We start from the raw sequence: 56,265 nt of genomic DNA, 5'->3' as shown, positions 1-56,265 counted from the left end.
CCCTCCTGGTCACCGGCGGCACGGGAACCCTCGGCGGCCATGTGGTCCCGCTGCTGCGGACGGCCGGCCGGGACCTACGCGTCCTCACCCGCAGCCCCCGCCCCGACGCGGACGGCGTCACGTACGTCACCGGTGACCTGCGCACCGGCGAGGGCGTCGAGGCCGCCGTCGACGGCGTGCACACCGTGCTGCACCTGGCGGGCGGCCCCAAGGGCGACGACGAGGCGACCCGCACCCTGGTACGCGCCGCCGGCCGCGCGGACGTGCGGCACCTCGCGTACATCTCGGTCGTCGGCGCCGACCGGGTCCCGCTGGCCTGGCTGCGCACCAAGCTGGAGTCGGAGCGGGCGATCGCCGACTCGGGCCTCGGCTGGACGGTGCTGCGGGCGGCCCAGTTCCACGAGCTGACCCTCACGATGATCGAGAAGATGACCCGGCTGCCGGTCCTCCCGGCCCCGGGCGGGCTGCGCCTGCAACCGGTCGCCGCCCGCGAGGTCGCCGCGCGCCTGGCCGAGCTGACCCTGGCCGAGCCGGCCGGCCGGGTCCCCGACATGACCGGCCCCGAGGTCCACGACCTGGCCGCGCTGGCCCGCTCCTACCTCGACGTGCGCGGTGGACGCCGGCGCCCGAAGCTGCCGGTGCGCATCCCCGGGAAGGCGGGACGCGCGTACCGTTCTGGCGCGAACCTCACCCTGGACGGCGCGCTGGTCGGCAAGCTGACGTGGGCCGAATTCCTGGCGGAGCGGACGGCCGGGTGACTTCTCCCGGCGTTCCTGGCCGGACTCAGCGGGCCGCCGGGTGGCGCCGGCGGCGCAGCGCCGGGTCGAGCAGCGCGGGCGTGGTGTCGAACTTCTCGTGCGCGGCCAGATCCGTGCCCGGCGGGACGATCGCGTCGATCGCGTCGAGGACGTCGTCGGAGAGCACGGTGTCGGCGGCGGCGAGCTGGGAGCGCAGGTGGTCCACGGTGCGCGGCCCGACGAGCGCGGCGGTGACGGCCGGATGCGCGGTGGCGAATCCGAGCGCGAGCTGGATCAGGGTGAGCCCGGCCCCGTCGGCGACCGCGGCCAGCTTCTCCACGGCGTCGAGCCGGGCGCGGTTGGCGGGCAGTGCGGTGTCGAAGCGCTCGGGAAGGATCACGGACCGGTGCGTGTCGACCTCCCGACCCGCGCGCACCGCCCCCGACAGCCATCCCGAGGCCAGCGGGCTCCACACCAGCACGCCGAGCCCGTACTGCTCGGTCACCGGCAGCACATGGCTTTCGATCCCGCGCTGGAGCATGGAATAGCTGGGCTGCTCGGTGACGTAGCGGCCCAGCCGGTGCTCGCGGGCGGCCCACTGGGCCTCGACGATCCGATACGCGGGGAAGGTGGAGGACCCGAAGTACCGGATCTTCCCGGCGCGCTGGAGATCGGTGAGCGCGGACAGGGTCTCCTCGTCGCTCGTGTTCGGGTCCCACCGGTGGATCTGGTAGAGATCCACGTGGTCGACGCCGAGCCGGCGCAGGCTGTTGTCCAGCTCGGTGACCAGCCAGCGGCGCGAGGCGCCCTGGTGGTTGGGCTCGTCGCTCATCGGCATGTACGCCTTCGTGGCCAGCACGATGTCGTCGCGGCGCCCGGCGATCGCCTTGCCGACCATTTCCTCCGACTCGCCGCGGCCGTACATGTCGGCGGTGTCGATGAGGTTGATCCCGCCCTCCAGGGCGGCGTCGACGATGGCGGTGGCCTCGTCCTGGGTGGTGCGTCCGATACTGCCGAAGTTCATGGCGCCGAGCGCGAGCGAGCTGACCTGCACACCGGTGCGGCCCAAGGTGCGGTACTGCATGACGGTTCCTCCACGGGGGTGGCTTGCGTACGGGGGTGGCCCCCGTACGGGGTGGCTTGTGTACGGGGTGGCCCCCGTACGGGGTGGCTTGCGTAGGGGTCGGGGCACGACTTGGTGGCGGGCTCGACGCTCTGGCATCATGGAGAAACCAAGCGGAACACCGTCCCGTTTACTCGGCCAACGATACGGAACGCTGTCCCGTTTATCAACCGGCGAAGGGAACGGCACGGTGAAGGACGGCGAAGCGGCCACGGGGCAGGCAGCCTCCCGCCCCAAGCGCGCGGACGCCCGGCGCAACGAGAAGACCCTGCTCGACGCGGCCGCCGCGGTGTTCGTCAGGTCGGGCGTGGAGGCCCCCGTACGCGACGTCGCGGCCGAGGCCGGCGTCGGCACGGCCACGATCTACCGCCACTTCCCGACCCGGGCGGACCTCATCATCGGCGTCTACCGGCACCAGGTGGAGGCCTGCGCCGAGGCCGGCCCCGCGCTACTGGCGAGCAGCCCCACCCCGTACGCCGCGCTCGCGAGCTGGATCGACCTGTTCGTCGACTTCCTGGTCACCAAGCACGGCCTCGCCGCGGTCCTCCAGTCCGACAACGCGGGCTTCGAGGCCCTCCACGCCTACTTCCTCGACCGCCTCGTCCCCGTGTGCACCGACCTCCTCGCCGCCGCGACCGCCTCCGGCGAGATCCACACCGACGTACCGGCCCTCGCCCTCATGCGCGGCGTCGGCAACCTCTGCATCGGCGCGGAGACCCCCGACCCGCGCTACGACGCCCGGCAACTGGTGGGGGTGCTGGTGGCGGGGCTGCGCGAGGGGACCTGATCTCTGGCGAGAGGAGCACGCGGTCGTTGGGCCATGGCGGTGTGACGGCCTCGAGGGTCCAGCCGTCGCCGGTCATGGTCTGCACACCCCCGCCGAAAGGGCCCGGCGATGTCTGCGCGGCTGTCGGCGCCGCGAGCGGCGGGCCCAGCGCCGCGCGCCGATACGGCGGGAGCCCGGGCGCGGGCTCCGGCGGCTCGGTGGGAGCCGGCTTCTCGGCCCGGGAGATCGTGACTCCCTCACAGTCCGGAAGGCGTGCTGGACAGCCAGTCCACGTGACGGCCGCGCAGCCGGTCGCGCTCGCCGGGCGTGGCCAGAACGACGTCCGCCCCGCCGTCGTAAGGGGCGTGGATGCGGCGGAGCTCCGTGTCCGTGACGAACACCTCGACGAGCGCCTCGTCGGCCACCGCGCGCAGCAGGGCGTCGACGCAGCCGTTTCGCCAGGGCCGCCGGTCCGCGTAGAAGCGCGTGTGGGTGTGAAAGGCCGGGTCGGGGTCGTCCTCGTCCGACTCGGTCCACCAGTGGACGCCGTCGGGGTGGAGCTCCCGCCGTGGCGTCGGGAAGGCGGCCGGTCCGTCGGGCGTACAGGACCAGTCCGAGGTCACGACGTACACCTCGCCGTGCGCGAACAACTCGTCGAGCACGGTGTTGTACCGGTGCAGCACGACCGCGTACTCGCCCTCGGACTCCGGATACCGCTTCGAGCCGGGGAGGCTGTGGAAACGGACCCAACGGTCGGCATACGTGCTGCGGAACGTGTGGGTGACGGGCGGTCCCGACGGGCGCCGGGCCCGCCACAGGTCGGCGAGTGCGCGGGGGGAGTGGTCCGTCACGGTCGCAGGCTCCTCAGTAGTCCTTCCGCGGCGGGATACGGCTCCTCCCGTGGCAGCAGGCCCCGCGCCGAGTCGAGGTCGTCGTCGCGTACGAGGGCGTGGATCTCGTGGACGAGAGGGGTCACATCGCGGATGGCGACCGTCCACTCGTCGGCGTAGCGGCGTGCGGCCTCGCCGGAGAGGCCGAGTTGCAGGGAGCGGTAGGGCAGGGGCCGCAGGTGCAGGTCCCGTTCGGGGTCCCACTGGACGCGGGTGGGCGAGCCCTTCAACTCGCGCTGCCAGGCGGCTCGGTCGGGGTGCACGCCGGGCTTGTAGCTCGACAGGCACGCGTTGCGCAGGGCCCACTCGAAGCCCTCTCGGCTGATCTCGACGGCCAGGACGGTCTCCTGGCCCTCCTTGGTGGCCCATCCGCAGCGGTACATCATCCACAGGAACGACGGCTTGATCCATGTCATCCTGTCCCGCTTCCAGGTGGCGGGAAAACGTCCCGTGCGGGCGGCGGGGCCGCCTATCTGCGGGCGGTAGGCCTGGTAGACGGTGACGGTGGACTCCGTGCGGGACGCTCTGATCTCGTGCTGGGGCTGCTGCATGGCGTCCAGCGTGGGCCGGGGGCTTCGACCAGGGCCACCGGTTTTCGGCCTGGCTACAGCGCGTCGAACGGTGGGATGATGCGGACGACGATGATCAAGGGTTCGCGCGGAGCGACCAGGAAGTAGAACCATCCGCCGGCTGCATCCATCCGTCGCAGGCCGCCCGGGCGTGGCCCGTTGCCGAGGTCGCTGATGTCGACGCCGGTACTGGCCAGGTCGACGAGTTGTCCCGTCAGGCGTTCCACTTCCGCCACGACATGGGCCGGGACACCGCCGGCCACGTGGTCGTGGTCGGGGTCGTACTCCCACCGCCATTCCCTGGTCACCGGGAGTGAAGCCCGACGGCAGCGTGCGCCTGGTCGAGGATGCGTCCGATCTCGGCTGCTGCCTGTCGCGCCTGGGCAGCGTCACCCGACGCGGCGCGCTCCTCCCAGCTGCGCAGGTCTGCCGACAGGCCCGGTTGGCGCTGGATGTAGACATAAGCGGCCCACTGGGCGATGAACCGTTGCAGGGGAGCCAGATCTGAGCCCTGCCGGGACTGGTCCGCCGCCTGATCGAGCTCGCGTGTGAACGCGGGCAACGCCGCCGGCGTGATCTGCCTGACGGCTTGACGCAGCGCTGCCACCGTTGCGGGAGGCTGCGGGATGAGTGGTTGCCCGGCGGCGGAGGTGGTCATTGCTACTCCCATGGGCGCGATTCTGGTCCCGCACATCAGGCTATCCGGCGGGAGAGCCGTCCCACCGCTCGAACGGGTGAGGCAGAACCGATCCGCCCGTCTGGTGACGTGGAATCCTTGTGGACCCCCGCGTGTTGCACACAGCGTGGGCATGGAGGCCGGTGACGTGCGGGCCGAGGGGCCCTGACGACCGAGCCGAGAGATTTTGGAGGGCCGCGATGGCTGCGCAGACACAGAGGGCCGTGCTGGCGGGCGGGTGCTTCTGGGGGATGGAGGAGCTGATCCGTCGGCTTCCGGGCGTGACCGCGACCCGGGTCGGCTACACCGGGGGTGACGTGCCGAACGCGACGTACCGCAACCACGGCACGCACGCGGAGGCCATCGAGATCCTCTACGACCCCGAGGCGACCGACTACCGCGCGCTGCTGGAGTTCTTCTTCCAGATCCACGACCCGAGCACCAAGAACCGCCAGGGCAACGACATCGGTCTCAGCTACCGCTCGGCGATCTACTACGTGGACGACGAGCAGAAGCGGATCGCCGAGGACACGATCGCCGACGTGGACGCCTCCGGACTGTGGCCCGGCAAGGTCGTCACCGAGGTGGAGCCGGTCGGACCCTTCTGGGAGGCCGAGCCGGAGCACCAGGATTACTTGCAGCGCTACCCGGACGGGTACACCTGCCACTTCCCGCGTCCGGGATGGCGGCTGCCCGCCCGCAGCGAGGGCTAGCGAGGGCCGAGAGGCTCACCTGTGAAACGGTCCGGCCGGTTGCGGCCGGACCGTTCGTCGTGCGGCGGCCGCTCAGTGCGGCAGCGTCGCCGGGCTGCCGCCGTTCGCCTCGTACCCCGCCACCGCCAGCGCGCGGTAGACCGCGAACTCCGCCGCCGGGTCGCTCGACAGCGTCCAGGGCAGGGCGCCGACGTGGCCGTCTATGACCATCAGCTGGTTCATCGCCTCGGCCCAGCGCTCGCCGCGGACCAGGAAGAAGACCAGAAGGTGGCGGACGTGCGCCTGCATCGGGTCGTCCCGGCCGGCCGAGTGGACCGCGTGCAGCGCGCCGTGGACGGCCTTGGTGACGACCTCGCTCTGGTAGAAACCGCTGACCAGGTTGACCTCGGGCAGGTGCTCGAAGACCGCGAACAGCGGCATCGCCGCCAGCAGGGAGCCCCGGGGGGCACGGGCGGCCGCCGCCTCCGCGAAGGAGTAGGCCAGCTCGCGCGAGCCGTGCCACTTCTCGCACCAGTACTGGAGGGCGGCCAGGTGCGCGCCCATGTGGTTCGGAGCGCGGTCAAGGATCTTCAGCCAGAGCTGCTCGAACTCCTCGCGCGAGTACCCGAGGCCGCGGGCCACCGACAGCTCGACGATGTACGGGACCGGGTCCCCGGGTGCGAGCAGGGCCGCCTCGCCGCAGGCCGCCTTCGCCTCCTCCATGATGATCCGGAAGTCGTCCGAGCCCGGCGTGGCCGTGCGCCACGCCTGCTGCACCAGGAACTCGGCGTGCACCGCCGCGCCCCCCGCGTCCTTGGGCGCCTCCGCCCGCCACACCCGCAGCCACTGCCCGCCCGGCGTCTCCCCGACCCCGCCGGGCCGCTGCCGCAGCTCCAGCGACGCGGCGCCCGCGAAGGCCTGCACGCGCTGCCAGCGCCGCTCGCCCTTCGCCTCCGTACCGGCGAGGAGCTGCTGCGCCCCCCGGTAGTCCTGGGTGCGCTGCACCAGGTCCAGGACGTCCAGCAGGTCCTGGTCCGGACCCGGCATGCGGATGTCCAGCTCCTCCTCACGGGCGAAGCCGTAGTTCGCGGGGTCGGCGGCGTCCGGGTGGCCGGGCTCGACCAGGCCGACCGCGCCGCGCCGGCGCCGCGAGATTTGGAGCAGCACGAAGCCGAGCATGACCAGTGCCATCAGGACCCAGAGAATCTCCATGTCTCAAGCGAACCAGACGCCGCCGACAATTGGCCAACCCGTCCCCCGCCCTGTGGAAAACCCGCGAGGCGTTCCGCACGGCTACCCTCGGTGCCCATGAGCGACAGGCACATCAGTCAGCACTTCGAGACGCTCGCGATCCACGCGGGCAACACCGCCGATCCCCTGACGGGCGCGGTCGTCCCGCCGATCTATCAGGTGTCGACCTACAAGCAGGACGGCGTCGGCGGGCTGCGCGGCGGCTACGAGTACAGCCGCAGCGCCAACCCGACCCGTACGGCCCTGGAGGAGAACCTCGCCGCCCTGGAGGGCGGCAGGCGAGGCCTCGCGTTCGCGTCCGGACTGGCGGCCGAGGACTGCCTGTTGCGTACGCTGCTGCGCCCGGGCGACCACGTGGTGATCCCGAACGACGCGTACGGCGGCACCTTCCGGCTCTTCGCCAAGGTCGCCACCCGGTGGGGCGTGGAGTGGTCCGTGGCCGACACGGGCGACGCCGCCGCCGTGCGGGCCGCCCTCACCCCGAAGACCAAGGCGGTGTGGGTGGAGACGCCCTCCAACCCGCTGCTCGGCATCACCGACATCGCGCAGATCGCGCAGGTCGCCCGGGACGCCGGGGCCCGGCTCGTGGTCGACAACACCTTCGCCACCCCGTACCTCCAGCAGCCGCTGGCTCTGGGCGCCGACGTCGTCGTGCACTCGCTGACCAAGTACATGGGCGGCCACTCGGACGTGGTCGGCGGCGCGCTGATCGTGGGCGACCAGGAACTGGGCGAGGAGCTGGCCTTCCACCAGAACGCGATGGGCGCGGTCGCCGGGCCCTTCGACTCCTGGCTGGTGCTGCGCGGCACCAAGACCCTCGCGGTGCGCATGGACCGGCACAGCGAGAACGCGACCAAGGTCGCCGAGATGCTCTCCCGGCACGCGCGCGTGACGAGCGTGCTGTACCCGGGCCTGCCCGAGCACCCGGGGCACGAGGTCGCCGCCAAGCAGATGAAGGCGTTCGGCGGCATGGTGTCCTTCCGCGTCGAGGGCGGCGAGCAGGCGGCGGTCGAGGTCTGCAACCGGGCGAAGGTCTTCACGCTCGGCGAGTCCCTGGGCGGCGTCGAGTCGCTGATCGAGCACCCGGGCCGGATGACGCACGCCTCGGCGGCGGGCTCCGCCCTCGAGGTGCCCGCCGACCTGGTGCGGCTGTCGGTCGGCATCGAGAACGCCGACGACCTGCTGGCCGACCTCCAGCAGGCGCTCGGTTAGAAAGCGGGGCTCACCAGCCCTCCCAGCCGGTCACGGGCGGGGTCGTCTCCGAGGGCGGCTCCACCCACGGCTGCGCGGTCAGCGCCCACACGGTGAACACCACCGCCGCGGCGCCCAGCAGCAGCCACATCAGGCGGCGGGCGGCGGTCCTGCGGCGCAGCATGCGGCCGCCTCGGCGGACGGCCTCCGCACAGAGGTCGGGCGGTACCCGCGGCGGCGACTGCTCCATGATCTGCCGCGCGGCGGCCTCGCGCCCGGGGCGGTTCACCGGCACCACCCGGACCGCCGCCACCCGCGCGTGCCGGTCACCGCGGCGGTCGTGTCGCCGGTCGCCGTGCCGGTCGTGCCGCCGGGCGCCGTGGCGTTCGTGCTGCCGTTCGCCGCGCCGGTCGCCGTGCCGGGCGCCGCGGCGGTCGTCCTGCCAGTAGCCGTGCCGTTCGCCGCGGCGGTGGTCCTGCCGTCAGCCGCGCGGTTCGGCGGGACGGTCGGCGCGCACGTCGTCGTACGGCTGATCCGGCCGCTCGCCGGGCCGGTCACGGGGTCGCCGCCTTCGCTTCCGCCGCGACCGGCGGGGCCGGCGCCGGCCGCGGGTGCAGCAGGGTGGCGGTCGCGCGGTCGCAGATCGTCCGTACCCGTTCCACCGGCAGCCCCAGCAGCGCGGCCGTCTGCTCCTCGGCGACGCCTTCGTACAGCCTGAGCACCAGGATCAGGCGTTCCTGCGGGGAGAGCCCGCCCAAGGTGCCCGCGGGCCGCCGGCGGGCCGCGCCGAGGACGCCGTACCGGTGCCAGGCCTCGCGGGCGAAACGCGTGGCCAGGTGCTGGCGGGCGCGGTCGTACGGGTCCTCCCCGTGCAGCCGGTCCCAGGACGCGTACGTGTGGGCCAGAGCGACGGCCAGCAGGCGCCGCGCGCGCGGGTTGGCGTCCGGGGCCTCCGCGGTGAGCAGGGTGGCGGCATGCAGTAGCCGCCCTGCCGCACCCGCGACGAACGCCTCGAACTCGCGGGCCCGGCGGGCATCCCGGGACGCATGCCGTTCTCGCACCGCGCCTCCCGCCCAGACGGCGACGACCCCTGAGGTCTCATATCAGGCCAGGGGCGGGCCGCCGGTCAAGGGTTCGGTGCGAACCCCCTCCGGAATGCCCGGAAAGCGGGGGAGGGATCGTTCAGGAGCCCGCCGGCGCATCGCTGGAGGTCGCGCCGGACGGGGCCATACGGGCGGACAGGGCGCCGTTGAAGCGCGCGAGGAGCGCGCAGAACGTCTCGCGCTCCTGCGGCGCCCAGTCGTGGGTCAGTTCGGCCATGAGCTGACGCCGGGAGGAACGGACCTCCTCCAGCCGCGCCACGCCGCGCGGTGACAGCTGGAGCACCACCGCGCGTCCGTCCTCGGGGTGGGAGGTCCGCTTGACCAGTCCGGTGTCGACGAGCGGGGCCACCTGCCGGGTGACCGTCGAGGAGTCGATCCCCATGCTCGCGGCGAGCGCCTTCACGCCCATCGGACCCTCTTTGTCGAGGCGGTTGAGCAGCAGGTAGGCGGCGCGGTCCATGGAGTTGCGCACCTGCCCGACCCCGCCGAGCCGGGTCTGTTCGGCGCGTCGGGCGAAGAGCGCGACCTCGTGCTGGAGCGTCTCGAGAAGACCGGTGTCACCGGCGGTCGTCATGTCCATCGACATTTCAGGTGTTGTGGGCATGGCCGGGGGCTCACTTCGTGGAGGGCTGCTAATTGGGGGACAGGGTACGCGGCCGGGCGGCAAGGCGTACCGGCGCTGGGCAAAGCGGGTCTCGGAGGTTGGTCACAACGGTGCGGGACGTCCGGGAACTGCGATGCTGGAGGGTATGAGCTACAGCACAACGCGCCTGGTCGCTCCCGTCACCCTCGACGACGTGCGCGGAGCCCAGAAGATGCTCTCGGGCGTGGCGCGGGTGACGGCGATGGAGGGCAGCAGACACCTGTCCCAGCTGGTCGGCTCCCCGGTGCACTTCAAGTGCGAGAACCTCCAGCGGACGGGCTCGTTCAAGCTGCGCGGCGCCTACGTGCGGATCTCCGGGCTGCTGCCCGAGCAGCGGGCCGCGGGCGTGGTCGCGGCGAGCGCGGGCAATCACGCGCAGGGCGTCGCGCTGGCGTCGTCGCTGCTCGGTGTGCGCTCGACCGTGTTCATGCCGCAGGGCGCGCCGCTGCCGAAGATCAGCGCGACCCGGGACTACGGCGCCGAGGTGCGGCTGCACGGGCAGGTGGTGGACGAGACGCTGGCCGCCGCGCAGGAGTACGCGGAGCGGACCGGCGCGGTCTTCATCCACCCCTTCGACCATCCCGACGTCATCGCGGGCCAGGGCACGGTCGGGCTGGAGATCCTGGAGCAGTGCCCCGAGGTGCGCACCATCGTCGTCGGTATCGGCGGGGGCGGGCTGGCGGCCGGGATCGCGGTCGCGGTGAAGGCGCTGCGGCCGGACGTGCGGATCGTCGGCGTGCAGGCGCGGGGCGCGGCCGCCTACCCGCCCTCGCTGGCCGCGGGGCGTCCGGTCGCCGTCGAGAACCCGGCGACGATGGCCGACGGGATCAAGGTGGGGCGGCCGGGCGACGTGCCGTTCGGGATCGTCGGCGAGCTGGTGGACGAGGTCCGCACGGTCTCCGAGGACGAGCTGTCGACCGCGCTGCTGCTGTGCCTGGAGCGGGCCAAGCTGGTGGTGGAGCCGGCCGGGGCGAGCCCGGTGGCGGCGCTGCTGAGCGCGCCGGACGCCTTCGAGGGACCGGTCGTCGCGGTCCTGTCCGGCGGCAACGTGGACCCGGTGCTGATGCAGGGCGTGCTGCGGCACGGCATGTCCGCGCAGGGCCGCTACCTGGCGGTCCGGCTGCGGCTGACGGACCGGCCCGGCGCCCTGGCCACGCTGCTCGGGGTGTTGTCGGTGGTCGACGCCAACGTCCTCGACGTGAGCCACGTCCGCACCCATCCGCGGCTCGGGCTCACGGAGGCCGAGGTCGAGCTGCACCTGGAGACGAAGGGCCCGGAGCACTGCGCCGAGGTCGGCCGGGCGCTGCGGGAAGCGGGATACACCGTCATCGCCTGAGCGCCCTGAGCGCCCTGAGCGCCCTGAGCGCCCTGAGCGCCCCGAGGGCCCCGGGGTCCTGGGCCCTCAGGGCCCGGTGCGGGGCTCGGCGGCCGCTTCGCCGGCATCCGGAGCAGGGCCTCGTCGGCCGCCCGGCCGCTCCTCCTGGCAGACGACGCGAGGAGCCCCCGGCGTCACGGGGACACCGGGGGCTCGTCGAAGGGGCGGCGGGTCAGCCGTTGTACGGCTCGGCCTTGAGGATCTTCACCGAGGCCGGCTTGCCGTTGGGCAGCTCGTACTGGGCGTCCTCGCCGACCTTGTGGCCGAGGACTCCCGAGCCCAGCGGGGACTGCGGGGAGTAGGTCTCGATGTCCGAGCTCGCGTACTCGCGCGAGGCGAGCAGGAAGGTCAGCGTGTCGTCCTCGTCACCGTCGAAGGCGATCGTGACGACCATGCCGGGCGCCACCGCACCGTTGGCGGCCGGGGCCTCACCCACCTTGGCGCTCTCGAGCAGCTGGGTCAGCTGGCGCACGCGGAGCTCCTGCTTGCCCTGCTCCTCCTTCGCCGCGTGGTACCCGCCGTTCTCACGCAGGTCCCCCTCCTCACGAGCCGCGGCGATCTTGGCAGAGATCTCGGTGCGCGCAGGACCAGTAAGGTATTCAAGCTCCTCCTTGAGCTTGTTGTACGCCTCCTGGGTCAGCCAGGTGACGTTCTCGCTGGTCTGGGTCACGGGTGCTCCTCGTTGGTACTGGGAATACAAATCAACGCCCTACCCAGAAGGATGTTCCTTCACGGAAGGGCGAAACCACGAGCCTAACAATTCAGTGGCCAAAGGGGGAGGACATAAGCCACCAGATTCCTGTCACCGCAGGTCAGGCGGCAGGTTTTGGCGGCAGTGGGCCTCGCCGCATCACTCCGGATGGCAGCCGAGCAGCTCGGCCGTCGTCCCGGCGGCCTTGGTCCGCAGCGTGACGACCTTGTCGATGCGGGTGTCGTCCCCGTCGAAGCGGAAATCGGCCCGGCCGACCTCGTCGCCGTCCTCCGCCTGGGAGCGCACCGTGCAGTAGCCGGTGACGCCGGCGTCCTTGCGGACCTCCAGGTGCACCTGCACCGAGTCCTCGGCGAGCTCGAAGCCGATCAGCTCGCCGCTGATCTTGTTCTGGCCGACGTAGTGATAGCCGAACCAGCCGATCAGGGCGAGCAGGAGGGCGCCGAGCATGGCGCCGACGATCTTGAGCGTGCGGTCGGCCTGCTCGTCCGAGGAGCGGCCGTAGCGGCCCTGGGGCGTCCGCGTGCTCGCCGTACTCATGATCGTCCTCTCCGCGGGAGCGGGTCCGGTTGCCGGGCCCCGGAATTATTCCGCCCCCGATTCGGTCACTATAGAAGCCGCCCGCCCGCCACCCGACCGCCGCCCCTCAACGACGCCCCTACGGGGCGGCACCTTCAAACTGCGCCGCTGCACACGGGCGCCGACTGACCGAGGAATTGAGTCTTGACTGACCAGCTGCGACTGATGGCCGTTCACGCCCACCCCGACGACGAGTCGAGCAAGGGCGCGGCCACCATGGCGAAGTACGTGTCCGAGGGGGTGGACGTGCTGGTGGTGACCTGCACGGGCGGGGAACGCGGCTCCATCCTCAACCCGAAGCTCCAGGGTGACGCGTACATCGAGGAGAACATCCACGAGGTGCGCAAGAAGGAGATGGACGAGGCCCGGGAGATTCTCGGGGTGAAGCAGGAGTGGCTCGGCTTCGTCGACTCCGGGCTGCCCGAGGGCGACCCGCTGCCGCCGCTGCCGGAGGGCTGTTTCGCCCTGGAGGACGTCGACAAGGCGGCCGGTGAGCTGGTGCGGAAGATCCGCGCCTTCCGCCCCCAGGTGATCACCACCTACGACGAGAACGGCGGCTACCCGCACCCCGACCACATCATGACCCACAAGATCACGATGGTGGCCTTCGAGGGCGCGGCCGACACCGAGAAGTACCCGGAGGGCGAGTACGGACCGGCGTACCAGCCGCTGAAGGTGTACTACAACCAGGGCTTCAACCGGCCCCGCACCGAGGCGCTGCACAACGCGCTGCTGGACCGCGGCCTGGAGTCGCCGTACCACGACTGGCTCAAGCGCTGGTCGGAGTTCGAGCGCAAGGAGCGCACCCTCACCACGCACGTGCCCTGCGCGGACTTCTTCGAGACCCGCGACAAGGCGCTGATCGCGCACGCGACGCAGATCGACCCCGACGGGGGCTGGTTCCGGGTGCCGATGGAGATCCAGAAGGAGGTCTGGCCCACCGAGGAGTACGAGCTGGCCAAGTCCCTCGTGGAAACCTCCCTCCCCGAGGACGACCTCTTCGCGGGCATCCGGGACAATGCCTGACATGAGTGCAAGCGCAAGCCTGGCAATGACGCACCTCGTCACTCTCGCCGAGCTGGACGAGGACAAGGTCACCCCCGGTGTCCTCGGGTTCATCGTGTTCGCGGTGATGGCTCTGGCGGTGTGGGGTCTGATGAAGTCCATGAACCGGCACATGGGCAAGGTGGACTTCAAGGAGGCGGCGGAGCAGGACGCCTCCGGCGGCCCGGAGGCGAAGCCCCAGCGGGGCTGACCCCGGACGGCCGCCCAGAGGGCGGGCGGCCCCGGCCTCAGGCCGTGACCGCCACGCCCATCACCTCCCTCGCCTGGCGGCCCGGGACCATGCCCAGGCGCCACGCCTGCCAGCCCGCCTCCAGCTGTACGCCCCGTTCCAGGAGGAGCTGGTAGGCGTCCACGTAGTCGTCCAGCTTGGTGTCACGGGCGGGATGGCGGGCGCGGGACAACTGGGTCAGCTCCTCCTGGGCGACCGCCGTGCCGATCTCCACCCCGCCGGGGGCGGCGTACGGCAGCAGCGTGCAGCGCAGGAAGCGGGCCCAGTCCTCGCCCCGCCGGTCGCCGTACCCGGCGAAGAGGGCGGCGGCCTCGTCGCACAGGGCCAGCGCCTGCGGGGTGCGCGCGTTGCCCGCGTCCACCACCGCCAGCTCCAGGCACGTCCAGGCCTCGCCGTGCCCGACGCCGATGCGCTGGAAGTCGGCGCGCGCGTCGACCAGGAGCTGCCGGGCGAAGCCCGAGTTGCGCAGGGAACCGGTCTGGGCGGCGCGCTGGTCCCGGGTGACCCGCGCCGAGTGGTGCCGGGCGCAGGCCAGGCCGTACACGTCCCGCATCCGGGAGAACATCGTGCGGGAGCGTTCCAGCGCGCGCACCGACTGGTCCAGGGCGCCCGTCTCCTCCAGTGCCTGGCCCAGGTAGTAGATGCTCCACGCCTTGCCGCGCGCGTCCGCGTTCTCCCGGTGCCGGGTCTCCGCCCGTCGCAGCCCCTCCACCGCCGCGGGCACGTCCCCGTCCACCAGCCGGGCCCGCGCCAACTGGGTCAGCGCCCAGGCCTCGCCGCGGGCGTCCTGGGTGCGGCCGTACAGGTCCAGGGCGACCCGCAGATCCGACTCCGCGCCCGGCACGTCGCCCATCCGCAGGTGCAGCTGGCCGAGCTGGAAGTGGGCCCACGCCTGGCCGTGCACCGACTCGCCCGCGCGGTGCAGCACCAGCGACTCGGTGAGCAGCTCCAGGGCCTCGGCCAGCCGGGCCCGGTCCCGCTGCACCGCCGCCAGCGCGTGCAGCGTCCAGGCCCGGTCCGTGGCCAGCTCCGGCACGGCCTGGAGGTCCAGCGCCTCCTGGAGCTTGGCCGCCGCGTCGGTCAGGTTCCCCTGGTGGTGCAGCGTGATCCCCAGCGAACACAGGGCCCGCGCGGCACCGGCGTCGTGGTGGGCGTCCCGGTACAGGTCGACCACGGAGGCCAGCGTCGTACGCGCCTTGTCCAGGTCGCCCAGCTGCCGGGCCGCGATGCCGGTGCGCCACTGCACCGAGCGCACCAGCAGTCCCTGGTCCACGGACTGCGCCAGCTCGCTGATCTCACCCAGCCGGTACAGGTCGCCCCGCAGCAGGCAGTAGTCGCACAGCGCGCCGAGCAGGTTCAGCACCGCGCCCTGGTCGACGCCCTCCGCGTGCCTGAGCGCCGCCGTGATGAAGCTCGACTCGTCGTCCAGCCAGCGCAGCGCCTCGTCCACGGATGTGAAGCCGTACTGCCCGAACTGGTTGGAGCGGGTCGACATGTTCCCGTCGACCAGGCGCAGCACGGAGTCGGCCAGCTCGGCGTAGTTGGCGATGAGCCGTTCCTGCGCGGCCGTCCGGTCGGCGGGCTCCTCCTCGTCGGCGAGCCGGGCGCGGGCGAAGGCGCGCACCACGTCGTGCAGGCGGTAGCGGCTGCCCCGGACATGGTCGATCAGCCCCGCCCGCGACAGCGCCGTCAGCTGCCGGGTCGCCTCCGCCTCGTCCGTGGCCAGCAGCGCGGCGGCGGCCGCGGCGCCCAGCGAGGTGCGCCCCGCCAGTGCCAGCCGGCGCAGCAGCCGCCGGGCCGGCTCCGGCTGGTCGGTGTAGCGCAGCCACAGCGCCCGCTCGATCGGCTCCACCGGCCCGTAGGCGCCCAGGTCGGTCGCCAGCGCGCGCGGTGAGCGCGGGCCCAGCGACGACCCGGCGACCCGCAGCGCCAGCGGCAGCCCGCCGCACAGCTGCCGGATCAGCTCGCTCGACTCGGCGTCGTAGGGCCCCGAGTCGGCCTCGGCCGCGGCGCCCAGCAGCTCCTCCGCGCCCGCCGCGTCCAGCGCCTCCACGGGCAGGTCGTACACCCGCGCGGGCAGGTCGGGCGGGAGTCGCAGTGGCTCCCGCGCGGTGACCAGCACCAGGCTGTCCGAGCGCTCCGGCACCAGCGAGCACACCTGCTCGGGGTCCGAGGCGTCGTCCAGGACGACGGTGACCGGGACGCCCGTCAGATGCTGGTGGTACAGCTCGCTGAGCCGCTTGACCTGGTGGTCCGCGGAGGAGCGCTCCCGGAACAGCAGCTGCTCGCGCGGCGCCCCGAGCCGGTTCAGCAGGTGCAGCAGGGCGTCCCGGGTGCTCAGCGGCGACTCCCCGCCCTCCGCCGAGGCGCCCGACGCCGAGGCGCCTGACGCGGAGCCGCCCGCCCCGGTGGCGCCTGGCCCGGTGGCGCCCGTCCCGGTGGCGCCGGCCCTGGAGCCGCTTGTCCCCGAGGCGACCGTCCCGGACCCGGCGCCGCGCAGATCGACCAGGCAGGCCCCGCGGAAGTAGTCCCGCAGCTCATGGACGGCCCGGACCGCCAGCGTCGTACGGCCGCTGCCGGGTGCCCCGTGCAGCACCACCACCGTCGGCTTGGTCTCCGTACTCGCGCGGGCCGCCTGCACCCACTGCCGCAGCCGCGCCATCTCCTGCCGCCGGCCCGCGAACACGCCCTCCGGTTCGGGCAGTTGCCCGAACGACTGCTCCAGCGCGCTGCGTCCCCGGGCGGCCGCGCTCTTGTCGGCACCCCGCAGCTTCGGCCCGGTCTTGGCCGGGCCGGTGGACGCGGCGAGCATCCGCTGCTGGTCGAGGAAGGGCCGGATGCCGCGCACCTCCAGCGCGGTGAGCCACTGGAGCCGCAGCTGCTCGGGCCCGCCGGGCTGGCTGACCGCCCCGGCGCGGTGGTGGGCGGCCGGCACATGGGCCCCGACCACCTTGACCACGGTCGCCGCCGCGGCGACGACCCCGACCGTCACTCCCGCGCCCACCGCGGTACCGGTGCCGGTGCCGAGCGCGACGTCGGCCACCACCGCGGCGACCGCCGCCACGGCGGCCACCAGCAGCGGAGTGCCGGCGCCCTCACGGGCGTAGCGCTGGCGGAAGGTGAGCTGCCCGGCCGCGGCCTCGTCGAGGGCGTGGGTGTAGGCCGTGTACTCCTCGCCGGCCGTCCCCGCCATGGCGTCCAGCGCCGCGCGGGCCCGGGAGAGCAGAACGTTCCCGTCCGTGCGTCCGCCCGAACGCCGTACCTCCTCCTCCACGGCTCGCCTGAGCAGCCCTTCGGCCTCCGCCCGATGACTGTCCCGCATGTCGCGCCCCCTCCGGCGGCATCGGTGTCCTGCCGGGTCGCCCCGGGCGCCCCGGTGTCCCCAGGTGTCCCAGGGGCCCTCCCGGCCCATCCCCGGGTCCTTCCCCGGTTATGCGTGGGTCAAGTGTGCGGCGGCGAGGAGACCCTGGGGAGGGGTGGTTCGCACCGGCCGCGGAAAACGACGCATTCCGCTCTTGACCCCCGGTGACCCCACCCACTAATTTTCGAAGGAAGCAGACCCATGACTACCGACAGGAGGCGACCGGCAGATGTACACGAACTCTGACCTGAGCCGCCTCGCCCGCCGCACGGTGTGGGTTTCGGGTCGGGTCGCGCACGGCTGCTGACACGCCGTTCCGCCGTGCTCTCGCGCGGCACATTCCGGGTTTTCCCGCACTTTCTCCCCGTCACGGCATGCCCCTGTCGCGTGCCGTTCCGCGCTCGCTGATTCTCACGCGGCGCGTCCGAACACAGAAGGCTGCCCGAAATTGGCGAACATGATGAATCGACCTGCCCCGAATCGGCCCGCCCCGCGTCGAAATGAAGGTCTGTCATGGTGACGGCACGAATCACCGTCAACGGAAAAGAAGCACCGATCGCCCCCGCCGCACCCCACACCACGGTGCTCGACTTCCTGCGCGAGCGCGGCCTCACCGGCACCAAGGAGGGCTGCGCGGAGGGCGAGTGCGGCGCCTGCTCGGTCCTGGTGGCCCGCCCGGGGGTGAACAAGCCCACCGACTGGGTGCCGGTCAACGCGTGCCTGGTGCCGGTCGCGGCGCTCGACGGGCAGGAGGTCGTCACCTCCGAGGGCCTCGCCACCGTCGAGGCGCCCGGCACGCCGCCCGTCCTGCACCCGGTGCAGGAGGAGATGGCGGTCCGCGGCGGCTCCCAGTGCGGCTACTGCACGCCGGGGTTCGTATGCAGCATGGCGGCCGAGTACTACCGGCCCGACCGCTGCGCGCACGCGGACCGGGGCCCGGACGCGACCGCCGGCGCCGACGACGGCGACAGCGGCGACGCCGAGCACGGTCCGAACGGCTTCGACCTGCACGCGCTCAGCGGCAACCTGTGCCGCTGCACCGGCTACCGGCCGATCCGCGACGCCGCGTTCGCCGTCGGCACGCCCGCAGACGAGGACCCGCTGGCCCGGCGCCGCGAGCAGGACCCGCCCGCGCCGGTCGCCACCGAGTACCGCCAGGACGACAGCGCCTTCCTGCGCAGGAGCACCCTGGCCGAGACGCTGCGGCTGCTGCGCGAGCGGCCCGACGCGGTGGTGGTCGCGGGCAGCACCGACTGGGGCGTCGAGGTCAACATCCGCTCCCGCAGGGCCGATTGCGTGGTCGCCGTCGACCGGCTGCCCGAACTGCGGGACCTGCGGGTCGAGTCCGACCACGTCGAGATCGGGGCGGCGCTGACCCTCACCGAGATCGAACGCCGCCTCGACGGCACCGTGCCGCTGCTGGCGCAGCTGTTCCCGCAGTTCGCGTCCCGGCTGATCCGCAACGGCGCGACCCTCGGCGGCAACCTGGGCACCGGCTCGCCCATCGGCGACAGCCCGCCCGTACTGCTCGCGCTGGAGGCGTCGCTGGTGCTCGCCGACGCCGACGGGGAGCGCGAGGTCCCGCTGGCCGACTACTTCACCGGCTACCGGCAGAGCGTGCGCCGTCCCGGTGAGCTGATCCGCGCCGTGCGCGTTCCGCTGCCGCTGTCGCCGGTCACGGCCTTCCACAAGATCGCCAAGCGGCGCTTCGACGACATCTCCAGCGTGGCGGTCGCCTTCGCGCTCGACGTCGAGGACGGCACCGTCCGCAAGGCGCGCATCGGACTCGGCGGCGTGGCCGCCACCCCGGTCCGCGCGCTCGCCACCGAGGCCGCCCTGGAGGGCCTGCCGTGGACCACCGGCACCGCCGAGGCCGCGGCCGAGGTGCTGCGGGGCGAGGGCACGCCGATGAGCGACCACCGCGCCAGCGCCCGCTACCGGGCCGCGATGCTCGGCCAGAGCCTGCTGAAGCTGTACGCACAGACCACCGAGGCGGTGCCGTCATGAGCCATCTGTCCGAGCGTCCCGAGAAGCCCGTCGTCGGCGTCTCGATGCCGCACGAGAGTGCCGTCCAGCACGTCACCGGTGCCGCGCTGTACACCGACGACCTGGTCCAGCGCACCAAGGACGTGCTGCACGCCTACCCCGTCCAGGTGATGAAGGCCCGCGGGAAGATCACCGCCCTGCGCACCGGGCCCGCCCTCGCGGTGCCCGGCGTGGTGCGGGTGCTGACCGGCGCCGACGTGCCCGGCGTCAACGACGCCGGTATGAAGCACGACGAACCGCTCTTCCCCGACGAGGTCATGTTCCACGGCCACGCGGTCGCCTGGGTGCTCGGCGAGACGCTGGAGGCGGCCAGGATCGGCGCGGCGGCCGTCGAGGTGGACCTCGACGAGCTGCCCTCCGTGATCACGCTCCAGGACGCCGTCGCGGCGGACAGCTACCACGGCGCCCGGCCCGTCATGACGCACGGCGACGTGGACGCGGGCTTCGCCGACTCGGCACACGTGTTCACCGGGGAGTTCCAGTTCTCCGGCCAGGAGCACTTCTACCTGGAGACGCACGCGGCGCTGGCCCAGGTCGACGAGAACGGGCAGGTGTTCATCCAGAGCAGCACCCAGCACCCGTCCGAGACCCAGGAGATCGTCTCGCACGTGCTCGGGGTGCCCGCCCACGAGGTGACCGTGCAGTGCCTGCGGATGGGCGGCGGCTTCGGCGGCAAGGAGATGCAGCCGCACGGGTTCGCGGCAATCGCCGCGCTCGGGGCCAAGCTGACCGGCCGCCCGGTGCGGTTCCGGCTCAGCCGCACCCAGGACCTCACCATGTCCGGCAAGCGGCACGGGTTCCACGCCACGTGGAGGATCGGCTTCGACACCGAGGGCCGCATCCAGGCCCTCGACGCCACGCTGACCGCGGACGGCGGCTGGAGCCTGGACCTGTCCGAGCCGGTGCTCGCCCGCGCGCTGTGCCACATCGACAACACCTACTGGATCCCGCACGCCCGTGTCGCCGGGCGCATCGCGAAGACCAACACGGTCTCCAACACCGCCTTCCGCGGCTTCGGCGGACCGCAGGGCATGCTGGTGATCGAGGACATCCTGGGGCGCTGCGCGCCGCGGCTCGGCCTGGACGCCAAGGAGCTGCGCCAGCGCAACTTCTACCGGCCGGGCCAGGGCCAGACCACCCCGTACGGGCAGCCGGTCACCCAGCCCGAGCGGATCGCCGCCGTCTGGCAGCAGGTCCAGGACAACGGCCACATCGCCGACCGCGAGCGCGAGATCGCCGCCTTCAACGCCGCGCACCCGCACACCAAGCGGGCCCTCGCGGTCACCGGCGTCAAGTTCGGCATCTCGTTCAACCTCACCGCCTTCAACCAGGGCGGCGCGCTGGTGCTGATCTACAAGGACGGCTCCGTCCTGATCAACCACGGCGGCACCGAGATGGGCCAGGGCCTGCACACCAAGATGCTCCAGGTGGCCGCGACCACGCTGGGCATCCCGCTGCACAAGGTGCGCCTCGCCCCGACCCGGACCGACAAGGTGCCCAACACCTCCGCCACCGCCGCCAGTTCCGGAGCGGACCTGAACGGCGGCGCGGTGAAGAACGCCTGCGAGCAGCTGCGCGAACGGCTGCTGCGGGTGGCCGCCTCGCAGCTCGGCTCGAACGCGTCGGACGTGCGCATCGTCGAGGGCGTCGCGCGCACCCTGGGCAGTGACGAGGAGCTGGCCTGGGACGACCTCGTCCGCACCGCGTACTTCCAGCGGGTCCAGCTCTCCGCGGCCGGCTACTACCGGACCGAGGGGCTGCACTGGGACGCCCAGACGTTCCGGGGGGCGCCGTTCAAGTACTTCGCCATCGGCGCCGCCGCGACCGAGGTGGAGGTGGACGGCTTCACCGGCGCGTACCGCATCCGCCGGGTGGACATCGTGCACGACGTCGGCGACAGCCTGTCCCCGCTGATCGACATCGGCCAGGTCGAGGGCGGGTTCGTGCAGGGCGCGGGCTGGCTGACCCTGGAGGACCTGCGCTGGGACACCGGCGACGGCCCGAACCGCGGCCGCCTGCTGACCCAGGCCGCCAGCACCTACAAGCTGCCGAGCTTCTCGGAGATGCCCGAGGAGTTCAACGTCACCCTCCTGGAGAACGCCACCGAGGAAGGCGCGGTGTTCGGGTCCAAGGCGGTGGGCGAGCCCCCGCTGATGCTGGCGTTCTCGGTGCGCGAGGCGCTGCGGCAGGCGGCCGCCGCGTTCGGGCCCAAGGGGACGGCCGTCGAGCTGGCCTCGCCCGCCACCCCGGAGGCGGTGTACTGGGCGATCGAGTCGGCCCGGCAGGGCGGCACCGCCGGGGAGGACCGCGTCCGCGACACAGCGGCCGTCGGCGGCGCGGCCCGCACCGGCGTGGAAGCGCTGAGCGGTGCCTGACATGACCTGGATCGCCGCGGTCGCGCGGTTGCGGGCACGCCGGGAGCCCGGCGTGCTGGTGACCGTCGCGACCGTGCGCGGGCACGCCCCGCGCGACGCCGGGGCGAAACTCGTCGTGGGGCGGAGCGGGACCTGGGGCTCGATCGGCGGCGGCAACGTCGAGGCCGTCGCCATCGACCGGGCCCGGGAGATGATCGCGGCGGCCGAGCCGGAACCGGAGCTGCTCGACTTCGCGCTGAACGACAAGGTGACCAACCGGCACGGCGTGCAGTGCTGCGGCGGCACCGTCGCGGTCCTGCTCGAACCGCTGCCGGTGGTCCGGGCGGTGGCGGTCTTCGGCGTCGGGCACGTCGGACTGGAGCTGGCGCGCGTTCTGGCCCGTCAGGACCTCGACCTCCACCTGATCGACAGCCGCGCCGACATGCTCACCGAGGAGCGCCTCGGCGTGCTGGGGGATGCGGTGGCGCAGGTGCACACGCACCACACGCCGCTGCTGCCGGAGGAGGTGCTGGCCGAGCTGCCGCCCGGCACCCACGTCCTGATCATGACCCACGACCACGCCGAGGACGCCGCCCTGTGCGACGCCGCGCTGCGCACCGGCCACCTCGGGTCCATCGGGCTGATCGGATCGGCGGCCAAGTGGGCGCGTTTCCGCAAACGCCTGGCCACCGAGGGCGGCCACGACGACTCCGTCATCGACCGGATCAAGACCCCGATCGGGCTGGCCGACATCACCGGCAAGGAGCCCGCGACCATCGCGGTGAGCGTCGCGGCGGACCTGCTGCGGACCTTCGAGGCCGACGGGGACTGACCCCCGCCGGGGCGGGAGTGCGGGCCTTGTCCGGTCCAGTCGGGCCCTCGTCCGGTCCATGTCGGGCACTCGTCCGGTCCCTTGTCCGGCCCAAAGTCCGGCCCGTGTCCGGCCCTCGTAGGAATCTACGAAGCAGCGGTCGCGGCCAGTCCGTAGTTCATGTTTTCGGCCCCTGGCCGGGTCTCGTCGGCGAGCTGTGTACTGCTCCTACGCATCCTCCCCGTGAAGCGCACAGGCCCGCACGCCGTACTCCCGCACGCTGCCCGCCCAAGAAGGAGCACGCATGACCACCGACACCCTCGAGACCGGCATCCGCGAGTTCGAGCGCGCCTGGATGGACAAGGCCATCGAGCTCGCCACCACCAGCGTCCGCGACGGCGGCGGCCCCTTCGGCGCCCTGATCGCCAAGGGCGGCGAGATCGTCGCCCTCGGCAGCAACCAGGTGACCGCGGGCCTCGACCCCACCGCACACGCCGAGGTCAGCGCCATCCGCGCCGCCTGCAAGGCACTCGACACGTTCAGCCTGGAGGGCTGCACCCTCGTCACGTCCTGCGAGCCCTGCCCGATGTGCCTCTCCTCGGCCCTGTGGGCCCGCGTGGACCGCCTCGTCTTCTCCGCCGACCGCCACGACGCCGCCGTGGCCGGCTTCGACGACCGCAAGTTCTACGACCTGTTCGAGAAGCGGCCGCAGGCGAACTGGCCCATGACCGTGGAACACCTCGACCTGCCCCACCGCACCCAGCCGTTCGACGCCTGGATCGCCAAGACCGACCGCGTCGACTACTGAGCACAGGCCTCCCCGAGGCTCCGGCTGCCCCGTCCGGGCGTCCTGCCCGTCCGTACGTCCTGCCCCGTCCGTGCGCCCCTCCACCCGTGGCGTATGGGCGGGGCAGCGGCGCGTGCGCAAGGATGGAGGCATGCCCAACCGACTTGCGCAGGCGACGTCCCCCTACCTCCTCCAGCACGCGGAGAACCCGGTCGACTGGTGGCCGTGGGAGGCCGAGGCGTTCGAAGAAGCCCGGCGGCGCGGTGTCCCCGTGCTGCTGAGCGTCGGCTACAGCGCGTGCCACTGGTGCCACGTCATGGCGCACGAGTCGTTCGAGGACGGGCCCACCGCCGAGTACCTCAACTCGCACTTCGTGAGCGTCAAGGTCGACCGCGAGGAGCGCCCCGACATCGACGCCGTCTACATGGAGGCCGTGCAGGCGGCGACCGGGCAGGGCGGCTGGCCCATGACCGTGTTCCTCACTCCGGACGCGGAGCCCTTCTACTTCGGCACCTACTTCCCGCCCGAGCCCCGGCACGGCATGCCCTCCTTCCGGCAGGTGCTCCAGGGCGTCCAGCAGGCCTGGGCCGAACGGCGCGACGAGGTCGGCGAGGTCGCCGGGAAGATCGTCCGGGACCTCGCCGGGCGGGAGATCTCCTACGGCGACGCCCAGGCACCGGGCGAGGAGCAGCTCGGGCAGGCGCTGCTCGGACTCACCCGGGAGTACGACGCGCAGCGCGGCGGGTTCGGCGGGGCGCCGAAGTTCCCGCCGTCCATGGTCATCGAGTTCCTGCTGCGCCACCACGCCCGCACCGGCGCCGAGGGCGCCCTCCAGATGGCGGCCGACACCTGCGAGCGGATGGCCCGCGGCGGGATCTACGACCAGCTGGGCGGCGGCTTCGCCCGCTACTCCGTGGACCGCGAGTGGGTCGTGCCGCACTTCGAGAAGATGCTGTACGACAACGCGCTGCTGTGCCGCGGGTACGCCCACCTGTGGCGGGCCACCGGGTCGGACCTGGCCCGCCGGGTCGCTCTGGAGACCGCCGACTTCATGGTGCGGGAACTGCGCACCGCCGAGGGCGGGTTCGCCTCCGCGCTGGACGCCGACAGCGACGACGGGACCGGGAAGCACGTCGAGGGCGCCTATTACGTGTGGACGCCCGCCCAGCTCACCGAGGTCCTCGGCGCCGAGGACGCGGAGCTGGCCGCGCAGTACTTCGGCGTGACCCAGGAGGGCACCTTCGAGCACGGCGCCTCCGTGCTGCAACTGCCGCAGCAGGAAGGTGTCTTCGACGCCGCGCGGATCGCGTCGGTGCGGGAGCGGCTGCTCGCCGCGCGGGACGGCCGTCCCGCCCCGGGCCGGGACGACAAGGTGGTCGCCGCCTGGAACGGCCTGGCGATCGCCGCGCTCGCCGAGACCGGCGCCTACTTCGAACGACCCGACCTGGTCGAGGCCGCCGTCGCCGCCGCCGACCTGCTGGTCCGCCTGCACCTGGACGAGCAGGTCCGGCTCACCCGCACCAGCAAGGACGGCCGGGCCGGTGCCAACGCCGGGGTGCTGGAGGACTACGCCGACGTGGCCGAGGGCTTCCTCGCACTGGCGTCGGTCACCGGCGAGGGCGTCTGGCTGGACTTCGCGGGCTTCCTGCTCGACCACGTCCTCGTCCGCTTCACGGACGAGTCCGGCTCGCTGTACGACACCGCGGCCGACGCCGAGCAGCTGATCCGCCGCCCGCAGGACCCCACCGACAACGCCACCCCGTCCGGCTGGAGCGCCGCCGCGGGCGCCCTGCTGTCGTACGCCGCCCACACCGGCTCCGCACCCCACCGCACCGCCGCCGAACGCGCCCTCGGCGTGGTGAAGGCGCTCGGCCCGCGCGTCCCGCGCTTCATCGGCTGGGGACTGGCGGCCGCCGAGGCGCTGCTCGACGGCCCCCGCGAAGTCGCCGTGGTCGCGCCGGAGCCGGCCGACGGCGCGGCGCGCGGGCTGCACCGTACGGCGCTGCTCGGTACCGCGCCGGGAGCGGTGGTCGCCTTCGGCACCGAGGGGAGCGACGAGTTCCCGCTGCTCGCCGACCGGCCGCTGGTGGGCGGGGCGCCGGCCGCGTACGTCTGCCGGAACTTCACCTGCGACGCGCCCACCACCGACCCGGACCGCCTGCGCACCGCACTGGGCGCCGCCCCGGCTGGCTGAGACGGCGCGCCGGGCCCACCGGGGGCGTCAGGCGCCGGCGAGGATCAGCGCGGCCAGCGTGAGCTGCGTGCCCCATTGCAGGACCACGGCCGCGCACCTGGCGGGCGCCCACCGGGTGCGGGGCCAGGCCAGGGCCACCGCGCCCAGGGCGGCCGAGGCCCAGAAGCACGCCCACAGCGCCCCGCCGGGAACGCCCGAGCACTGCTCGCCGTAGGTCAGGCAGCGGCCGCCGCGCTCGGAGGCGAGCACGACGAGCCACGCGAGGACGACGGTCGGCAGGAGCAGGACGAGTCCGGCCACGGCGCCGGTGGTCAGGGCGCGGGCGGAGAGCCGCGCGTGGGTGAGCTGCGCGGAGGGAAGCCGGGAGGCGGTGGTCATGCCGACCATCACACCGTGCGGCCCGGCCGCCGGTGATCGGCCGAAGTGCTCAACCGTCCTGAGTACTCCTGCTCACGGCGCGCTCCACGATCGCCTCCAACTGCTCGTGGTGCGCGCCCCGCCAGTAGGCGCGGCCGCAGGCGGTGCACTGGGCGAAGACGTCGTACGAGCGCCGGGTGCCGCCCTCGAGCTGCTCCGCCACCTCTTCCTTGGTGGCCGTCCTGAGCAGTCCGTTGCAGGCGGTGCACCGCGTCCAGGGGCTGAGTGCGGGCCGGAACCGGTCCAGGACCTCCTGGAGCTGCTCCTCGGGGCGGGTGCTGTAGACGTAGGCGCCGGCCCACAGCTCGCGGCGGCGCAGCAGGCCGCGGTCGCGGCTGAGCAGGACCCGCTTCTCGGCCGCGGACAGCGCGGCGAGCGCCGGGTCGCCGAGGTCCGTCGACTCGTACGCCGTGTCCACGCCGAGCAGCCGCAGCCGGCGGGCGAGGGTGCCGAGGTGCACGTCGAGCAGGAACCGCAGCGGAGCGCCCGGGACCCGCTGGGGGTGCCGGACGGGCCGTACGCGCACCGACTCACCGCCCGCCGGGACGTGGCCGGGCGGCACCTCGCGGCCGTCGACGAGCAGGGTGCCCACCTCGGTCAGCGGCACGCCGAGGGACTCGACGAGGTGGCCGAGGGTGGAGACGCCGTCGGTGGCCGTGCGGGCGGTGCCGGTGGGGCGGGCGCGCGGGACGAACAGGTGCAGCTCGGGGGCGAACTCGACGTGGATCTCGGGACCGTTCACCCGGTCAGGATGCCACGGGGCGGGGTCCGGGCCTCAGTCTTTTCGGGCACCTTCCCGGAGGGCGGGCAACCCGTTCTCCAGGGTGTCCAGGGCGCGGTCGACCAGCTCGGCCAGGCTTTCCTCGTGGTCGTGCTCGGCCCAGTACCGCGAGACCTCCATCAGACCGCCGACCAGGGACATCGACACGATCCTGACTTCGAGGCCGGCCGGGTCGAGGCCGGTGCGCTCGGCGATGGCGCGGGCGAGCACCCGGCCGGTGGCCGACATGTTCTCCAGCATGCGCGAGCGCACCGCGGGCACCTCGGCCAGCAGTCGCGTCCGCAGCCGGGTCAGCTCGGCCTCCTCGCCGGCACCGAGGTCGAGCGCCTTGCGCAGGACGTGCCGCAGGGAGGCCGACCACGGCTCGCCCGCGGGCCGGGCGGCCAGTTCCGCGGCCATGAGCGGGTCGTACTCGTCCGTGAGGACGATGTCCTCCTTGGCCGGGAAGTAGCGCAGCACGGTCGACGGCGACACCTCGGCGCGCTCGGCTATCTGCTCGACCGTCGTGGCCGCGTACCCCTGCTCACGGATCAGTCCGTAGGTCGCGGCGCGGATCGCCTCACGGGTCTTGGTCTTCTTCCGTTCCCGCAGCCCCGGCCGCGGGACGTCGGCGGGGGAGAGGGCGGAACGCGCGGCGGCCATACGGCCATTGTCGGCCACGAGGCGGCGGCCGGGCGACCGTGCGACCGCCGGGCGACCGTGCGGCGACGGATGCGGCGCGGCGACGGATCGCGGCGGCGGATGCGGTGCGACGACGCGGCGCGAGACCCGGTGGCGGCTAGTACGCGACCAGCGAGATCCCCACGTAGTGCGCGATGAAGGCGGCCAGCGTGAAGGAGTGGAACACCTCGTGGAAGCCGAACCAGCGCGGTGACGGGTTGGGACGCTTGAGGCCGTAGATCACGCCGCCCGCGCTGTAGAGCAGGCCGCCGACGATCACCAGGACCAGGACGGCGATGCCGCCGGCCCGCATGAACTCGGGCAGGTAGAAGACGGCCGCCCAGCCCATGGCGAGGTAGCAGGGGGTGTAGAGCCAGCGCGGGGCGCCGACCCAGAAGACGCGGAAGACGATGCCGGCCGCGGCGGCCGCCCAGATGCCCCACAGCAGCCACTCGCCCTTGGCGCCGGGCAGCAGCAGCATCGTGAGCGGGGTGTAGGTGCCCGCGATGATCAGGAAGATGTTGGCGTGGTCGAGGCGGCGCAGGACGCCGTCCATGCGCGGACTCCAGTCGCCCCGGTGGTAGAGCGCGCTGACGCCGAACAGCAGGCAGGCGGTGAGGACGTAGACACCGCAGGCTATGCGGGCCTCGGACGTCTCGGCGAGCGCGGTGAGCACCAGTCCGGCGACCAGGACGGCGGGGAACATGCCGAGGTGCAGCCAACCGCGCAGCTTCGGCTTGACCGGATGCGGGAGGGAGAGCGCGACGGGCCCGCGGCCGTCGGCCGGCAGGTCCCTGGGCGCGTCGGGGACGGACGCAGTCATGGGCGCATCGTACCTACGGTTCCGTAAGTTACGTATCAGTACGGACGTATGACGAACGGCGAGTGGCCATCGTCTCACGGGTGACCCGGTGCGGCACCTCCGGTCCGGACACGTGGCGATCCTCACGCCGCTCAGTTGTGACGCCCTCTGGACAGATGGGCGCACACGTCGGATGATCAAATGAGTGCGGTCGACACCGGATGAGCGCCCACGAGGCAGACGTCACGCGTCCGGGTCGCAGCCCCCACGGGGCCTCCAACAAAAAACCCCTCATCTAGGAGCAATCGTGGCGCGCGACATCGCGGCTCCCCCCGTCCCCACCGACCACCAGGAACTGATCTCGTGGGTGAACGAGATCGCCGAACTGACCCAGCCGGACGCAGTGGTCTGGTGCGACGGATCCGAGGCCGAGTACGAGCGCCTGTGCGGGGAGCTCGTCGAGAAGGGCACCTTCCGCAAACTCGACCCGATCAAGCGCCCCAACTCGTACTACGCGGCTTCCGACCCCACCGACGTCGCGCGCGTCGAGGACCGGACCTTCATCTGCTCCGCCAAGGAGGAGGACGCCGGGCCGACCAACCACTGGAAGGACCCGGCCGAGATGCGGGAGATCTTCCGGGGCACCGGCGGCGAAGGCGGCCTGTTCCGCGGCTCCATGCGCGGCCGCACCATGTACGTCGTGCCCTTCTGCATGGGCCCCCTCGGCTCGCCGCTCTCCGCGCTCGGCGTCGAGATCACCGACTCCGCGTACGTCGCCGCCTCCATGCGCACCATGACTCGCATGGGGCAGCCGGTCCTGGACGAGCTGGGTGAGTCGGGCTTCTTCGTCAAGGCCGTGCACTCCGTCGGCGCCCCGCTGGAGCCCGGCCAGGCGGACGTTTCCTGGCCCTGCAACAGCACCAAGTACATCTCGCACTTCCCCGAGGACCGCGAGATCTGGTCCTACGGCTCCGGCTACGGCGGCAACGCCCTGCTCGGCAAGAAGTGCTACGCCCTGCGCATCGCCTCCGTCATGGCCCGCGACGAGGGCTGGCTCGCCGAGCACATGCTGGTGCTGAAGCTGACCCCGCCCACCGGCGCGCCCAAGTACGTCGCCGCCGCCTTCCCGTCGGCCTGCGGCAAGACCAACCTCGCCATGCTGGAGCCCACGATCTCCGGCTGGACCGTCGAGACCATCGGCGACGACATCGCCTGGATGCGCTTCGGCGAGGACGGCCGCCTGTACGCCATCAACCCCGAGGCCGGCTTCTTCGGCGTCGCCCCCGGCACCGGTGAGCACACCAACGCCAACGCCATGAAAACCCTCTGGGGCAACTCGGTCTTCACCAACGTCGCCCTGACCGACGACGGCGACGTGTGGTGGGAGGGCATGACCGAGGAGACCCCGGCCCACCTCACCGACTGGAAGGGCAACGACTGGACGCCCGAGTCCGGTACGCCCGCCGCGCACCCCAACGCCCGCTTCACCACGCCCGCCGCGCAGTGCCCGATCATCGCGCCGGAGTGGGAGGACCCCAAGGGCGTGCCGATCTCGGCGATCCTCTTCGGCGGACGCCGCGCCACCGCCGTCCCGCTGGTCACCGAGTCCTTCGACTGGAACCACGGCGTCTTCCTCGGCGCCAACGTGGCCTCCGAGAAGACCGCCGCCGCCGAGGGCAAGGTCGGCGAGCTGCGCCGCGACCCGTTCGCCATGCTGCCGTTCTGCGGCTACAACATGGGCGACTACATGGGCCACTGGGTCGACGTGGCCAAGGACAAGGACCAGTCCAAGCTGCCGAAGATCTACTACGTCAACTGGTTCCGCAAGGACGACGAGGGCAGGTTCGTCTGGCCCGGCTTCGGCGAGAACGGCCGGGTCCTGAAGTGGATCGTGGAGCGCCTGGAGGGCAAGGCGGAGGGCGTGGAGACCCCGATCGGCGTGCTGCCGACCAAGGAGTCCCTGGACACCGACGGACTCGACCTCGCCGACGCCGACCTGGAGTTCCTGCTCAGCGTGGACAAGGAGGTGTGGCGCGAGGAGGCGGCGCTCGTCCCCGAGCACCTGAACACCTTCGGCGACCACACGCCCGCCGAGCTGTGGGACCAGTACCGGGCGCTGGTGGAGCGCCTGGGCTGAGCCGTCCCCACCCAGCTCCGTGGCCGGTCCGACTAGCCCTGACCCGCGAAGTCGTCACGAAGGCCGGTCACGTAGGGGGTCTTCCCGCGCTCCAGTAGCTCTTCGCACCCCGGAGCGCGGGGAAGCCCCGCTCGGGCCGGGTCCCCGCACAACGGCGTGCGACGGACCCGGCCCTTCGGCACGCGGGTCAGCTTTCCGAGCGGTCCCGCAGATACCGCGTGTGCGGCTCCTGCCGTCGGGCCTCGGCGTCCCGCAGCCGGTCCGTCAGCCGCTCCGCCTCCTCCCGCAGCAGCGCCAACTGTCGCTCCAGATGCCGCTCCGGCGGCTCCTGCCCGGGCGTCAGCCGCGTCCACCAGCGGGTCCGCACGTAGGCGTCGACGGCCTCCGGAATGTCCTGCCGCACCGCCCGCGACACGGTGTGCAGTCCCTCGGGGTCGGCCGCGAGCACCTCGGCGACCCAGCCGGGTTCCAGCAGCGCTGCCAGCAGCCCGGTCAGTCCGGCCAGCCGCTCCTCGGCGGTCTGCGGCAGTTCCACGTCCGTCAGATAGCCGCGCAGCCGGCCGAAGTCGCCGCGTACCTCCTCCAACTGGGCCGACGGGTCCGGGAAGTCGGGTAGTGCGGGCCGCTCCGGCGGGGCGAGCAGCGCGCCCGCGCCGTACAGACCCGCGACGACCACCGGCCAGTAGGGCCCCGCCGTGCCCGTGAAGGTCAGCACCAGTCCGGCCAGCCCGCAGGCGCCACCGGTCAGGTTCTTGCGGGACTCCAGGAAGCCGATGAGCCTACTGGTAGCCACGGATCTCCTCGAAGGCGCCGTCCAGCGACCCCTTCCGGGCGTCGAAGAGCCGGCCGCCGGTGAGTTCGGCGATGTGCGTCAGCTCCGCGCGGTCGGAGTCGCCGAACAGGATGGGGAACACCGGGATCTGCTGCCGCTTCTCGCTCAGCGCCGCGTAGAAGCGGTCGAAGCCGGCCGCGTCGGTGCCGGTGGTGTTCTCGCCGTCCGTCATCAGCACGACCGACGTGAACGCGTCCCGCCCGCCGCCGAGATGGTCGTACGCCTTCTCCAGCGAGGTGTAGACCGCGGTGTCGCCCTCGGCGGTCAGGCGCGCGGTGTCCCGGCGGATGCCCTCGAGACCGGACTCGGGGTCGGCCGGGTCCACCACGTGGGTCGCCACCCGCTTCACGTCCGAGCCGAACGGCATCAGCGTCACCTCCTCGCGGTCGCGGAAGTCGCCGGTGAGGGTGGTGAGCGCCGCCTTCAGCCGGGTCAGCCGCTCGCCCGCCATCGAGCCGGACGTGTCGAGGACGTACACCGTCCGGGACGGGCGGCGCAGCTCGTTCTCGTACGCGTCGAGCAGCCCGTCGGCGACGGAGCGCGAGCCGGGGGAGGGCAGTTCGCGCCGTCGGCTCGTGTCCAGCCCCGCCGCGGGCGGCACGGAGGTGAGGACCGGGCGGCGGTGCGTGGTGCGGGTGATCTCCCGCTGGATCTCCGGTGTGCGCAGCGCCTCGGCGAGGCGGCGGACGTCGCCGCGGGTCGCGTCGTCCGTCGACGCGAGGGTGGAGAGCGGGTAGTCGGCGGTGAGGACGCCGTCGGTGGGGCGGATCACGGTGAGGCCCGGGATGCCCAGCAGGACGGACTCGTAGTTCAGCAGCGCGTCCACGTTCCCGCGCCGCTCGTACGCCGCCGCCAGCCAGCCCGACGAGCCCGAGGTCAGCTGCTGCCCGGTGAAGAACTCCCGCAGTCTGGGCGTCGCCTTCGCCACGTCCGCGTCGGTGAGCGCGGACTGGGCGCCGGACAGCGCGGAGGCGACCGAGACGAGGGTGGCGAAGCCGGAGTTGGAGCGGGCCGGGTCGGTCATGCCGTAGGTGAGCTTCCCGTCGGCGACGGCTTGCTCGACCCGGGACCAGGTGACCGACCCGGGCCGCCAGCCCAGCCGCCGGGCGGTGGCGTCCTTGACGCCGATCGCTACCGGGCTGGCCATCACCGGCGTCTCGGAGACGATCCGCCCGGCCGCCTCCGGACGCAGTCGCAGCGAGTCGTTGGAGGACAGCCACACCGCGTCGTACGTCCCGTCCGTCCCGCCCCTCGCCAGCAGGTCGACGGCGTCGAGGGTGCCGATGGGGGTGAGCCGGACGGTGAGGCCGGTCTCCTCGCGGACCCGGTCGAGCACCGGCCGCATGTCGCTCAGCTCGCTGGAGGCGAGCACGCGCAGGGTGCCCGGCTCGGCGCTCCCCGCAACCCCGGGGGTCGCCGGCCCGTCCGGCCCGTCCCCGTCCCCGTCCCCGTGCGAGGTGCAGGCGGTGAGGAGGGCGAGCGCGGCGAGCCAGACGGCGAGGGCGCGTCTCGTGCGACGGCCGTGTCTCATGCGAGGCCCCCGTCCCGGGAGGTGTCCAGGGCGCCCCGTGAACGGCTGCGCTCCAGGTACGCGTTCGCTTGCCGGAGCTCACCGGTCAGGGACTCCACGGTCGCCGCCATCGCCTCCGTGGCCTGGGCCTTGTAGGAGTCGATGGTGTCGAGGGTGCGGTAGATCTGCTGGAAGGCGGCGCGCAGGGTCTCCGCCCCCACCGCGGGGTCGGCGGCGATGCGCTGGATGTCGCCGGTCTGGGTGGCGAGCATCTCCGCGTTGCCCCGGATCAGCTCCTCCGTCGTGCCGCGCAACGCGTCGACCTGCTCGACCACCTTCTTCTGGTGGTCCAGGGCGGTGGCCAGCATCACGGAGATCCGCAGCGCCGACACGGTGGTCGTGGCCGCCCGGTCGACGCCCTTGACCAGCTCCTCGTTGTTGCGGCGTACGACGTCCATCGCGAGGTAGCCCTGGGCGCACACCGCGAGCTGGGTGAGCAGGTCCTGGTGTTTCTGCCGGACCGGGAAGAGGACGTCCGCGCGCAGGGCGTCGGCGGCCTGCGGGTCGCCCGGTTCGACCCCGGCGACGTGCTCCTGCACGGCCGTGTCGAGCGCCTCGGTGAGCACGACGTACTCCTGGAGCTTGCCCATGGTCTCCCACAGGCGGACCCGCTCGGTCTGCAACGCCGCGTTGTCGCGCCGCAGTTCGTCCTGTCCGCCGCGCAGCGAGCCGACGATCCGGTTCAGGGTGCCCTGGGCGGAGGCGTACTTGGCGACGTGGTCGCGCAGCCGGTTGCCGCCGGGCAGCCGGGACAGGAGCTTGCGGCCCCTGGAGGCGGGCAGGTCGCGCGGGTCCAGGTCCTCCACCACGCGCCGCAGCTCCACCAGGGAGCCCGCCACCCGGGTCTGGGCGTCACCGCCCTGGTCGGGCAGGCTGCGTACCGTGCGTTCCAGCATGCGGTTGGACTGGGCGGCGGCGGTGCGCATCTCGGCGGCGCCGAGGCCGGTGATCTCGCCGACCTTGCCGGCGAACTCGGGGGAGCGGGCGTCGAGCGCGGCGAGTCCGTCCACGTAGGCGGCGGCCTTGCGGGCCATGTCCGCGCGGGTCGCGTCGTCGAGGGGCACGAGGCCGCCGGCCCGCTCGCGCGGTACGGGGGCGACGGGCTCGGGCGGGGTGAGAGTGAGCGTGAGGTCGTGGTCGGTGCCGGTCACGTGGCCGAATCCCCCTGTGGTCCGCTGGTGTTCCGTTGCTGGTCCGGGCGTGTTCGCCGGTGGCCGGGCCGGCCGGTGGCCGCGGGCCGTCATCCGCGCGCCCTGACGGCCATCTGGCGCAGTACCTCGGACGTGGGCACCGGCGCCTGCCGGACGCCGGTCAGCCGCTGGTTGAGATACGCGGTGTGGGCCTCGGTGGCCCGGGTGAACTCGGCGGACGCGCCCTGCGGCCGGAACCCGTGCCGCACGGCCAGCTGCCGCAGCCGCGGATCGGCCGAGAGCAGGTCGCCGAGTTCCCGTCCCGCGTCGGTGAGCGGTACGACCGTGTGGTCGCTGGTGGCGGTGGTGTCCGGGTACAGGACGACCAGGTCGGAGACGGCGTCCCCGCCCTCCGCGAGGAGCGCGGCGACCTGTGACTCGTACACCAGCACCAGCGGTTCGCCGACGCCGCTGGTGAAGTCCCGGAAGGTGGCGTCCGAGCTGGACTTCTGGGCGCCCTGGACCTGGACCAGCCTGCGCAGCAGGGGCGCCGTGCGGTCCAGGCCGGAGTCGCCCGACACCACGCGGTCGCCGTTGGCGACGTAGGAGGCGGCGGCCAGGTAGAGCGCGCCGGAGTTGGAGGTCTCCGGGTCGGTGGTCGCGACGTACAGGGTCCCGGTCAGCTCGGTGTGCTTCTCCGCGCCCTCGAGCTGCTGCCAGGTGCGGCCCGCGCGGGCCGCGTCGAGGTAGGCGTCCATCCGGAGGGTGCCGCCCCGGCTGCGGTCGAGGGTGACGAGCCCGTTCGCCGCGAGGACCGCCGCGGTGGAGCGGTGGGTCACCACGACGAGGGGCGAGTAGAAGGGCCGGGGCAGCGGCCCCCGGACGCCGTACTTGTCGGCCAGTTCGTCGGCCGGTGCCTGACTGGACGGGAAGGCGAGGTCGTAGCCCTTGAGGTCCAGCTCCTCCATGGCCCAGGACCCGGAGGTCTCGGCCCGCACGGTGTAGCCCTTGGCGGCGAGGGCCTTCACCACGTCAGGGTCGGCGAAGAACTGCGCCTTCTCCGACCCGATGACCATGCGCACGGTCTTCGTTGCCGTGCCCGTCTCCTCGTTGTCCCGGCCCGCGACGACGGCGGCCACCACGCCACCGATCAGCAGGACCGCGAGGACGATTCCAGCGATGCGTCTCACGCGGTGAGCGTGCTCCCGGAATCAGACGTTCCTGGCGGGTCCCGGTGAACGGCAGGTGACCGCCCGATACCGGTATGCAACGGGAACCGGCCACTCCGGGGCGCCGGCGGCGGCGGGCGGGTGCCGCTCCGCGTGCGGGTGTGTGGCGCCCGGTCCGCGCGTCGCTGCGGGTGCGCGCGGACCGGGGCCGTAGGGGGGCCCGGGAGGGCTCAGCCGGCCGCGAGTTCGCGCGGCTCCAGGGCCGCGGCGTGCGCGTCCATGCGCTCGGCGGACAGGATCGCGGCGGCCGTGTCGGCGCGGGAGGCCGCGACGACCAGGGCGCGCGCCGCCAGGGTGTGCGCCCGCCGGTGCAGGGCCGCCGGACGCGGCTCGGCGGGGGTGGCGGCCACGTGCAGGCGGACCGGCGCCCGACCTCCCCGCAGCCGGGTCACCTGCTCGCCGAGCCGGTCGGCCGCGATGTCCAGACCGGTGTCGGGCGTCAGCGCGCGCAGCTCGTCGGTGACGGCGAGCAGTGCCGCGAGATGACCCGCGAGCTGGATGTCCAGCTCCTCGTCCCGGGTGCGGTGGGGGAAGTCCGTGGTGCTGCCGGCCATCGTGCTGTGGACCGACTTGCTGCGGATCGGCTCGTACATGGGATGGCCTCCTGAGTGCTTCAGGAAACCATCCTACATTGGATTGAATCTAAAGTTGACGGTGTTCGGGATTCAGGGCTGGCTGTATCCGTCCAGGAAGTTCCCGATCCGGTCCACCGCTTCGCGCAGGTCGGCGGCCGTCGGCAGGGTCACCACCCGGAAGTGGTCGGGCTCGGGCCAGTTGAAGCCGGTGCCCTGCACGACCATGATCTTCTCCTGGCGCAGCAGGTCCAGGACCATCCGCCGGTCGTCCTTGATCTTGAAGACCTTGGGGTCGAGCCGTGGGAAGAGATACAGCGCGCCCTTCGGCTTCACGCAGGTCACACCGGGAATGCTGGTCAGCGCCTCGTGGGCGGCGTCCCGCTGCTCGCGCAGCCGTCCACCCGGCAGCACCAGTTCGTTGATGGTCTGCCGCCCGCTGAGCGCCGCGACCACGCCGTGCTGGCCCGGCATGTTGGCGCACAGGCGCATGTTCGCCAGGATCGTCAGGCCCTCGATGTAGGACTCGGCGTGCGCGCGCGGCCCGGAGATCGACATCCAGCCGACCCGGTAGCCGGCCACCCGGTACGCCTTCGACATGCCGTTGAAGGTGAGGGTGAGCAGGTCGGGGGCGATCGCGGCGGTCGGGGTGTGGGTGGCGTCGTCGTAGAGGATCTTGTCGTAGATCTCGTCGGAGCAGACCAGCAGGTTGTGCCGGCGGGCGATGTCCGTCAGCCCGCGCAGCATCGCGTCGTCGTAGACCGCGCCCGTCGGGTTGTTCGGGTTGATGATCACCAGCGCCTTGGTGCGGTCGGTGATCTTCCGCTCCACGTCCGCGAGGTCGGGCATCCAGTCGGACTGCTCGTCGCAGCGGTAGTGCACCGCCGTGCCGCCGGACAGCGACACGGCGGCCGTCCACAGCGGGTAGTCCGGGGCCGGGACGAGGACCTCGTCGCCGTCGTCGAGCAGGCCCTGCATGGCCATCACGATCAGCTCGGAGACGCCGTTGCCGATGAAGACGTGCTCGACGTCCGTCTCGATGCCGAGGGTCTGGTTGTGCATGACGACCGCCCGGCGCGCCGCCAGCAGGCCCTTCGCGTCGCCGTAGCCGTGCGCCGTGGAGACGTTGCGGAGGATGTCCTCCAGGATCTCCGGCGGGCATTCGAAGCCGAAGGCGGCCGGATTGCCGGTGTTCAGCTTCAGGATGCGGTGCCCGGCCGCCTCCAGCCGCATCGCCTCCTCGAGCACCGGGCCCCGGATCTCGTAACAGACGTTGGCGAGCTTGGTCGACTGGATCACCTGCATGTCCGCGAGCTTACGACCCGGTTACGACCCATGGGCCGTGTTTTCCACCACGTGAGACGGGCCCATCCGGGTGATCGCGGCCGCTCGCGGCGGGGCCCGGTGGGCCGGTTCGCGCCAACGGGCGGCCGGTTACCGGCCCTTGTCCGCACCCCTCCCCGTCATGAGAATGCCCATGACAATACGGCGCCGTCCCGGACGATCTCCGGCCGGTGCCCTCCATAGAGGGGACCCCCACATGAACAAGCCTCTCCTTGCCGCGCTCGCCACCCTGGCCGTCACCGGGGTCGGCGTGGCACCGGCGGCCGCGTCACCCGCGGCTCCCGCCTCACCCGCGGCTCCCGCCGTCCGCGCCGTGTCCTTCGCCGGGACCGTCGCGCTCAGCAACTGCTCCGGCTCGGTCGTGCGCCTGCCCGCCTCCGAGGACGACGACCCGGCGCTGGTCATGTCCAACGGCCACTGTCTGGAGACCGGTTTCCCGGCCGCCGGCGAGGTCGTCGTGGACCAGCCCTCCAGCCGCACCTTCGGGCTGCTCAACGCCTCCGGAACCCGCGTCGGCACGCTGCGGGCCAGCAAGATCGCCTACGCGACGATGACCGACACGGACGTCTCGCTCTACCAGCTCACCAGCACCTACGCCCAGATCCGCGGCTCCTACGGGATCAGCCCGCTCACCCTGAACGACACCCGTCCCGCGGCCGGCACCGCGATCACCGTCGTCTCCGGCTACTGGAAGCGCACCTACGCCTGCAACGTCGACGGGTTCGCGTACCGCCTGAAGGAGGGGGAGTGGACCTGGAAGGACTCGGTCCGCTACACCTCCGCCTGCCGGACCATCGGCGGCACCTCCGGATCGCCCGTCGTCGACAACGCCACCGGCAAGGTCGTCGCCGTCAACAACACGGGCAACGAGGACGGCGGGCGCTGCACCGACAACAACCCCTGCGAGGTCGCCGAGGACGGCACCGTGACGGTCCGCGAGGGCATCAACTACGGCCAGCAGACCTACCAGATCCCCGCCTGCTTCGGCCTCGACAGCAAGCTCGACCTCTCGCGCAGCGGTTGCGTCCTGCCCAAGCCCTGACGGCAGGGCCCCGGCCCGGCCCGGCGGGTCGCGCCGGGCCGGCCCCGGCTCAGCGCGGGACCCGGCGCACCGACCGCCCGGCCAGCACGTCGGTGCGCCGCCCGTCCTCCATCACGAACCGCCCGTCGACCAGCACGTGCGGGATGCCCGTGGGCAGGACGCGCGGGTTCTCGTAGGTGCTGCCCGCCGCGACCGTCGCCGGGTCGAACAGCACCAGGTCGGCCCGGTACCCCTCGCGGACCAGGCCGCGGTCGGGCAGCCGCAGCCGGGCCGCCGGGCGCGAGGTCAGGTGGGCGACGCACTCCTCCAGCGGGAGCACGCCCAGCTCGCGCACGTAGTGGCCCAGGTAGTGCGGGAAGGTGCCGTAGGCGCGCGGGTGCGGCTTGGCGCCCTGGAGGATGCCGTCCGAGCCGCCGGTGTGCACCCGGTGCCGCATGATCGCGCGCACGTTCTCCTCGTGGCCGACGTGCTGGAGGATGGTCGGGGCCAGCCGGTCGGTCAGGAGGAGGCGGCGGGCCGTCGTCCACGGGGTCTCGCCGCGCAGCCGCGCCGACTCCATGACCGTACGGCCGACGTACTCGCCGAGTGCGGGGTCGCCCGTGCCGGAGATCTCGATCGTGTCCCACTCCATGGGCACGCCGTGGCAGCCGTCGGAGCCGATCTCCTCGATGTGGTGGCGGATGCGTTCGGCGGTGTCGTCGTCCGACAGCCGCTTCATGATCTGCTCCGGGCCGCCCTCGCTCGCCCAGCTCGGCAGCATGGCCACGAGGGTGGTGCAGCCGGGGGTGTAGGGGTACGTGTCGAGGGTGATGTCGGCCCCGGTGGCCAGCGCGTCGTCGAGCAGCGTCAGCAGCTCGGGCGCCTTGCCCTTGTTGACGCCGAAGTTCATGGTGGCGTGGGCGAGGTGCAGCGGGCAGTCCGCCTCCCGCGTCAGCTCCACCATCTCCTCGTACGCCCGGAGCGCCCCGGCCCCGTAGGAGCGGTGGTGCGGGCAGTAGTAGCCGCCGTACGACGCCACCACCCGGCACAGCTCGGTCAGCTCGGCGTCCTTGGCGTACATGCCGGGTGTGTAGGTCAGCCCGGACGACATGCCGACCGCGCCCTGCTCCAGGCCCTCGGCGACCAGCCGCCGCATGTGCTCCAGCTCCGCCTCGGTCGCCTCCCGGTCGTCCCAGCCGACCGCGAGGGCGCGCACCGTCCCCTGCGGGATCAGGTAGGCGGCGTTGACGGCGATGCCGCGGTCGAGCCGGTCCAGGTACTCGCCGACCGACCGCCAGTCGAAGTCGACGTCGTCGCCGGGGCCGTTCCACCCGGCGATCGCGCGGCGCACCTCGCCGAGGGTGCGGTCGTCGACCGGCGCGTACGACAGCCCGTCCTGGCCGATGACCTCCAGGGTGACGCCCTGCGCGGCCTTGGCGCTGTGGTCCGGGTCCCGCAGCAGCGCCAGGTCGCTGTGGGCGTGCATGTCGATGAAGCCGGGGGCCAGGACCAGGCCCTCGGCGTCCAGCTCCCGGCGTGCCTTCGGGCGCTGGCAGCCCGAGGCGGCCGCCTCCTTGACGATCGAGACGATCCGGCCGCCGTCGACCACGACGTCCGCGCGGTACGAGTCGGCGCCGGAACCGTCGACGACGTCGGCGTCCCTGATGACCAGCTCTTCCATGCCTGACTCCTCCTGGACCCGCTGCTCGGGTCCTCTACCCGGTCCTCTAGAAGAACGTGCGGATGTAGTCGACGACCGTCCCGTCCGCCTCGGCGACCGGGATGAGCTGCCACTTGTCGAAGGAGGTGCACGGGTGGGACAGGCCCGCCCCGAGCCAGTCGCCGACCTCCAGGTCCGCCTCGGCGGTGGTGCGCAGCCAGGCGTGCTGGTCGGACAGGCCGGTCACCGTGATCCCGGTCGCCGGGCGCTGGGGACCGCCGTCGGCGGGGCGCACCACCTGGGCGAAGGGCAGGTGCAGGTCGTAGGCCGCGTCCCGCTTGCCCGCGTTGGTGAACGCCTGCTCGGGGGAGGGGCGGGAGACGACCTGGCTCCACAGCCGGAAGGCGGGCTCCAGGGCGCCCTCCCCGGGGACCCGGTTGAAGGGGGTCAGCTCGCGGTAGTGGCCGTCGTCGTGGGAGACGTACGCGCCCGAGCGCAGCAGCTTCAGCACCGGCCGGGACAGGGCGGGGACCTCGGCGAACACGTCGGCCACCGCGTCGAACCAGGCGCTGCCGCCCGCGCTCAGCACGATCTCCTCCAGGCCGTCGAACCGCCCGGCCTTGTCGAAGTCGACGGCGAGCGCGACCAGCCGCCGCAGCCAGGCGTGCACGCGCTCCGGGTCGGCGTCCGGCACCTCGCCCTCGTACCCGGCGACCCCGGCCAGCCGCAGCGTCCGCGCCCCGGCCACCGCGTCGGCGACCGCCGCGCACTGGGCCTCGGTGCGCACGCCGGTCCGCGCGCCCTCGCCGGCGGCCAGCTCGACCACGACGTCCAGCGGACGGGAGGCGCCCGCGTCCGTCAGGGCCGCGTCCATCAGCTCGACGCCGCGCACGGAGTCGGCGTAGCAGACGAAGCGGAAGTCCGGGTCGGCGTCCAGCTCGGCGGAGATCCAGCGCAGGGCGGCGGCGTCGACCAGCTCGTTGGCCAGGAAGACCCGCTGGATGCCGAAGGCCCGCGCCACCCGCACCTGGTGCGGCACGGCGAGGGTGATGCCCCAGGCGCCGTGCTCGAGCTGGCGGTGGAAGAGCTGCGGGGCCATGGAGGTCTTGCCGTGCGGCGCGAAGGCGAGGCCGTGCCGGGCGGAGTACGTCTCCATGAGCTTCAGGTTGTGCTCCAGGCGCTCGGCGGACAGCGCGAGCACGGGGGTGGTGAAACCGCCGGTGAAGAGGTTGCGGCGCTGTCCGGCCAGCTCGGCGACGGTCAGGCCGTACGCGTCCGGCGGGAGACCCTTGAAGCGGTGGTCGACGTGCTCCTCGGCCAGCCTGGCGAGCGCGTCGCGGCCGGTGTCGGGGCCGGAGTCGAGGGCCATGGAGCCTCCCTGGTCTGATCCGTTGCAAAATCTGCAACGATCGTTGCGTATATCGCTTACTGCTGTCTAACATCTCGGCGAACGCGGGGTCAACGGAGCAGCCGCCCGCGAGACGCGAAGAACAAGCCCCAGACAGCGCGGACAGCGCAGACAGCACGGACAGCGCGGACGCCGCAGACGAGGAGCCCCCACCATCGTGACCGCCACCGGACGAACCAGCACCGCCCCCGACGTCGTGGACGTCGTCGCGCTCGGCGAGTCCATGGTCACCTTCCTGCCCTCCCGCCCCGGGCGCCTCGCCGACGTCCCCTCCTTCGACCGGGCCATCGGCGGTGCCGAGTCCAACGTGGCCTGCGTGCTCGCCGCCGCCGGACACTCCGCGCGCTGGGTCGGCCGGGTCGGCGCCGACGGCTTCGGCGACCACCTCGTCGAGGCGATCGGCGCCTACGGCGTCGACGTCTCCGCCGTGCGCCGCGACCCCGCCCGCCCCACCGGCATCTACTTCCGCACCGCCGGGGACCGCGCCACCGACGCCCACGAGGTGGCCTACTACCGGGCGGGCTCGGCGGCCTCCGCGATGTCCGTCGACACCATGGACCTCGACGCGATCCGCTCCGGCCGCGTCCTGCACCTGTCGGGCATCACGCCCGCGCTCTCCGCCGACTGCCTCGGCCTGATGCGCGAGCTGACCGCCCGCCGCCCCGGCCGCCCCCTCGTCTCCTTCGACGTCAACCACCGCCCCGGCCTGTGGCGCGACGCCGGGCACGGACACGGCCCCGAGGTGCTCCTCGACCTGGCCCGCGGCGCCGACCTGGTCTTCGTCGGCGAGGACGAGGCCTGGGGCCTGGGCGGCCCCGAGGCCGTGCGCGCCGCGCTGCCGGAACCGGAGCTGCTCGTCGTCAAACAGGGCGCGAGCGGCGCCACCGCCTTCCACCGCACCGCCGGCACCGACGCCGACGAGGTCACCTCCGTCCCCGCGCTCACCGTCGACGTCGTCGCCGCCGTCGGCGCGGGCGACGCCTTCGCCGCCGGGTTCCTCTCCGCCACCCTGCGCGAGAAGCCCGTACGCGAGCGTCTGCGCCACGGCCACCTCATGGCCGCCGCCGCCCTCACCGTCCCCGGCGACCTCGCCACGCCCCCGGCCCGCGATCACGCCGACCGCCTGGCCGCCCTCGACGACGCCGCGTGGGGGAGACTGCGACTCGGCCCCGGCTGGACACAGGACGTCCGAGGGGCCGACGAGGAGGTACGCACACCATGAGCCAGACCGTCGACCGCGCGCTGAGCATCCTGCCGCTGCTCGCCGAGGGCCCCGCCGACCTGGGCCGGGTCGCCGAACGCCTGGACGTGCACAAGTCCACGGCCCTGCGGCTACTGCGCACCCTCCACGACCACGGCTTCGTCTACCGCCAGTCCGACCAGCGCTACCGCCTGGGCGCCCGGCTGATCTCCCTCGCCCAGGAGGCGATGGAGAACCTGGACGTCCGCGAGATCGCCCACCCCCACCTCGTACGCCTCAACGAACAGGTCGGACACACCGTCCACCTCGCCGTCCACGAGGAGGACGAGGTCCTCTACATCGACAAGGTCGAGAGCCGCTACCCGGTGCGCATGTACTCCCGGATCGGCAAGCCCGTCGCCATCACCGTCGCGGCCGTCGCCAAGCTGCTGCTCGCCGACCTCCCCGAGAACGAGCGCCGGGCCGTGGCCGAGCAGCTCGACTACCCCATGTACACGGCCCGTTCGACACCGAACGCCGACGGGTTCCTCAAGGAACTCGCCAAGGTGCGCGAACAGGGCTGGGCCACCGACCTCGGTGGCCACGAGGAGTCCATCAACTGCGTCGCCGCGCCCATCCGGGGCGCCGACGGCCGGGTGGTCGCCGCCATGTCGGTCTCCGCGCCGAACGTGGTCGTCACCGCCGAGGAACTCCTCACCCTGCTCCCGCTGGTGCGCCGTACGGCGGACGCCATCAGCGGCGAGTACTCCGGCAGGACCCCAGTCAAGGAAGTCACCGCATGACCGACAAGATCGCTCTCGTCCCCGCGACCCACACCGTCCCCCCGGCGAAGTTCAGCCACGGCGTGAAGAAGGGCAACATCCTCCAGGTCGCCGGCCAGGTCGGCTTCCTGCCCCACGAGGAGGGCAAGGCCCCCACCCCGGCCGGCCCGACCCTGCGCGAGCAGACCCTCCAGACCCTCGCCAACGTCAAGGCGATCCTGGAGGAGGGCGGCGCGTCCTGGGACGACGTGATGATGCTCCGCGTCTACCTCACGGACGTGGACCACTTCGCCGAGATGAACGAGATCTACAACGCCTACTTCGAGGAGCAGGGCCTCACCCAGCCGCCCGCCGCGCGCACGACCGTGTACGTCGGGCTGCCCGCCGGCCTCCTCATCGAGATCGACGCGCTCGCCGTCCTCGGCTGACCGTCGCGCCACCCCGCCTGTCTACCGACTGTCTGTGAACGGCACGGCGTTCCCCGCCCCCGGGGGCGCCGTGCCGCGCTCCACCCTGCCCGAAAGCTCCATGTACTTATCCAGAGGACCCCCGTATGTCCTACTCGTCCCTCCCCCTTGCCGCCGCCGAGACCCCACCCCACACCGGCGGCCTGCTCACCCTGATCGACGGCACCGCCGGTCTGCTGACCGTCGCCGCCATCGGCATCGCGCTGCTGCTCTTCCTCATCATCAAGGTCCGGCTCCAGCCCTTCGTCGCGCTGCTCGCCGTCTCCATAGCCGTCGGCCTGCTCGCCGGCCTGTCGGTCACCGAACTCTTCGGCACCGTCCAGAAGTCGGACGCCGTCTCCACCATCGAGTCCGGCATGGGCGGCATCCTCGGCCACGTCGCCATCATCATCGGCCTGGGCACCATGCTCGGCGCGATCCTCGAAGTCAGCGGCGGCGCACAGGTGCTGGCCTCCCGGCTGCTCGGCCTCTTCGGGGAGAAGCGCGCCCCGCTCGCCATGGGCCTCACCGGCCTGATCTTCGGCATCCCGGTCTTCTTCGACGTGGGCATCTTCGTCCTCGCGCCCATCGTCTACGCCGCCGCCAAGCGCTCCGGCAAGTCGATCCTGCTCTACTGCCTGCCGCTGCTGGCCGGCCTGTCGATGACCCACGCCTTCCTGCCGCCGCACCCCGGCCCGGTGGCCGCCGCCGGACTGCTGAACGTCAAGCTCGGCTGGATCATCCTCATGGGCATCGTCTGCGGCATCCCCGCCGTCCTCGCCGCCTGGGTGTTCTCCGCCTGGATCGGCCGCCGCATCTTCGTGCCCGTGCCGCAGGACATGGTCGAGGCCTCCGAGGAGGCCAAGCAGGCCGTCATCGAGGAGCAGCGCACGGCGGGCGTCGCGCCCACCGAGACCCCGGTCGCGCTCGGCACGGTCCTCGGCATCATCGGCACCCCGCTGGTCCTGATCCTCGCCGCGACCTTCTCCTCCATCGCCCTGGACCCGTCCACCCTCCGCTCGGTGATCGAGTTCTTCGGCAACCCGTTCGTCGCGCTGACCATCGCCCTGCTCCTCGCCTACTACCTGCTCGGCATCCGGCGCGGCTGGTCCCGCAAGTCCCTGGAGACCGTCTCGACGGCCTCGCTGAAGCCGGTCGGCAACATCCTGCTGGTGGTCGGCGCAGGCGGGGTCTTCGGCGCCGTCCTCAAGGCCAGCGGCGTCGCCCAGGCCCTCTCCGACACCTTCAACGACGTCGGCCTGCCGGTGATCGTCCTGGCCTACCTGATCTCCGTGGTGCTGCGGGTCGCCCAGGGCTCGGCGACGGTGGCCATCGTGACGACGGCGGGCATCGTGGCGCCGCTGCTCGCCGAGGGCGACCACTCGCAGGCGTTCGTGGCCCTGGTCATCATGGCCATCTCGGCCGGCTCCATCTTCGCCTCGCACGTCAACGACGGCGGGTTCTGGATGGTCGCCAAGTACTTCGGCATCAGCGAGCGGGACACGCTCAAGACGTGGACCGTGCTGGAGAGCGTGCTGTCCGTCGCCGGGTTCGTGGTGGCCGCGGTGGTGAGCCTGTTCGTGTAGCGCCCGGCACGGGCGCCCCGGCGCCCGGAGCGGGGCGCCGCCCCGGAACCGCCCGGAAAGAGACCCGGCCGCGACCGGGCCGTGCGGTGCAATGGAAGAACCGGGGGGAGCGCCGGATCGGGCTTGTGAGGACGGAGGCGGCAATGGGATTCTTCATGCCATGCCGCCTCCCCCTCACCAGCCCGATCACGCGGCGGTGCTCGCCGAGGTGAGAGCGGTGCGACGGGCCGGCGTCGTCCGGCTCCGCGGACTCGCCGTCCCGGAACTGCTCCGCATCGCCCGCGAACGCCCCGGAGCCCGGGGGGAGCCCACCGGCCCGGCGGTCGAGCGGCTGCTGCGGGACGCGGTCACCGGCATCGGCGGCGGCACCCTCCAGGCGGCCGCCGAGTACACCCTCGGCCTCGCCCAGGGCACCCGCGACTGGCCCCCCGCCGACCGGCGGCGCCGGGCCGCCGAGGTGTACGGCGTCAGCGTCGAACGGTTCCGCAAGCACCACGAGTTGATGGTGCTTGACCAGGTCACCGAACAGATCGTCGGCCTGGCCGGCCGCGCTCCCGCGGCCGCGCCGCCCCACGAGGGCCCGGCGGCCGCCGGGCGGCCCGGACTCGCCGCCGCCCACCGCGTGGTCGAGCCCCGCGTGCACGGCCGGGCCGTCCCGGTCACCCTGCACGTCCACTCGGTGGACCTCCTGCGGGACGTCGACGTCGTGGTCTCCCCGTCGAACACGTACTTCGTGCTCCCCGCCCCGTACAAGTCGTCCGTCGCGGCGACGCTGCGCCGGGCCGGGGCCCGCACCGACGCGACCGGGGGCGTCGTCGAGGACCGGATACACGACGAACTGCGCGACTGGTCCGCGCGCCACGGACTCCCCGGCCGGGCGGCCCTGCCCGGCACGGTCGCCGTCACCTCCGCCGGCGCCCTCGCCGACCAGGGCGTACGCCGCATCTACCACCTCGCCGTGGCCGTGCCCCGCCCCGGCACCAACGACTACGACGTCCAGCCCGCCGACATCACCCGCGCCGTCGACCGGGCCTTCCGGCAGCTCGCCGAGGAGTCCGGGCGCCACGATCCGCCCCTCACCTCCATCTGCCTGCCCCTGCTGGGGGCGGGCCGCGGCGGCCTGCCGGCCCTGGAGAGCTTCGGCGCGCTGTGGACGGCCGTGGAGGCGGAACTGGCCCGCGGAGCCGACTGGGACATCCACTTCGTCGTACGCCGCCATGCCCGCGCCGATCTGCTGGAACGGCTGCTGGCCACCGCAGGGAGGAGGAGTGATGGCATCGCCTCGGCCGGGCCGCAGGGGCCCGTCTGATCCGCACGTCGTCCTGGCCGCCGCCGCGGCACGCTGGGACCGTCTCTCGGAGCGGCTGGGGCCGGAAGTCCGTGCCCGGCTGGCCGAGCTGCTCACCGTGGCCCGCGCCCCGGAGCAGGACGAACAGGCCCGCGGCGCCGCGCACCGGGCCGCCCGGCTGCTGCGGGAGCGACTGCCCGAGGAGTTCGGGGAGGCCGGACCGGCGCGGCTCGTCGCCGTCCACGAGACCGCGGGCGGACCGCCGACCGTGGAGGGGTTCGCCACCGAGGACCTGGCCGTGCTGCTCATCGACGGGCACCGCATGGTCGGGCCGCTCCTGCGCCCGGTGCGCGAACGGCTGCTCGCGGAGCCCGCGCTGGACCCCGAGACGGTCGAGCGGCACGGCGGCTCCCCCTACGCGCCCGACCTGATCCGGCTGCGCGGCACCGGTGGCCGGCTTCGGCTGCCGCGCTTCCAGTTCTCCGAGGACGCCCTGCCCTGGCTGGCCGTCCTGGAGGTCAACGCGCTGCTGGACGCCGACCACGATCCCTGGGGAGCGGCCGACTGGTGGCTGTCGGCCAACGCCTGGCTCGGCACCAGCCCCGTCCGGCTGCTCGGCACCGGGCGGGACGCCCAGCTCGTGGAGACCGCACGGTTCCTGATGGAGAGTGACTACTAGCCGTGCCGCGTTCAGTGGAGAGTGAGTAGCCGTGCCCAATTACCGGCCGCCCGAGGAGCTCACCGGCGACCCCGGCAAGGTCACGCTGGCCCGCGGCACCCTGCTGTACCGCGTGCACGGCTCGCACCGCGGCGCCGCCGATTTCAACCCGAAGCCCTCGCACTGCCTGTACGGAGGCGGCCGCTTCGACGCCACCGCGCACGATCCCTACGGCTACCTGTACACCGGGCTGAGCGGGGCTGCCGCCGTGTGCGAGACGCTGCTGCGGTCGCTGCCCTTCGACCCCCTCGGAGGGCCCCGGCTGCTGCCCCGCGCCGCCGTCCGGGGGCGCCGCCTGAGCACGCTGCGGCTCACCGCCGACCTGTGCGTGCTGCCCCTGATGAGCGCGCGGGACCTGGCCGCGGTGCACCAGGACACCTGGCTCGTGCACACGGAGGCCCAGGAATACCCGTACACCCGTGACTGGGCGCACTGGATCCGCCGCCACACCGAGCCGTGGGCACAGGGGCTGGTGTGGTCGTCCAAGCGGGAACCGGCGGACCGCACGGTGGTGCTGTTCGGCGACCGCTGCCGGCCCGGGACGCTGCGCTGCGAGGAGGAGGGTGCGGTGGACTTCGACACGGCCGAGGGGCGGGACTGGCTCAACTCGATGCTGCTGCCCTACTACGTCCACCTCGCGCCCTGACGGCGCGCGTCCACGACAACCCTGGGAAGCTCGCCCGTGACCGTTGCAGCCCCGACCCCGGACGACGCCCTCGTCGCCGAACTCCGCGCCAGGCGCGAAGAGCTCCTCGACACGCTCGCCACCATGGAGTCCGGCGACCCGGAGACACCCGCGCTGTGCGCCCTGGCGGGCGAACTCAGTTACCGGCTGCACCTGGTGACGGAGGGCAGCGAGGACGACCTCCAGCTGGCCGCCCAGGCGTTCGAACTCGCCTTCGAGGCACCCGGAGACGGCGGGGACTGGGCAGCCTGGCGGATCATGTTCGGGCACGTCCGGGCCTTCCAGTACGACAGCGAACCCGGTGCGGAACTCCTCGACGCGGTGGGGGAGCTGCTCACCGAAGGGCTGGCGGCGCTGCCCGCGGACGATGCCGATCACGACCTCGTCAGGGGACTGGGCCGGCAACTGCTCGCGGCCTGCGCCAAACAGCGCTACCTGCACTGCGACGGACCCGTCCCGCAGCGCGTCGGGCTCCTGGACGAGGCCCTGCGCCGGCACGAGGCGGCGGCCGGCACGCTGGAGCCCGGCAGCGAGGAGGCCGTCGACCTGACCGAGGCACGGGGCTACCTCCACCTGGAACGCAGCGAGTTGCTGCGCGACCCGGCGGACGCCGAGGCCGCGGCCGTCCACTACCGGGCCGTCCTCGACGCCGGACTGCCCACCAGCGATCTGCCCCTCGTCCGCTACAGCCTGGGATTCGCCCTCATGGTGCACGGCCGGGCGCGGACCGACCGCGCCGAACTGGAGCAGGCCCGCGAGGAGTTCGGCACCGCGCTGCTCGAGGCGCGGCGGGCGACCGGGCAGCAGCCGTCCTGGGCCTGGGAGGCCGGGATCCGCAGCGCCCTCATCCGCTTCGTCATCTGGGCCAACTGGAAGGACCAGGCGCACGCCGCCGCGGCCGAGGTGGAGCTGACCGAGCTGCTCGCCGACCCGGCCGACGTCGAGCGGCTCACCCCGGTCTTCCTCGACAGCTTCGGGCGCCTGCTGTACGAGCGGGCGAGCGCGCGGGGCGACGGCGCCGGCCAGGACCGGGCGATCGGGCTGATCCGGCGGGCGCTGGACGACTGGACGCCGGAACGCGACGGCGTGGTCACCGTCACCGCCTTGTTCCTCGCGGTCTTCCAGATGAGCCGGTACCGGGAGGACCCCGATCCGGCGCGGCTCCACGATGTCACCCGGGCCTGCGCGCTGATCCTCGGGGAAGACGACCTGGCCCTCGCGGGAAGTGTGCACAAGATGGCCCAGGGAATGGGCAGTTGGGCCTGGCTCGCCCTGGAGCAGGACCATGGCATCACCCCGGGATCCCCGGAGGACATCCCGGAAGCGATGCGCGTCGAGAACGCACGGAGCACCTACCTCGGGATGCTCGGCGACCTCGTCGAGGGGCGCGGTTTCCTGGACTTCAGCGACACCGACGACGACCTGCCCGGCATCATCAAGGGCATGGACGGCATCGCCCGGGGGGCGGAGGCCTTCGACCTGGGGTATGAGCGCTTCACGACCCTGGAGGACGGCAGCGAACGCGCCTTCTTCGCCCTCAACCTGCTCTCCCACGGCCTGCTCCTCGACCCGCACGGCACCCACGTCACCGAGGCGCAGAAGGCGGAACTGATCGATTTCGTCCTGTCCCACGGGAAGGACGATCCGGCCTGGCAGCGCAAGGCGCACGCCGTCGTCGCCCAGGCCCGGCTGCGCGAGGAGCTGAGCGGCACGGGCCGCGGCATGGACGCGGTCCTCGACCACCTCACGCAGGCCGAGGCGGCGGGTGCGGCGGGGGGCACGGACGACGGACTCGGGCACGGCATGGACCTGCTCCGGTTCGCCGCCATGTCCCACCGCGGGCAGACCGCCGGCGCCGCCGACGACCTGGAGGCGGCCGGCGCGCTGTGGCGCGAACTGCGCGACGACCCTCGCCTGTCCCCGTACCACCGCCGGGTCATGTCCGCCCAGCAGGCCGGTTTCGACGCCCAGGCGGCCGTCCAGCGCGGCGACCTCGCGGCGGCCGACGACCACATCGCCCAGATGCTCGCCGTGCACGCGGACCTCGAACCCGAGGACTCGACACGCATCGAACTGTGGACCCTGCTGGAGAACGCCCGCTCGGCCCGCGACCGCCTCGCCGACGAACGGGGCGCGCCACCCGCACCACCCCTGACCGGCCGCCCCTCGGTGACCCAACTGCGACGCGCGGCCCGTGAACTGCCGCGCGACCACCGGGCCTGGGTGCTCGGCGACAACGGCATCACCCGGTTCCTGCGGGCCCGCGACGCGACCGGCATCGGGGAGGCCATGGAGCTGCTCCAGGAGGCGTACGACCTGGTCGACGAGGGCAGTGACAGCTGGCTGCGCTACGCCCACTGCCTCGGCTCGGGCCACTGCGCGCTGGCCGAGGTGCAGGTGCTGCCCACGGCCCGCGCCCGCCACCTCGCTCAGGGGATCACCCTGCTGAAGTCCGCCTTCGACGCCGCCGGCGGCCCCGAGCACCGGCTCTACGCGGCCGCCGGACTCGCCCTCGGCCGCGCCTACCGCACCCGGGGCGAACTGCGCCACGACGACAAGGGCACGGGCCGCCGCACCGGGCTCGACGCGCTGCGCGGGCTCGCCTGGGCGGCACTGCTGCAATCCGGCACCGAGCATGCCGCGCAGGCCGTGAAGCAGGCCACCTCGACGGCCCTGGAGGTCGCCGGCTGGTGTCTGCGCGACCATGCCCTGGACGAGGCCGTCCAGGCCCTCGACGCCTGCCGCGGCCTTCTCCTGCACGCGGCGACCACATCCCGTACGGTGCCCGAACGTCTCGTCGCCGCGGGCCACGACGCCCTGGCCGAGGAGTGGCGGGCCGCGGGCCTCGCCGCCGCACCCGCCGACCCGCTCGCCTCCGTACGGACGCCGCTGGCCGTGCCGAGCGCCCTGCGCCGCCGGGTCCTGGCCGCCCTCACCGGCGGTGACCTGCTGCACGACCGCCTCCTAGAACCTCCGGAGCCGGACGAGATCGCCGCCGCGCTGCGCACCCTGCGCAAGGACGCCCTCGTCTACCTGGTCCCGGCCGGCGACGACACCCCCGGGACCGCCGTCGTCGTCACCACCACTGGCGCCGTGCACTCCGTGCCCCTGCCGACCCTCACCGAGGACGCGGCACCCCTGCGCGAGTACGTCGGCGCGAGAGCCCCCGGCGCGGTCCGGCTCGGCGAGTCCGCGACGGACGAGCGTGACGCGGGGCCCGTCCCCGGCTGGGCCTCGGCCGGTGCCCGGCCGGGCATCCCGTCCCTGCGGCAGCGGCTCGACCGGCTGTGCGGATGGGCCTGGTACGCCGGGATGCGGCCGCTGCTGGACGTCTTCGCCACCCGCACCGGGCGGGCGCCCCGGCTGGTGTTCCTGCCGATGGGAACGCTGGGCCTGGTGCCCTGGCACGCGGCCTGGGAGCTGGAGCCGGACGGACGGCGCCACTACGCGCTGCACGAGGCGGAGATCTCGTACGCCGCCTCCGCGCGCCTGCTGTGCGACGTCGCCGACCGGCCCGAGACCGCGCACACGGGGGCCGCGCTCGTCGTGGGCAACCCGACCGGAGATCTCGGCTGGGCGGGAGCCGAGGCCGACGCCGTGCAGCGGTCCTTCTACCCGCGCGGCCGGTTCCTCGGACGGCGCGAGGGCGGCGCCGCCGACGGCCCCGGCACCCCGCAGGAGGTGCTCTCCTGGCTGAACGGCACGGACCCGGACGACCCGGACCACGCGGTGGAGGGCGCAGTGCTGCACCTCGCCTGCCACGCCACCGTCGCGCCCACCGCCGGGCGCAGCTCCCACCTCTCCCTGTACGGAGGAGAGTTGTCGGCCGAGGAGCTGACGGACGCCGTCGGCGGCGGGCGCGGAAGGCTCGGTCTGGTGCTGCTCGCCGCCTGCCGCAGCCATGTGTCGGGGCGCGGGCACAACGAGGCGTACAGCCTCGCGACGTCCTTCCTGGTGGCCGGCGCCCGCTCGGTCGTCGGCTCGCTGTGGCCGGTTCCGGACGACGCGACCTCGGTCCTGATGTTCCTGACCCACCACTTCCTGCGTGTCGAGGACGAACCGCCCGCCAAGGCGCTGCGCCGGGCCCAGTTGTGGATGCTGGACCCCGAGCGCGAACTGCCCCCCGGCCTGCCCGCCCGGCTCGCCGAACGGGCCCGGCACATCGACCCGGACGACCTGAGCGCCTGGGCGGGCTTCACGCACCTCGGCCAGTAGCCGCCGTCGGCAGCGGTGGTACGACCGTCCGCACGGCGATCGTGCGCGTCGCCCAGCGTCCGGGCGCGCCCTGCGCCACCGGGCCCGCCTCACGAGGGCCGGCCGGTGTCGCCGGGGTGCCGAACCGCAGCACCCCGTCGGCGGCCGGACCGCCCGCCGCGGCGTCGTCCCGGCTCCCCGCCTCGTCCGGGTTCCACGCCCGCATCCGGAACGGGACCGTGCTCAGCTCGTCCTCGGCGACGACGAGTTTCAGCCAGTCACGGCAGTCGGCTCCCGGTACGGTCTCCCGGTCCGCCGGCAGCGAGAATTGCACGGGGTCGCCGTCCAGGGCGTAGCCGGTGGAGCCGGGGCCGATGAAGTGGCCGGGGAAGAGCGCCGGGTCGGCGGCGTAGCGGTCGGTGAGGTCGAGCAGCACGCACCACAGCGAGCGGTGCGGCGAACGGTTGTGCAGCCGGATGGAGACCCGCGGCTCCCGTGGCCCGCGTGCGCTCTCCGGCGCATACGGCAGGACGAGGTCACCGCTCCCGTCCGGCAGGAGGGCCCGGCCGTCGGCCGCGTCCCACGGGACGACCTCCACCTGCACCAGGTTGTCCAGCACCGAGGGCCGCGAGGTGAGGTCTCGCAGCTGGTACCAGCGGGCCAGATGGGACAGGCAGTCCACGACCCGCCAGGCGTCGGCGTCCGTGGTGAACGGCAGCGGCTCCACGAACGCGGTCCCGTCCCGCCCCAGCACCCGCGCGGTGGTGTCCCGCACCACCACCCTGATGTGCAGGTCCCCGTACTCCTCGGGCGCCGTCACGACCCGTACCAGCGGCGCGGGCCCGCCCCCGGGGCCGTACGACGCCACCGCCGCCCGCAGCAGGTCCGCCGCCCCGGGCCTGCCCGTGTCGTCCACACTCACCGTCGCGAGCGGGGTGGCCAGCGCGGTCAGGCTCACCGGGTACACCCGCTCGGCGTCGGGAGCCCAGCCGACCGGGTCCACCAGCGTCCGCTCGGTCCCCACCACGCGGGCCCGCAGGACGGTGCCCGGCGCCGCCCCCTGCGGCCCGACCACGCCGAACTCCGTGCCGTCGGCGCCGTCCCCGCCGCGCAGCCCGTGACCGCTGCCGCAGTCCACCTCCCAGCCGTCCGCCGCGAACCGCAGCAGATGCTCACCGGCGACCCCCGCCACCGCGCCCGCGAGGAACGGCAGATCCGCGGCGCCGCCCGGCACCTCGGGAAACAGCACCGGCCGCTGGCGGCCGCCGGCGCGCTGCACCTCCGCGGCGGCCGCGGACAGCAGCTGGCGGTAGGTGGTGTCCGGGCCGGCCGCCCGAACCGCGCTCAGCAGCGCGTGCGTGAACGCCCCGTGCCGTCGGCCCCCGAAGAATCCCTCGTACGACAGCTGGTCGAGCCGGCTGGCCGCCAGCAGCACGTGCCGCCGGGGTCCTTCGGGAAGGGCGAGCTCCCGTCCGGCCACCGGCGGCCGCCAGCCGGGCAGCGGTGGCGCGAACCGCGCGGTCAGGCCCGCGGGGACGCTCTTGCGGGTGGCGCCCCCGGAATAGCAGCAGTCGAGCACCGCCACCACATGCGCCCCGCCCGCGGCCACCGCGTCGAGCAGCGCGCCCAGCCGCTTGTCCGGCAGCGGTCCGTCCGCGCACACCAGCGCCTGGTTCCAGCCGGTGGCCTCGATCAGCAGGTCCGGGCCCGCGGCGGCCGACTGCGAGCCGTGTCCGGAGAACCAGAACACCGCCGTGTCACCGGGCCCGGCAGCCCCGAGGAACGTGAGGATCCCCTCCTCGACCGCGGCCATGGTCGCCGCGCCGTTCAGCACGGTCCGCACCTTGGCCGCGCCCGCCGTCCGGTCCGTCAGCAGCCGCTGGGCCTCCGTGACGTCGTTGACACACCCCGCCAGCGGCGACGCGATCTCCTCCGGGTAGTCGTTGATGCCCGCCATGAACGTGTAGATCGACCCCATGCCGGGCAGTGTGTCAGCCGTACCGGGCCGTGACAGGGTGAACCGGGCGGGAACGGGGCGAGTGCGGGGCGAGTTCGGGGCCGAAACGGGTTTCGCGGGCCACAAGTGGCGTGAACACTCGCAGTATTGACTCGACGTCATTAGTCTTCACTTCTCGCAGAACGCTGCACTCACGTCGGGGGACACATGAGCCACTTGGAGCGGCCTCGTCGCATCGTGCAGCCGGGCGGACCGGCCGGGACGCCGTCCACCTCCTCGGACGCCCTGCGCCGCACCGACCGGGGCCCCGTCGCCGGGGCAGGCCCCCGCCGCACCGTCGGCGCGCCCGGCCCGGCCGCACCACTGCGCCGCGAGCGCCTCGCCCCGCGCCCGCAGGGCCTGCGCGACGCGGTCGGCCGCCTCGACGCGGGCCTGGACGAGCACGGCCGCAGGCAGCTGGCCCAGTGGATCGGCGAGGAGTACCGGGCCCACTACGGCGGGATCCCGCTCGGCTTCTTCGCCCGCTGCCACCTCGGCCCGCCCTACGTGGACCACCAGCTCAACCTGTTCCAGGTCATCGTCCGGCACTTCGCCCCGTCCGACCAGGTCCCCGAGCCGTTCTCGGGCGCCCGGATGCTGGTGCGCTCCGGCGGCTACGCCTTCGTCGAGGTCTATTCCGACGGCCTGCTCCTGCCGGTCCTCGACGACGGGACCGTCGTACGCCCCTGAGTCCCCGCACGCCCCGCACGCCCCGCACCGCGTGACCACGCCACAGACCCATGTGATCGGAGAACCCGAATGTCCGAGGTGGACTACGCGCTGCACCAGAAGGTGCAGCAGGTCAGCAACCTCGTGGTCCGGCTCAGCGAGCAGGTCGGCTCCGTGTCCGGCCAGGTTCAGGCCGTCGAGGTCAACCAGCAGCAGACCCGCAGTGAACTGAAGGAACTGCGCGACGAGTTCCTCGCCTTCGTCAGGACCGCCCAGCTCACCGCCAACGTCCAGCGCGCCGAGACCCGCGTCGGCGTGATCCAGGACCAGGTCGACCACGAGTTCGGCCACCACAAGACCGTACGGCGCACCGCCGTCGGCATGCTCCAGGCCTTCGACCTGGGGCTGGTGTCCGAGGACAACGTCCGCACGGTCGGCGACCAGCTGATGATCCAGACGCCCCGCTACTGGCTGGCACCCGCCCTGGTGGCACTCGCCTCCTGGTCGGCCGACGACCGCACGCTGTGCGAGAAGGCGGTCGAGGAGGCGTTCCGCCGCTCACCGGACCGCACCTCCCTGTTCTTCGCCCTGGTGCTGCGCCGCCAGAACCGCAGGGAGGCGTCCGTGCGCTGGCTGCGCCACTACCTGCTCGCCCAGGACCCGGCGGCGCTCGGCCGGGAGTTCGCGGTCATCCTGGAGTCCATCGCCCAGGGCGCGTTCGGGCTCGCGGGACGCGAGCTGCTGAACAACACCCTGGCCGGCTGGCGCGAGACGCTCATGGACAGCGCCGAGGGCCAGCAGAAGCAGATCACCCGCTGGCGCGAGGAGATCGACTCCCTCGTGGTGCCCTCCGCGGCCGCCGAGTTCCCGCGCCTCGTCCAGGTCTGCCCGCAGTGGCCGCAGCTCGACTGGGTGCTGGCCCGGGCCCGCACCCAGCAGGTGGTGCTCGACAAGTACCGGGCCGTCATGGACCGCGAGTTCCAGCCCTCGGACCGGCTGGAGGACGCGGTCGACGACATCCTCGACCGGCTCGTCTCCGAGTACGACAACGAGGAACTGCCGCTCCGCCGCGACCTGGCGTTCAACCACGCGGTCATCGACCACGGCGGTGACCTGGACGCCGCCCGCCACGCGGCCGACGCGGACTCCGCCTCGTACGAGGAGACCCTCGACTATCTGACCGTGCAGACCACGGCCGCCCTCAACCCGGCGGCCATCGGTACCTCGCCCGCCACCCAGCGGCTCTCCGTCGCCGCCTGCCAGGAGTGGTTCCTACAGGCGCACGCCGGGTTCACCCGCGACTACCGGGCCGGCGTGCCGCAGGACGTGCAGGCCCGGTTCGGCACGGCGTACACGGTGGCCGCCCAGACCTTTCAATTGCCGCCCTGGCACGGCTCGTTCACGCGGCCGCTGACCGACCTGGAGCTGTCGCTGACCACCCACTGGGACCAGCACATGGAGCCGTTCATCGCCGGCTACGCCTTCCCCTGGGGGAAGAAGCTGGCGCCGCTCGCCATGGTCCTGGTCGGCATCCTGCTGATCATCGGGTCCTTCTCCCTCGCCACCGCGCTGATCGCCGCCGCGGTCGTCGGAGGCGTCTGGGGACTCGTCCTGCGCAACGGAGCGCAGGCCGCGCAACGCCTCCAGGACAACGCCCGCCAGATCCTCCAACAGGCCAAGCTGGAGTCACTGCACCATCTGCGCGCGGCCTCCGCCGAACTCACCGACTGGAACACCAAGCAGCGCGCCGCCGACGCCGTCGAGCCCCGGTGCCGGGAGCTGATCAAGTCGCTCGACACCGTCTCCCGGGGCGGCTCGCCGTTCGAGGGCCGGACCGTGGCCAAGGAGGAAACCGCGTCATGAGCACCGCACCCGGTCAGCACCCGGCGGCCCCGCCTCCGCCCCGCCGGCCCTCGGGGGACCCCCAGTGGTCCGCCCCCGGCACGCCCGTCGGCGACTCGCCCTGGGGCTCCTCGCGCAGGCCCACCGGGGAGCGCGCCACCAGCC

The 56,265-nt window shown here is 73.1% G+C and carries 51 protein-coding genes (2 of these 51 only partly in view); 25 read left to right on the top strand and 26 right to left on the bottom strand.

Features of this window, described 5'->3' with window-relative positions:
- A protein-coding gene (locus tag B9W62_RS14295) for an SDR family oxidoreductase (RefSeq protein WP_087807554.1) crosses the window boundary here: on the top strand, window positions 1-758 show its 3' portion. 28 nt of this gene lie to the left of the window's left edge; the window shows 758 of its 786 coding nt (coding positions 29-786); its start codon lies beyond the left edge, outside the window; it ends in the stop codon at window positions 756-758.
- Window positions 759-783: 25 nt separating this feature from the next.
- Here the strand turns inward: B9W62_RS14295 and B9W62_RS14290 are convergent, their stop codons facing one another.
- A complete protein-coding gene (locus tag B9W62_RS14290) occupies window positions 784-1,821 on the bottom strand; it encodes an aldo/keto reductase (protein WP_087807553.1) in 1,038 nt (345 codons plus the stop codon).
- A gap of 229 nt (window positions 1,822-2,050) precedes the next feature.
- On the opposite strand from B9W62_RS14290, the gene B9W62_RS14285 reads away from it, so the two are divergent.
- A complete protein-coding gene (locus B9W62_RS14285; RefSeq protein WP_087807552.1) occupies window positions 2,051-2,647 on the top strand; it encodes a TetR/AcrR family transcriptional regulator in 597 nt (198 codons plus the stop codon).
- 236 nt (window positions 2,648-2,883) lie between these two features.
- On the opposite strand, the gene B9W62_RS14280 is transcribed toward B9W62_RS14285, so the two are convergent.
- The 4 genes from B9W62_RS14280 to B9W62_RS14265 are packed head-to-tail and all read right to left on the bottom strand — an operon-like array spanning window position 2,884 to window position 4,743.
- The gene (locus B9W62_RS14280; protein ID WP_087807551.1) at window positions 2,884-3,477 is read right to left on the bottom strand and encodes a DUF3885 domain-containing protein; all 594 of its coding nucleotides are present in this window, start codon (window positions 3,475-3,477) and stop codon (window positions 2,884-2,886) included.
- Window positions 3,474-4,067 carry a DUF4291 domain-containing protein gene (locus B9W62_RS14275; RefSeq protein WP_087807550.1) on the bottom strand — a complete coding sequence of 198 codons (594 nt, stop codon included), beginning with the start codon at window positions 4,065-4,067 and terminating at the stop codon, window positions 3,474-3,476. Before B9W62_RS14275 ends, B9W62_RS14280 begins: the two co-directional genes overlap by 4 nt.
- A gap of 53 nt (window positions 4,068-4,120) precedes the next feature.
- Window positions 4,121-4,393 carry a hypothetical protein gene (locus tag B9W62_RS14270; protein ID WP_087807549.1) on the bottom strand — a complete coding sequence of 91 codons (273 nt, stop codon included), beginning with the start codon at window positions 4,391-4,393 and terminating at the stop codon, window positions 4,121-4,123.
- Entirely contained in the window at window positions 4,390-4,743 is a 354-nt protein-coding gene (locus B9W62_RS14265) for a DUF6247 family protein (protein ID WP_087807548.1), read from the bottom strand. The genes B9W62_RS14270 and B9W62_RS14265 overlap by 4 nt, the downstream gene beginning before the upstream one ends.
- Window positions 4,744-4,961: 218 nt before the next feature.
- Between B9W62_RS14265 and msrA the strand changes: the two genes are divergently transcribed.
- Window positions 4,962-5,474 (top strand): peptide-methionine (S)-S-oxide reductase MsrA, encoded by a 513-nt coding sequence (gene msrA, locus B9W62_RS14260; RefSeq protein ID WP_087807547.1) that lies wholly within the window; start codon window positions 4,962-4,964, stop codon window positions 5,472-5,474.
- A gap of 72 nt (window positions 5,475-5,546) precedes the next feature.
- Here msrA and B9W62_RS14255 read toward each other — a convergent pair whose 3' ends face one another.
- Window positions 5,547-6,665 (bottom strand): hypothetical protein, encoded by a 1,119-nt coding sequence (locus B9W62_RS14255; RefSeq protein ID WP_087807546.1) that lies wholly within the window; start codon window positions 6,663-6,665, stop codon window positions 5,547-5,549.
- Window positions 6,666-6,761: 96 nt separating this feature from the next.
- Here B9W62_RS14255 and B9W62_RS14250 point away from each other — a divergent pair, with 96 nt between their 5' ends.
- A complete protein-coding gene (locus B9W62_RS14250) occupies window positions 6,762-7,916 on the top strand; it encodes a cystathionine gamma-synthase (protein ID WP_087807545.1) in 1,155 nt (384 codons plus the stop codon).
- A 10-nt stretch (window positions 7,917-7,926) separates the two neighbouring features.
- Here the strand turns inward: B9W62_RS14250 and B9W62_RS14245 are convergent, their stop codons facing one another.
- The 4 genes from B9W62_RS14245 to B9W62_RS14230 form a co-directional block, all read right to left on the bottom strand.
- On the bottom strand, window positions 7,927-8,184 hold the full coding sequence (locus B9W62_RS14245; RefSeq protein ID WP_087811903.1) for a hypothetical protein: 258 nt from the start codon (window positions 8,182-8,184) through the stop codon (window positions 7,927-7,929).
- The gene (locus B9W62_RS14240) at window positions 8,181-8,453 is read right to left on the bottom strand and encodes a hypothetical protein (RefSeq protein ID WP_087807544.1); all 273 of its coding nucleotides are present in this window, start codon (window positions 8,451-8,453) and stop codon (window positions 8,181-8,183) included. Before B9W62_RS14240 ends, B9W62_RS14245 begins: the two co-directional genes overlap by 4 nt.
- The gene (locus tag B9W62_RS14235) at window positions 8,450-8,956 is read right to left on the bottom strand and encodes a sigma factor-like helix-turn-helix DNA-binding protein (protein WP_087807543.1); all 507 of its coding nucleotides are present in this window, start codon (window positions 8,954-8,956) and stop codon (window positions 8,450-8,452) included. Before B9W62_RS14235 ends, B9W62_RS14240 begins: the two co-directional genes overlap by 4 nt.
- A 121-nt stretch (window positions 8,957-9,077) precedes the next feature.
- A complete protein-coding gene (locus B9W62_RS14230) occupies window positions 9,078-9,584 on the bottom strand; it encodes a MarR family winged helix-turn-helix transcriptional regulator (RefSeq protein WP_179236003.1) in 507 nt (168 codons plus the stop codon).
- 163 nt (window positions 9,585-9,747) lie between these two features.
- On the opposite strand from B9W62_RS14230, the gene ilvA reads away from it, so the two are divergent.
- Window positions 9,748-10,977 carry a threonine ammonia-lyase gene (ilvA, locus tag B9W62_RS14225; RefSeq protein ID WP_087811901.1) on the top strand — a complete coding sequence of 410 codons (1,230 nt, stop codon included), beginning with the start codon at window positions 9,748-9,750 and terminating at the stop codon, window positions 10,975-10,977.
- Between the two features lie 211 nt (window positions 10,978-11,188).
- Here the strand turns inward: ilvA and greA are convergent, their stop codons facing one another.
- Complete coding sequence (gene greA, locus B9W62_RS14220; RefSeq protein WP_087807542.1) at window positions 11,189-11,686, bottom strand: transcription elongation factor GreA; 498 nt, start codon at window positions 11,684-11,686, stop codon at window positions 11,189-11,191.
- A gap of 180 nt (window positions 11,687-11,866) precedes the next feature.
- Window positions 11,867-12,265, bottom strand: coding sequence for a DUF4307 domain-containing protein (locus tag B9W62_RS14215; protein ID WP_087807541.1), 399 nt, complete (start codon window positions 12,263-12,265; stop codon window positions 11,867-11,869).
- Between the two features lie 183 nt (window positions 12,266-12,448).
- Here B9W62_RS14215 and mca point away from each other — a divergent pair, with 183 nt between their 5' ends.
- Window positions 12,449-13,330, top strand: coding sequence for a mycothiol conjugate amidase Mca (mca, locus tag B9W62_RS14210; RefSeq protein ID WP_087807540.1), 882 nt, complete (start codon window positions 12,449-12,451; stop codon window positions 13,328-13,330).
- The gene (locus B9W62_RS14205) at window positions 13,323-13,559 is read left to right on the top strand and encodes a hypothetical protein (RefSeq protein ID WP_164883605.1); all 237 of its coding nucleotides are present in this window, start codon (window positions 13,323-13,325) and stop codon (window positions 13,557-13,559) included. The genes mca and B9W62_RS14205 overlap by 8 nt, the downstream gene beginning before the upstream one ends.
- Window positions 13,560-13,596: 37 nt before the next feature.
- Here the strand turns inward: B9W62_RS14205 and B9W62_RS14200 are convergent, their stop codons facing one another.
- Window positions 13,597-16,920, bottom strand: a complete 3,324-nt coding sequence (locus B9W62_RS14200) for a tetratricopeptide repeat protein (protein ID WP_179235486.1) — start codon at window positions 16,918-16,920, stop codon at window positions 13,597-13,599.
- Between the two features lie 552 nt (window positions 16,921-17,472).
- Here B9W62_RS14200 and B9W62_RS14195 point away from each other — a divergent pair.
- The 5 genes from B9W62_RS14195 to B9W62_RS14175 all read left to right on the top strand — a co-directional run bounded on the left by B9W62_RS14195 (window position 17,473) and on the right by B9W62_RS14175 (window position 25,151).
- Window positions 17,473-18,966, top strand: coding sequence for a xanthine dehydrogenase small subunit (locus tag B9W62_RS14195; protein ID WP_087807538.1), 1,494 nt, complete (start codon window positions 17,473-17,475; stop codon window positions 18,964-18,966).
- A complete protein-coding gene (gene xdhB / locus B9W62_RS14190; RefSeq protein ID WP_087807537.1) occupies window positions 18,963-21,380 on the top strand; it encodes a xanthine dehydrogenase molybdopterin binding subunit in 2,418 nt (805 codons plus the stop codon). The genes B9W62_RS14195 and xdhB overlap by 4 nt, the downstream gene beginning before the upstream one ends.
- A 1-nt stretch (window position 21,381) precedes the next feature.
- Complete coding sequence (gene xdhC, locus B9W62_RS14185) at window positions 21,382-22,191, top strand: xanthine dehydrogenase accessory protein XdhC (protein ID WP_087807536.1); 810 nt, start codon at window positions 21,382-21,384, stop codon at window positions 22,189-22,191.
- Window positions 22,192-22,474: 283 nt separating this feature from the next.
- Window positions 22,475-22,978, top strand: coding sequence for a nucleoside deaminase (locus B9W62_RS14180; protein WP_087807535.1), 504 nt, complete (start codon window positions 22,475-22,477; stop codon window positions 22,976-22,978).
- A 130-nt stretch (window positions 22,979-23,108) separates the two neighbouring features.
- The gene (locus B9W62_RS14175; RefSeq protein ID WP_179235485.1) at window positions 23,109-25,151 is read left to right on the top strand and encodes a thioredoxin domain-containing protein; all 2,043 of its coding nucleotides are present in this window, start codon (window positions 23,109-23,111) and stop codon (window positions 25,149-25,151) included.
- A 27-nt stretch (window positions 25,152-25,178) separates the two neighbouring features.
- Here the strand turns inward: B9W62_RS14175 and B9W62_RS14170 are convergent, their stop codons facing one another.
- From B9W62_RS14170 to B9W62_RS14155, 4 genes are all read right to left on the bottom strand, one after another.
- Window positions 25,179-25,529, bottom strand: coding sequence for a hypothetical protein (locus B9W62_RS14170; protein WP_143665462.1), 351 nt, complete (start codon window positions 25,527-25,529; stop codon window positions 25,179-25,181).
- A 49-nt stretch (window positions 25,530-25,578) separates the two neighbouring features.
- Entirely contained in the window at window positions 25,579-26,310 is a 732-nt protein-coding gene (locus B9W62_RS14165) for a Mut7-C RNAse domain-containing protein (RefSeq protein WP_087807532.1), read from the bottom strand.
- A 33-nt stretch (window positions 26,311-26,343) separates the two neighbouring features.
- A complete protein-coding gene (locus tag B9W62_RS14160; RefSeq protein ID WP_087807531.1) occupies window positions 26,344-26,991 on the bottom strand; it encodes an acyl-CoA-like ligand-binding transcription factor in 648 nt (215 codons plus the stop codon).
- Between the two features lie 136 nt (window positions 26,992-27,127).
- On the bottom strand, window positions 27,128-27,832 hold the full coding sequence (locus B9W62_RS14155) for a PAQR family membrane homeostasis protein TrhA (RefSeq protein ID WP_087807530.1): 705 nt from the start codon (window positions 27,830-27,832) through the stop codon (window positions 27,128-27,130).
- Between the two features lie 286 nt (window positions 27,833-28,118).
- Here B9W62_RS14155 and B9W62_RS14150 point away from each other — a divergent pair, with 286 nt between their 5' ends.
- Window positions 28,119-29,948, top strand: a complete 1,830-nt coding sequence (locus tag B9W62_RS14150; protein WP_087807529.1) for a phosphoenolpyruvate carboxykinase (GTP) — start codon at window positions 28,119-28,121, stop codon at window positions 29,946-29,948.
- 187 nt (window positions 29,949-30,135) lie between these two features.
- Here B9W62_RS14150 and B9W62_RS14145 read toward each other — a convergent pair whose 3' ends face one another.
- The 6 genes from B9W62_RS14145 to B9W62_RS14120 all read right to left on the bottom strand — a co-directional run bounded on the left by B9W62_RS14145 (window position 30,136) and on the right by B9W62_RS14120 (window position 36,586).
- A complete protein-coding gene (locus tag B9W62_RS14145; RefSeq protein ID WP_179235484.1) occupies window positions 30,136-30,741 on the bottom strand; it encodes a hypothetical protein in 606 nt (201 codons plus the stop codon).
- Window positions 30,728-32,311 carry a vWA domain-containing protein gene (locus B9W62_RS14140; RefSeq protein ID WP_087807528.1) on the bottom strand — a complete coding sequence of 528 codons (1,584 nt, stop codon included), beginning with the start codon at window positions 32,309-32,311 and terminating at the stop codon, window positions 30,728-30,730. Before B9W62_RS14140 ends, B9W62_RS14145 begins: the two co-directional genes overlap by 14 nt.
- Window positions 32,308-33,501, bottom strand: a complete 1,194-nt coding sequence (locus B9W62_RS14135) for a toxic anion resistance protein (RefSeq protein WP_256976341.1) — start codon at window positions 33,499-33,501, stop codon at window positions 32,308-32,310. Before B9W62_RS14135 ends, B9W62_RS14140 begins: the two co-directional genes overlap by 4 nt.
- Window positions 33,502-33,590: 89 nt before the next feature.
- On the bottom strand, window positions 33,591-34,670 hold the full coding sequence (locus B9W62_RS14130) for a substrate-binding domain-containing protein (protein WP_087807526.1): 1,080 nt from the start codon (window positions 34,668-34,670) through the stop codon (window positions 33,591-33,593).
- A 209-nt stretch (window positions 34,671-34,879) separates the two neighbouring features.
- Window positions 34,880-35,302 (bottom strand): SCO4983 family protein, encoded by a 423-nt coding sequence (locus tag B9W62_RS14125; RefSeq protein ID WP_087807525.1) that lies wholly within the window; start codon window positions 35,300-35,302, stop codon window positions 34,880-34,882.
- Between the two features lie 72 nt (window positions 35,303-35,374).
- The gene (locus B9W62_RS14120) at window positions 35,375-36,586 is read right to left on the bottom strand and encodes a pyridoxal phosphate-dependent aminotransferase (protein WP_003973993.1); all 1,212 of its coding nucleotides are present in this window, start codon (window positions 36,584-36,586) and stop codon (window positions 35,375-35,377) included.
- Between the two features lie 235 nt (window positions 36,587-36,821).
- Here B9W62_RS14120 and B9W62_RS14115 point away from each other — a divergent pair, with 235 nt between their 5' ends.
- The gene (locus B9W62_RS14115; RefSeq protein ID WP_087807524.1) at window positions 36,822-37,667 is read left to right on the top strand and encodes a S1 family peptidase; all 846 of its coding nucleotides are present in this window, start codon (window positions 36,822-36,824) and stop codon (window positions 37,665-37,667) included.
- A 49-nt stretch (window positions 37,668-37,716) separates the two neighbouring features.
- On the opposite strand, the gene B9W62_RS14110 is transcribed toward B9W62_RS14115, so the two are convergent.
- Both B9W62_RS14110 and B9W62_RS14105 read right to left on the bottom strand, forming a co-directional pair.
- A complete protein-coding gene (locus B9W62_RS14110; protein WP_087807523.1) occupies window positions 37,717-39,327 on the bottom strand; it encodes an N-acyl-D-amino-acid deacylase family protein in 1,611 nt (536 codons plus the stop codon).
- A 46-nt stretch (window positions 39,328-39,373) separates the two neighbouring features.
- Entirely contained in the window at window positions 39,374-40,675 is a 1,302-nt protein-coding gene (locus tag B9W62_RS14105) for an amino acid deaminase (RefSeq protein ID WP_087807522.1), read from the bottom strand.
- Between the two features lie 196 nt (window positions 40,676-40,871).
- Between B9W62_RS14105 and B9W62_RS14100 the strand changes: the two genes are divergently transcribed.
- The 8 genes from B9W62_RS14100 (at window position 40,872) to B9W62_RS14065 (ending at window position 51,614) form a co-directional block, all read left to right on the top strand.
- A complete protein-coding gene (locus tag B9W62_RS14100; RefSeq protein ID WP_087807521.1) occupies window positions 40,872-41,936 on the top strand; it encodes a sugar kinase in 1,065 nt (354 codons plus the stop codon).
- A complete protein-coding gene (locus B9W62_RS14095; RefSeq protein ID WP_076976022.1) occupies window positions 41,933-42,697 on the top strand; it encodes an IclR family transcriptional regulator in 765 nt (254 codons plus the stop codon). The genes B9W62_RS14100 and B9W62_RS14095 overlap by 4 nt, the downstream gene beginning before the upstream one ends.
- On the top strand, window positions 42,694-43,104 hold the full coding sequence (locus tag B9W62_RS14090; protein ID WP_087807520.1) for a RidA family protein: 411 nt from the start codon (window positions 42,694-42,696) through the stop codon (window positions 43,102-43,104). Before B9W62_RS14095 ends, B9W62_RS14090 begins: the two co-directional genes overlap by 4 nt.
- Before the next feature lie 125 nt (window positions 43,105-43,229).
- The gene (locus B9W62_RS14085; RefSeq protein ID WP_087807519.1) at window positions 43,230-44,708 is read left to right on the top strand and encodes a GntP family permease; all 1,479 of its coding nucleotides are present in this window, start codon (window positions 43,230-43,232) and stop codon (window positions 44,706-44,708) included.
- A gap of 160 nt (window positions 44,709-44,868) precedes the next feature.
- Window positions 44,869-46,017 carry a macro domain-containing protein gene (locus B9W62_RS14080; protein WP_087807518.1) on the top strand — a complete coding sequence of 383 codons (1,149 nt, stop codon included), beginning with the start codon at window positions 44,869-44,871 and terminating at the stop codon, window positions 46,015-46,017.
- Window positions 45,980-46,675, top strand: a complete 696-nt coding sequence (locus tag B9W62_RS14075) for a hypothetical protein (protein ID WP_087807517.1) — start codon at window positions 45,980-45,982, stop codon at window positions 46,673-46,675. The genes B9W62_RS14080 and B9W62_RS14075 overlap by 38 nt, the downstream gene beginning before the upstream one ends.
- A gap of 31 nt (window positions 46,676-46,706) precedes the next feature.
- Complete coding sequence (locus tag B9W62_RS14070; RefSeq protein ID WP_087807516.1) at window positions 46,707-47,360, top strand: RES family NAD+ phosphorylase; 654 nt, start codon at window positions 46,707-46,709, stop codon at window positions 47,358-47,360.
- 36 nt (window positions 47,361-47,396) lie between these two features.
- Entirely contained in the window at window positions 47,397-51,614 is a 4,218-nt protein-coding gene (locus B9W62_RS14065) for a CHAT domain-containing protein (protein WP_087807515.1), read from the top strand.
- On the opposite strand, the gene B9W62_RS14060 is transcribed toward B9W62_RS14065, so the two are convergent.
- Entirely contained in the window at window positions 51,595-53,571 is a 1,977-nt protein-coding gene (locus tag B9W62_RS14060) for a caspase family protein (RefSeq protein ID WP_087807514.1), read from the bottom strand. The genes B9W62_RS14065 and B9W62_RS14060 overlap by 20 nt on opposite strands.
- A 186-nt stretch (window positions 53,572-53,757) precedes the next feature.
- Here B9W62_RS14060 and B9W62_RS14055 point away from each other — a divergent pair, with 186 nt between their 5' ends.
- The 3 genes from B9W62_RS14055 to B9W62_RS14045 form a co-directional block, all read left to right on the top strand.
- Entirely contained in the window at window positions 53,758-54,279 is a 522-nt protein-coding gene (locus B9W62_RS14055) for a hypothetical protein (protein WP_087807513.1), read from the top strand.
- Window positions 54,280-54,348: 69 nt separating this feature from the next.
- On the top strand, window positions 54,349-56,121 hold the full coding sequence (locus tag B9W62_RS14050; RefSeq protein WP_087807512.1) for a hypothetical protein: 1,773 nt from the start codon (window positions 54,349-54,351) through the stop codon (window positions 56,119-56,121).
- Window positions 56,118-56,265, top strand: the 5' portion of a protein-coding gene (locus B9W62_RS14045; RefSeq protein WP_087807511.1) for a hypothetical protein. Its footprint extends 89 nt past the window's final position; 148 of the gene's 237 nt are visible here — the first part of the coding sequence; the start codon lies at window positions 56,118-56,120; the stop codon falls past the right edge of the window. The genes B9W62_RS14050 and B9W62_RS14045 overlap by 4 nt, the downstream gene beginning before the upstream one ends.

Source organism: Streptomyces sp. CS113, from assembly GCF_002188365.1.
In the GTDB taxonomy this organism is placed as follows: domain Bacteria; phylum Actinomycetota; class Actinomycetes; order Streptomycetales; family Streptomycetaceae; genus Streptomyces; species Streptomyces tendae.
Note: the sequence above shows the minus strand (reverse complement) of the source record. Positions and strands in the feature narration are given on the sequence as shown.

Excerpts from the sequence above, each read along its gene's own strand:
- B9W62_RS14290 (WP_087807553.1), bottom strand. The coding sequence starts at position 1,821 with ATGCAGTACCGCACCTTGGGCCGCACCGGTGTGCAGGTCAGCTCGCTC.
- B9W62_RS14275 (WP_087807550.1), bottom strand. The coding sequence starts at position 4,067 with ATGCAGCAGCCCCAGCACGAGATCAGAGCGTCCCGCACGGAGTCCACC.
- B9W62_RS14265 (WP_087807548.1), bottom strand. The coding sequence starts at position 4,743 with ATGACCACCTCCGCCGCCGGGCAACCACTCATCCCGCAGCCTCCCGCA.
- msrA (WP_087807547.1), top strand. The coding sequence starts at position 4,962 with ATGGCTGCGCAGACACAGAGGGCCGTGCTGGCGGGCGGGTGCTTCTGG.
- B9W62_RS14255 (WP_087807546.1), bottom strand. The coding sequence starts at position 6,665 with ATGGAGATTCTCTGGGTCCTGATGGCACTGGTCATGCTCGGCTTCGTG.
- B9W62_RS14250 (WP_087807545.1), top strand. The coding sequence starts at position 6,762 with ATGAGCGACAGGCACATCAGTCAGCACTTCGAGACGCTCGCGATCCAC.
- B9W62_RS14230 (WP_179236003.1), bottom strand. The coding sequence starts at position 9,584 with ATGTCGATGGACATGACGACCGCCGGTGACACCGGTCTTCTCGAGACG.
- ilvA (WP_087811901.1), top strand. The coding sequence starts at position 9,748 with ATGAGCTACAGCACAACGCGCCTGGTCGCTCCCGTCACCCTCGACGAC.
- B9W62_RS14215 (WP_087807541.1), bottom strand. The coding sequence starts at position 12,265 with ATGAGTACGGCGAGCACGCGGACGCCCCAGGGCCGCTACGGCCGCTCC.
- B9W62_RS14205 (WP_164883605.1), top strand. The coding sequence starts at position 13,323 with ATGCCTGACATGAGTGCAAGCGCAAGCCTGGCAATGACGCACCTCGTC.
- B9W62_RS14200 (WP_179235486.1), bottom strand. The coding sequence starts at position 16,920 with ATGCGGGACAGTCATCGGGCGGAGGCCGAAGGGCTGCTCAGGCGAGCC.
- B9W62_RS14195 (WP_087807538.1), top strand. The coding sequence starts at position 17,473 with ATGGTGACGGCACGAATCACCGTCAACGGAAAAGAAGCACCGATCGCC.
- xdhB (WP_087807537.1), top strand. The coding sequence starts at position 18,963 with ATGAGCCATCTGTCCGAGCGTCCCGAGAAGCCCGTCGTCGGCGTCTCG.
- xdhC (WP_087807536.1), top strand. The coding sequence starts at position 21,382 with ATGACCTGGATCGCCGCGGTCGCGCGGTTGCGGGCACGCCGGGAGCCC.
- B9W62_RS14180 (WP_087807535.1), top strand. The coding sequence starts at position 22,475 with ATGACCACCGACACCCTCGAGACCGGCATCCGCGAGTTCGAGCGCGCC.
- B9W62_RS14175 (WP_179235485.1), top strand. The coding sequence starts at position 23,109 with ATGCCCAACCGACTTGCGCAGGCGACGTCCCCCTACCTCCTCCAGCAC.
- B9W62_RS14170 (WP_143665462.1), bottom strand. The coding sequence starts at position 25,529 with ATGACCACCGCCTCCCGGCTTCCCTCCGCGCAGCTCACCCACGCGCGG.
- B9W62_RS14160 (WP_087807531.1), bottom strand. The coding sequence starts at position 26,991 with ATGGCCGCCGCGCGTTCCGCCCTCTCCCCCGCCGACGTCCCGCGGCCG.
- B9W62_RS14155 (WP_087807530.1), bottom strand. The coding sequence starts at position 27,832 with ATGACTGCGTCCGTCCCCGACGCGCCCAGGGACCTGCCGGCCGACGGC.
- B9W62_RS14140 (WP_087807528.1), bottom strand. The coding sequence starts at position 32,311 with ATGAGACACGGCCGTCGCACGAGACGCGCCCTCGCCGTCTGGCTCGCC.
- B9W62_RS14125 (WP_087807525.1), bottom strand. The coding sequence starts at position 35,302 with ATGTACGAGCCGATCCGCAGCAAGTCGGTCCACAGCACGATGGCCGGC.
- B9W62_RS14120 (WP_003973993.1), bottom strand. The coding sequence starts at position 36,586 with ATGCAGGTGATCCAGTCGACCAAGCTCGCCAACGTCTGTTACGAGATC.
- B9W62_RS14115 (WP_087807524.1), top strand. The coding sequence starts at position 36,822 with ATGAACAAGCCTCTCCTTGCCGCGCTCGCCACCCTGGCCGTCACCGGG.
- B9W62_RS14110 (WP_087807523.1), bottom strand. The coding sequence starts at position 39,327 with ATGGAAGAGCTGGTCATCAGGGACGCCGACGTCGTCGACGGTTCCGGC.
- B9W62_RS14105 (WP_087807522.1), bottom strand. The coding sequence starts at position 40,675 with ATGGCCCTCGACTCCGGCCCCGACACCGGCCGCGACGCGCTCGCCAGG.
- B9W62_RS14095 (WP_076976022.1), top strand. The coding sequence starts at position 41,933 with ATGAGCCAGACCGTCGACCGCGCGCTGAGCATCCTGCCGCTGCTCGCC.
- B9W62_RS14090 (WP_087807520.1), top strand. The coding sequence starts at position 42,694 with ATGACCGACAAGATCGCTCTCGTCCCCGCGACCCACACCGTCCCCCCG.
- B9W62_RS14085 (WP_087807519.1), top strand. The coding sequence starts at position 43,230 with ATGTCCTACTCGTCCCTCCCCCTTGCCGCCGCCGAGACCCCACCCCAC.
- B9W62_RS14080 (WP_087807518.1), top strand. The coding sequence starts at position 44,869 with ATGCCGCCTCCCCCTCACCAGCCCGATCACGCGGCGGTGCTCGCCGAG.
- B9W62_RS14075 (WP_087807517.1), top strand. The coding sequence starts at position 45,980 with ATGGCATCGCCTCGGCCGGGCCGCAGGGGCCCGTCTGATCCGCACGTC.
- B9W62_RS14060 (WP_087807514.1), bottom strand. The coding sequence starts at position 53,571 with ATGGGGTCGATCTACACGTTCATGGCGGGCATCAACGACTACCCGGAG.
- B9W62_RS14055 (WP_087807513.1), top strand. The coding sequence starts at position 53,758 with ATGAGCCACTTGGAGCGGCCTCGTCGCATCGTGCAGCCGGGCGGACCG.
- B9W62_RS14050 (WP_087807512.1), top strand. The coding sequence starts at position 54,349 with ATGTCCGAGGTGGACTACGCGCTGCACCAGAAGGTGCAGCAGGTCAGC.